Origin of the sequence: Kitasatospora cheerisanensis KCTC 2395 (assembly GCF_000696185.1) — a bacterium.
GTDB lineage: Bacteria > Actinomycetota > Actinomycetes > Streptomycetales > Streptomycetaceae > Kitasatospora > Kitasatospora cheerisanensis.
On record NZ_KK853997.1, the window covers coordinates 7,185,806 to 7,242,553 of the forward strand.

Below are 56,748 nucleotides of genomic sequence, written 5' to 3' on the forward strand. Positions count from 1 at the left end.
TGCGCCGCCGGATCGACGGCCGCCAGCAGCGCCGCCGCCACCGCCATGATCGGCGCCGGGGTGCGGTAGTTGACGGTCAGCCGCTCCTCCCGCCAGCGGGTGCCCAGGTGGCGGCCCAGCATCTCCTGCCAGTCGCGGGCGCCCGCCGCCGACGAGGTCTGCGCCAGATCGCCCACCACCGTCAGCGAACGGGTCGGGATCCGCCGCATCACCGTCCGCCAGGCCAGCGCCGACAGTTCCTGTGCCTCGTCCACCACCACGTGCCCGAAGGTCCACTCCCGGTCCGCCGCCGCCCGCTCCGCCGTCGAGCGGTACGGGCCCTCCTCGGCGTGCCGGTCCGCCAGTGCCGCCGCGTCCAACTCGCCCTCCTGGCCGGTCACCTGGAGCACGCCCCGGGCGTAGAGCTCGGCCTCGGACCGGGCCCGGCCCTGCTCGGCGGCGGCCCGGCGCCGCTCCGCGCCGTCGCTGCCGAGCAGTTCGGCGGCCTCGTCCAGCAGCGGCACGTCCTCCACCGTCCACGGCGCGCCCGGGGCGCGGCGCAGCGCGGCGCGTTCGGCGGGGGAGAGGGACGGGGCGAGGCGGTCGGGGTCGGCGAGCAGCGACTCGACGAGCCGGCGGGGCGTCAGCAGCGGCCAGAGCGCGTCCAGAGCGGCCCGGACCTCCGGCTCGGCCCAGAGTTCGCCCGGTGCCCAGCGGGCCTCCTCCTCGTCCCACGGGCGGTCGACCGCGTCGGCGCGGAACCGGGCCAGGCCGGTCAGGGCGGCGCGCAGGAACTCGGCGCGGGCCGCGTTGTGCGGCAGCCGCAGGCCGCGGGCGCGCTCGCGGGCGGCGGCCAGCAGGCGGCGGGGGAGCGGCAGGTCGAGCCCGGCGAGCCGGCCGTCCGCGGCGGGCAGCCGCTGGTGCAGGCGCACCGCCTCGGCGAGGACGTCCGCCATCCGCTCGGAGCCCTTCAGGAAAGCGGTTTCCGGCCGGTCGGCGTCAACCGCCCGTACGCCCGGGAACAGCTCGCCGAGGGTGCGCAGCAGCACCTCGGTCTCGCCGAGCGAGGGCAGCACCTGCTCGATGTAGCGCAGGAAGGCCCGGTTCGGGCCGATCACCAGCACGCCGCGCCGCTCCAGCACCTCGCGGTGGGTGTACAGCAGGTACGCGGCCCGGTGCAGCGCGGCCACCGTCTTGCCGGTGCCCGGACCGCCGTGGACCACCACCGCGCCGTGCAGCCCGGAGCGGATCACCCGGTCCTGCTCGGCCTGGATGGTGGCCACCACCTCGCGCATCCGCCCGGTCCGGGCCCGGCGCAGCTCGGCCAGCAGCGCGGCTTCGCCGACCAGGGTGCGGCGGCCGTCGGCGTCCAGCGCGTCCAGGTCGAACGCCTCGTCGTCCAGGCCGACCACCCGCCGCTGCCGGGTGCGCAGGTGGCGGCGGCGCAGCAGGCCGGCCGGGTCGGCGGCGCTCGCGGTGTAGAACGGGCGGGCGGCCGGGGCGCGCCAGTCCAGCAGCAGCGGTTCGAACTCCTCGTCCAGCAGGCCGATCCGGCCGATGTGGCGGACGGCGCCGTCGCGGGCGTCGATCCGGCCGAAGCACAGGCCGCGTTCGACGGCGGTCAGCCGGGCCAGGCGGCGGGTGCGTTCGGCCAGCACCACCTCCTGTTCCAGCCGGGCCTGCCGGGTGCCGCCCGGCCCGGCGGGCGCGGTAGCGGCCTGCTCCAGCGCGGTGCGGGCCTGCGCGCGGGCGGTGTCCAGCCGGGCGTACAGCTCCGTCAACCGGTGCTGCTCGGTGCGGAGTTCGGCCGCCAGGACGGCGTCGCTTGCCATCTCTTCGGTCAACGTGATATCCTTGCGCTGAGAGAGTTTTTTGGCGGAGCTAATGAGCATGTGCAATCGACCATGCTACCCGTCCGCACGGCGGAGGCGCTGCATTCCCGCCTGACCTCGACTGTTAGGCTTGCGAAGCGTGAGCGCGAAGCCCAAGATCCCCAATGTCCTGGCCTCCCGGTACGCCTCGGCGACCCTGGCCCAGCTGTGGTCCCCCGAGCACAAGGTGGTGCTGGAGCGCCACCTGTGGCTCGCCGTCCTGAAGGCCCAGCGGGACCTCGGCATCGAGGTGCCGCCCACCGCGATCGCCGACTACGAGCGCGTCGTCGACCAGGTCGACCTGGCGTCCATCGCCGCCCGCGAGAAGGTCACCCGGCACGACGTGAAGGCCCGCATCGAGGAGTTCTCCGAACTCGCCGGGCACGAGCAGATCCACAAGGGCATGACCTCGCGCGACCTCACCGAGAACGTCGAGCAGCTGCAGATCCGCCAGTCGCTGGAGCACGTCCGCGACCGCACGGTGGCCGTCCTGGTCCGCCTCGGCCGCCTCTCCGCCCAGTACGGCGAGCTGGTCATGGCCGGCCGCTCGCACAACGTCGCCGCCCAGGCCACCACCCTCGGCAAGCGCTTCGCGACCGCCGCCGACGAGGTCCTGGTCGCCTTCGCCCGCCTCGAGGACCTGATCGCCCGCTACCCGCTGCGCGGCGTCAAGGGCCCGGTCGGCACCTCGCAGGACATGCTCGACCTGCTGGGCGGCGACGCCGAGAAGCTCGCCGAGCTGGAGCGCCGGGTGGCCGGCCACCTCGGCTTCGAGAACGTCTTCACCTCGGTCGGCCAGGTCTACCCGCGCTCGCTCGACTACGACGTGGTCTCCACCCTGGTCCAGCTCTCCGCCGGCCCGTCCAGCATCGCCAAGACCATCCGCCTGATGGCCGGTCACGAGCTCGTCACCGAGGGCTTCAAGGCCGGCCAGGTCGGCTCCTCGGCGATGCCGCACAAGATGAACACCCGCTCCTGCGAGCGCGTCAACGGCCTCGCCGTCATCCTGCGCGGCTACGCCTCGATGACCGCCGAGCTCGGCGGCGACCAGTGGAACGAGGGCGACGTCTCCTGCTCCGTGGTCCGCCGGGTCGCGCTGCCGGACGCGTTCTTCGCCTTCGACGGCCTGCTGGAGACCTTCCTGACCGTCCTCGACGAGTTCGGCGCCTTCCCCGCCGTCATCGAGGCCGAACTCGACCGCTACCTGCCGTTCCTGGCCACCACCAAGGTCCTGATGGCCGCGGTGCGGGCCGGCGTCGGCCGGGAGACCGCGCACGAGGTCATCAAGGAGCACGCCGTCGCCGCCGCGCTCGCCATGCGCGAGGGCGCCCGCGAGAACACCCTGGTGCCGGCCCTCGCCGCCGACGCCCGGATCCCGCTGGACCGCGACGCGATCGACGCGCTGCTCGCCGACCGCCTCTCCTTCACCGGCGCGGCCAGTGCCCAGGTCGGCGAACTCGTCCGCCGCATCGAGGCCGTGGCCGCCGCCCACCCGGAGGCCGCCAAGTACGCCCCGGGCGACATCCTCTGACGGTTCGCACGCCCAACTGCCCGTCCCCGGCGTCGAGTCGGGGCGGGCAGGGTGCTGTGGGGCCCTTGGCAACGGTCGTCGAGGAGTCGTAGGGTCGGGACGCGGCCGCGCTGTGCGAAGCGATCGGCCACATTCGGAGCGGGGGCGGAGCGTTCCGGTCCGATTACGCGTTCCGGCCGACAAGCGGCCGGGGTGATTGCCCGATTCCCTCGGCGGGCAGGTAAGTTGTGCCGTGCACATGCATCTGATGCCTTGTCAGACGAAACGGGGGAATGTCTGGTGGGCCGATCTCAGTGTCCAGCGCTGTGCGTTCGCATCGAACCGCTTGCTCGCCCGGGCGTGGCCCCGTGACCGCCGGGCAGATCCGACGCCGGGGAGACGGCACACTACACGCACCGGGAACGCGTTGGGGGCAAACGGCCGGAATCGGTGACCGGGCACGCGGCTTGAAGGGTAGACAGAACATGTCCGTCATGACGTCGACAACGGAGACGCCGGCGGAGGTCTCGAACCCGCGCGGGGAGTCAGCGATGCGACCGACCAGGGCGACGCAGTCGACGGAGCAGGCAGCAGGGGCCGCTGCGGCCGGAACGCAGGTGCCGGGCAGCGCCGTGGTGGGCTACCTCGGGGCGCTCGGCACGCTCGACCTGCTGGTGTCGGGCGTGCTCGCCCGGGTCCTCACCGGGACGGCCGCCGGGGCCGCGACCGTGGCCGTGTTCCTCGCCTTCTTCGTCCCGCTCGGGGTCGCGTCCGTGCTCAGCGCGGACCGGGTGCTGGTGTTGATGGTGCAGCGCCACGGGCGTTGAGCCGGCCCGGCCTCCGGCTCAACGCCCCCGGCGGGCGCGGTTGTTGGCACGCGCCGGCGGCTGGGCGCCGCTGCCGCCGGCCTGGCCGCTGCTGTCGGCCTGGCCGCGCCGGCGACGGTTCGCCCGGGCCGTGCGGACCAGGCCCCAGCCGCCGAACAGCACGGCGCCGGCGCCGCCCGCGGAGGCGAGCGGGATGTTGTGGAGCACCAGGCCGGTGACGACCACCGCGGCCACCAGGGCGAGCAGCAGCACGGCGACCATCAGGATGAACCGGAAGGTGTCGCCGGTGTTCCGGGAGATCTCCCGCAGCAGGGTGAACTGGCGGTCGGCGAACGCCCAGAAGCCGTAGCCCACCTGCTCCGGCGGGACGGGCGCCAGCGGCTCGGACTCGCGGCGGGCCGGCGGCGCGGGCTGCGGGGGCTGCGGGGGTCGGCTCGACTGCGAGCGCTGCGGCGCCTGGGAGGACTTCGTCGGCGCGGTGCGCTTCCCGGCCTTGGGGGCCGGAACGGGGGCGGGCGCAGGCGCGGGTGTGCGGGCGTCCTGCGGTGCCGGGGCGGGCTGCTGCGTGTTCCGGCCGGACCGGTCCCGGTTGCGCGGCTGGCGCGGGACGCGGGGCGCCGGCGTGTCCGGCCGGCCGGCGGCGGACGGCTCCGGAGACGGAGGCTCGGTGGCACTGGTGGTCACGGGCGGGGGTCTCGCTTCGCGCTATGCGAGCCGACCGGCGGCCGGCTCGGGTCAGGAGCTGAATGACGGGGGCGCCGGGACCGGTGGTCGATCCCGGCCGGACCCCGAAGGAGAGCCGCCGTTCGGTGGCGTCCCCCGGGTGGGAGCGGCACGGCCACCGGCCGCACCCCTTCCAGCAACGGCCGGAGACGGTCAAGGATCCCGCCGCCGGCCGCATCTCGGTGCCGTCTCACTAGCGCCACTGGGTCGAACCGGCACCCTCGGTGGTGCCCGCCCGGCCCTTCGTCCCCGCCTTCGTCGTCGCGCCCGGAGAGAGAGCCTCCGGTGTCCTGCCACCTCAGCGCCGCCCGGTGCGGCCCGGGCCGGGCCGCAGGGAGCGGGTGCTACCTTACCGTCAACGCGCCGCAACTGCCCGTAACCCGTTCGGACGCGCTGCGCGTGACCGGAGTCTAGCCCCTGGCCCCGACTCCGGCACCTGTCGGCTAGCGTCCGAACTGACGCAGCGTCAAGCACGATCCGGTGAAGATCCGTGCCCGGGCGGGAAGTTGACGCACCTGGGTGGCCGTGCTCCGGTTCGCGGCGGTTCGGGTTCACGCACCGTTCGCCGCCGTTTCAGGCCGTCCGGCCGGAACTCGCAGGTCCCTCGTCCGGGTGAATCGGGGGCGAGGTGGGGGCGCAGTACCAGTCGCAGTCGGGTTCGGCGATGGGGTGGGCCGGGGTGAGCGCGTCCGCCCGGACGGTGGCGAAGGCGAGGACGGCACCGGTGACCAGCAGGCCGGCGCAGATCAGCATGGACGTGCGGAAAGCGCTGTCCACCTCGGCCGGGATCCGGTACGCGTCACCGCTCAGCCCCGCCAGCGGGGGGATCGCCGCGACCGCGAACAGGCCGGCGGCGCGGGCGGCCGCGTTGTTCACCCCGGAGGCGATGCCCGCGCGGCGGACGTCCACCGCGGCCAGGACGGTGGCGGTGAGCGGCGCCACCAGCAGCGTCATGCCGGCGCCCTGGACGGTCACCGCGGGCAGCACGTCCAGCCAGTAGTTCGCGTCCGGGCCGATCCGCAGCATCAGCAGCACCCCCGCCGCGACCAGCAGCGGCCCGAGCGTCAGCGGCAGGCGGGGCCCGACCGCCCGGCCGAACTGCCCGGCCCGGCCGGAGAACAGCAGCATCAGCACCGTGATCGGCACCAGCGCCACCCCCGAGAGCAGCGGCGTGAACCCGGCGACGATCTGCAACTGCACCGTCAGCAGCAGGAACACTCCGCTGAACGCCGCGTACACGCACAGCGTGACCAGGTTGACCGAGGTGAACAGCCGGGAGCGGAACAGCGACAGCGGCAGCATCGGATTCGGCGACCGGTGCTCGACCAGGACGAACGCCGCCGTCAGCGCGACGCCCGCCAGCCCCGCGACGACCGCGCCCGGGGTGAGGCCGGAGCCCGCCTCGGTCAGCGCGTACGTGATGCCGGCCAGGGCGAGCGCGGCGAGCAGCGCGCCCAGCACGTCGAAGCGGCCCTGCTCGTCCGGGTCGCGGCTCTCCGGGACATGACGGACCGTCACCCCGACGACCACCGCCGCGAGCGGCAGGTTCAGCAGGAAGATCCACCGCCAGCCCGGGCCGTCCACCAGCCAGCCCCGAGGAACGGGCCGACGGCCGCCGCCACCCCGCCCAGCCCCGACCACGCGCCGACCGCGCCCGCCCGGTCGTCCTCGTGGAACACCGCCTGGAGCATCGCCAGCGAACCCGGCGTCAGCAGCGCGCCGCCGATGCCCTGGAGCGCCCGCGCCAGGATCAGCACCTCGACGTTCGGGGCCGCCGCGCAGCCCGCCGACGCGACGGCGAACCAGCACACCCCGACCAGGAACACCCGGCGCCGGCCGTACCGGTCGCCCAGCGAACCGCCGAGCAGGATCAGCGCGGCGAGAGTCAGCATGTAGGCGTTGATCGTCCACTGCAACGAGGCCAGGCTCGCGCCCAGGTCCTCGCCGATCCGCGGCAGCGCGACGTTCACCACCGTCCCGTCGAGCATCGCCATCCCGGACCCGAGCGCCGTCGCCGCAACGACCCACCGCCCGCGCCCGGTCCCCAACCGGATCCCACCGGCCGCCACATCCGCATCGCTCACAGACCGATCCTCCGTCAGAACCCGCCCCCGACAGCAGACCGCCACGCCCTGCGGCCCGCCGGGGCGGGTCAGGGGAGGAGGGAGGCGCGGCGCCAGGGGCGGGTGGTGGTGGGGGTGAGGATGCCGAGGTCGGTGAAGAAGTCGAGGGCCTTGCGGGACCAGTCGATGCGGGCCTGGCGCCAGTGCGGGTTGGTGGCGGCGGCGCGGCGGGCTTCGGCGGGGTCGAGGCCGGCGAGGGTGTAGACGCGCGGGTGGACGAGTTCGGCGACGGCGTGGTGGGCGAGGTGAGCGAGGGCGCGGCGGAAGATCGCTCGGCGGGCGGGCGTCATCGCGGCCCAGCGGCGCTCGAGTTCGGGCTTGGCGTAGCCGATGTGCCGGGCCTCCTCGACGACGTGGATGCGGGCGACGGAGCGGGCCAGCGGCTGGAGGCTCTCGTCGCGGATCATCTCCCGCTGCATCGCGTCGGTGAACTCCTCGACGAATATCGCGCCGGCGAAGGTCATGGTGGTGTCGTTGAGCAGGAAGTGCAGCCGCCCGAGCAGGTCGGCGCGCCGGGTGGGGCGGGCGGACGGGTAGCCGGTGGCGGTGATGTAGCGGGCGAACATGGTGGAGTGCCGGCACTCGTCCGCGACCTCGGTGAGCGCGTACTGGGCGTGCCCGGTGGTCAGGTCGTTCGCGTAGACGTGCCGGATCAGGCCCTCCATCAGGACCAGTTCGAACCAGATGCCGGCGGCGGTGGTGGAGGCGAACTGATGGACGCTCAGCTGCGCCCGCTGCCGTTCGTCGAGGCGGTCCCAGAGCGGGGTGCCGTAGAGGGCGACGCGGTGGGCGGGGAGCGCGTAGTGGTCGGGGTCGACGGGGGCGGTCCAGTCGATCTCGGTGAGCGGGTCGTAGGAGTGCTTGGCGGAGGCGCGCAGCAGGCGGGCGGCGTTGAGTTCGCGGTCGGCGTTGCGCTGCTGGGCGAGCGTCCCGGTGGGGGTCGGGGTGGCGGGCATCGGCGGACTCCGGAGGGGTGGCGGCGGCAGGGACTCCAGGAGGAGTAAACCAATGAGACGAAGTGTCAACAAGGGGTCGGGGCAGATCACCGGCCCCGGACCGCACCGTCGGGACCGGACGGCCGTCCGGCGGTGGCCCGCATGCGACCGCTCACGGCCCCGCGCAGACTGGCCGCATGGATCCGGTCACCGCCCTGGAACGCATCGCCTTCCTGCTGGAGCGTGAACTCGCCTCCCCGTACCGGGTCAAGGCGTTCCGCACTGCCGCCGAAGCCGCCGCCCACCTGCCTGCCGGGCCGGTGGACGTCGCCACCGCCGAACGCCTCCCGGGCGTCGGACCCGTCACCGCACGGGTGATCGCGGACGCCACGGCGGGCCGCACCCCGCAGTACCTGGTGGACACCGAGGCCCGGGTGGCCGCCGCCGAACCCACCCCCTCGGCCGCCGCGCTGCGGCTGCGCGAGAAGATCCAGGGCGACTGCCACCTGCACTCGAACTGGTCCGACGGTGGCGCGCCGATCGAGCAGATGGCCCGCACCGCACGCGACCTGGGCCACCACTGGGCCGTCCTCACCGACCACTCGCCGCGGCTGACCGTCGCCAACGGCCTGAGCGCCGAGCGGCTGCGCGAGCAGATCGACCTGATCGAGGAACTGAACGGCCGGCTCGCCCCGTTCCGGCTGCTCACCGGCATCGAGTGCGACATCCTCGACGACGGCTCGCTCGACCAGGACGAGGAACTGCTCGGCCGGCTGGACGTGGTGGTCGCCTCGGTGCACTCCAAGCTGCGGATGGAGCGCGCGGCGATGACCCGCCGGATGCTGGCCGCCGTCCGCAACCCGCTGGTCGACGTGCTCGGCCACTGCACCGGGCGGCGGCTCGGCGGAAAGCCTCGCCCGGAGTCGGAGTTCGACCCGGAGGCGGTGTTCGCCGCGTGCCGCGAGCACGACACCGCGGTCGAGATCAACTGCCGCCCGGACCGCCAGGACCCGCCGGACGAGCTGCTCACCCTCGCCGCCGACCTCGGCTGCCTGTTCGCGATCGACACCGACGCGCACGCCCCGGGCCAGCTCGACTGGCAGTTGGGCGGCTGCGAGCGGGCCGCCGCCCGGGGCCTGGACGCGGAGCGGATCATCACCGCCTGGTCGGTCGACCACCTGCTGGCCTGGTCCACCGCCCGCTGACCCGCGCGCCCCGCCTCAATGATCCGCCGCCCGCCCCGCCTCGGTGATCGTCCTGTCGGACCGCCCCGCTACGCTGCCCGGATGACGGATGATCATTCGCAGGTGAGTTCGGACAGCACGATCCGGCCGTTGGCGTTCCACGCCGCGCCGGGCACGGAGGACTGGCGGGTCCTGGGGGAGGGCGCCTGCGCGTTCTTCCGCACCGGGTCCTTCGCCGACGGGGCCCGGCTGGTGGCCGCGATCGCCGCCGCCGTCGAGGGCCTCGGCTCGCCGGACGTGGACGTGCGGCCCGAGGGCGTCACCGTCCGGCTGATCGCGGCGGGCGAGGAGTACTACGGCCTGACGGAGCGCCACATCGAGCTGGCCCGCCGGATCTCCGCGGCCGCCCGCGCCCTGGGCGCCGCCGCTGAGCCGCACGCCCTGCAGACCGTGCAGGTCACTGTCGACGCCCTGGAGCGGCCCGCCGTGGTGGCGTTCTGGCGGGCCCTGCTCGGCTACCGCGACCGCGCCGGCAGCCCCGAGGACCTGATCGACCCGGCCCGCCGCGGCGCGCCGTTCTACTTCCAGCAGATGGACGAGCCCCGCCCGCAGCGCAACCGCGTGCACGTGGACGTGTGGGTGCCGCACGACGTGGCCGCGCAGCGGGTCGCCGCCGCGCTCGCCGCCGGCGGCCGCCTGGTCACCGACGCGGACGCGCCGACGCTGTGGGTGCTGGCCGACCCCGAGGGCAACGAGGCCTGCGTCGGCGCGGCGGGCGCCCCGAGCTGACGCTGCGTCAACCTTTGGTCAGGCGGCCTGGACCAGACGGGAGCGCAGGCTGTCGAGGGTGTCCTCGCGCAGGCCCAGGCCGGACCGGGCGTAGTTCTCCGGGTCGCCCCAGTGGTCGGCGAGGGCGTTGAGGGAGGCGGCCAGGTACTCCGCGCGGACCGAGAGGATCGCGTCGGCGATCTCCGGGTCGCCGCCCCCGGCGAGGAAACGTTCCAGCAGCGGCGCGTACCGGGCGTGCACCGCCGGGTCCACCGACAGGTACTCGGTGCGCACGGTCTCCTCGTCCGCGCCGAGCAGCAGCAGGACCAGCGAGGCGCCCCAGCCGGTGCGGTCCTTGCCGGCCGTGCAGTGGAACAGCACCGGGCCGCCGCCCCGGTGCGCGAGGGCCGTCAGCAACTGCTTGTAGGCGCGCCGGGCCGCCGTGGAGGTGACGAAGGCGCGGTAGTCCTCGGTCAGCGCGAGCGCCGCCCGGCCCCGGCCGAAGGTGCGGTTCGCGGCGGCCGGATCGGCGAGCGCCGCGGTCAGCGCGGTCGCCACGCCGTTGCCCGCCCGGTCCGCGAGCACGTCGGCGACCAGCAGGTGCGCCCCGCCGGGCACCCGGTCCGGGAACGCTGCCCGCTCGCCGCCGCTGCGCAGGTCGATCACGGTGCGCACGCCGAGCGCGTCGAACATCGGGTCGCCGGACGGGTCGAGCCGGTCCAACTGGCCGGAGCGCAGCGCCAGTCCGGGCCGCACCCGGGAGCCGCCGGGCAGGTCGATGCCGCCGAGATCGCGCAGGTTGGCGACGGTGGCGGAGTCAACGATGTGCGAGTGCTGCATGACGACCTCCCTGCCGGCGGGACTTGCCAGCACGCTAGGCGCGGCCCGGGCGGGTCGCCCCCGGAGTACCGCCGGGCGGGCGGGCCGCTGCACCGAGCGGCGGAGCGCGCGCCCCGGACGCACGCCGTGCTGCGCGCGCCCCATTGATTGACGGGCCGTCAGCGGGCAGGGTGGGCAGCGCCCGGCCCGTGGGGGTGGGCACCGCGCCAGGCGCGAGGCAAGGGACGGGAGCCCGAATGACAGCGAAGATCCTGATCGTCACCGGCGACGCGGCCGAGTCGCTGGAGGTGTTCTACCCGTACCAGCGGCTGCTGGAGGAGGGCTACCAGGTCGACATCGCGGCGCCCGCCAAGAAGACCCTGCAGTTCGTGGTGCACGACTTCGTCCCCGGCTTCGACACCTACACCGAGAAGGCCGGCTACACCTGGCCCGCCGACCTGGCGTTCGCGGACGTCGACCCGGCGCACTACGTGGCGCTGGTGCTGCCCGGCGGCCGGGCGCCCGAGTACCTGCGCAACGACGCCGAGGTGCAGCGGATCGTCGCGCACTTCGTCGCCGAGGACAAGCCGCTCGCGCAGATCTGCCACGGCCCGCTGATCACCCTGCGGACCGGCTCGATGGCCGGGCGCCGCACCGCCGCGTACCCGGCGCTGGAGCCCGACGTGGAGGCCGGCGGCGCGAGCTTCGTGGACGGCGAGGCCGTCGTCGACGGCACCGTGGTCTCGGCGCGGGCCTGGCCCGACCACCCGGGCTGGATGCGCGCCTTCGTCCAACTGCTGCGCGAGAAGGCCCCGGTGGACTAGGCCCTCTCTTTCGGATCTTGTCGGATCAGCGTGCGGCTCCCCCAGCCCTGGCGGGCCGGGAGGTGCCCCCATTACGCGCCCGGCTGGGCGTGCCGGCCGAACGTCCTCGTACTGGACGTACTTGGATGTTTGGCCGGTGCGTCCAGGTGGGGGCACCTCCCAGCCCCCGGGCTGGGGGAGGATGATCCGGCGTCGCGCGCCCGGCAAGATTCGAAAGAGAGGGCCTGGCCCGCACCGGATCCGGGGTGTCGGCTTGCCCGCCCCCGCCGGGCGGGCAAGCTGAGGCCCATGACGACACACCTCGACGGTCAGGAACTGCTCGCGCTGCACGGCCGGGCCCTGGACCGCTTCGGCCGGCTGGTCCGCGCCGTCCCCGACGACGGCTGGCAGGCCCCCACCCCGTGCACCGACTGGACGGTCCGTCAGCTGGTCGGGCACCTGACCTCCGAACAGCTGTGGGTGCCGGACCTGCTGGGCGGCGCCACGGTCGCCGAGGTCGGCGACCGCTACGACGGCGACGTGCTCGGCGACGACCCGGTGGCGGCCTGGACGGCCGCGGCCGACGCCGCCCGGGCCGCGTTCGCCGAGCCGGGCGCGCTGCGCCGCACCGTCGACCTCTCCTACGGGCGGCGGCGGGCGGACGGCTACGCCCGGGAGATGACGGTGGACGCGATCGTGCACGCCTGGGACCTCGCGCAGGGGATCGGCGCGGACGCCCGGATCGACCCGGCCGCGGCGAACTTCGCCCTCGACGAACTCGGCCCGCAGAGCGGCGCGTTGGCCTCCTCCGGACTGTTCGCGGACGCGGTGCCGGTGCCCGCCGACGCACCCCCGGGGGACCGGTTGCTGGGTCTGGTCGGCCGCGACCCGGCGCACCCGTTCGGCGACGAGTGACAGGAGGTTGACGGGGCGTCAGGGGCGGGGGCGGATCCCGTCCAGGGCGATGGCGAGGACCTTGGCGCGCTGCGCGTCGTCGGCGAAGGCGACCGAGGCGATGCCGGAGACCAGGCGGAGCAGGTCGTCCATGTCCATGTCGGCGCGGACGTCGCCGGACCGCTGGGCGTTCAGCAGCAGCGGGGTGCCGGCGTCGAACATGGACTGGCGGCAGGCCAGGAAGACGTCGGACTCCTCGCCCTGGAGGGCCTCGCGGATGGCGCGCTTGGTCATCGCGTAGTCGACGAAGCGGTCCAGCCAGGCGATCAGCGCGTCCCAGGAGGGCCTGCCGGCCAGGCCCTCGGCGACCCGGCCGAGGTCCTGCACCTCGTTGGCGTAGACGGCCTCGAACAGGTGCCGGCGGGTGGGGAAGTTGCGGTAGAGGGTGCCGATGCCGACGCCGGCGCGGCGGGCGATGTCCTCCAGTGAGGCTTCGGCGCCGTGTTCGGCGAAGGCCTCGCGGGCGGCGGTGAGCAGCGCGTCGAAGTTGCGCGCGGCGTCGGCGCGGCGCGGGCGCTGGGCGGCGAGGTACTCGCCGACGGAGACCTGTTCGGGCACGGGGACCTCGTTTCGACACATCCGGATTGAACCGGAGGCTCACCTCCGCTAATCTGGAGGCATGCCTCGACTTTAGCACCGGGGCCACGGCTTCGGCCTGCCGCCCCGGCGGTGGCGGGCCACCCGTGTCACTTCCGTCACCCGTACCGGCGCCCTCGTCGCCGACCGGGTCGACCCCATCGGCACCGACCGGTCGGACCGCCGGCCGCTCCCTTCCCGCACCACCGCCCGTCCGGGCGGCCGCTCTTTCGCTGCCCGCCCGTAGTGCGCCGCGGCGCGCCGTCGTTCCGTGCGCCGCGACCCGAGTCCCGAGAGGGTTCGATGAACCGCCAGTCCCACCGCCTCACCTTCGGCGTGCTCGCCGCCGGAGCGGGCGTGTTCGCGCTGCTCCAGTCGCTGATCACGCCGGCCCTGCCGATCGTTCAGGAGGCCATGCACACCTCGCAGTCCACCGTGACCTGGGTGATGACCGCCTACCTGCTGTCCGCCTCCGTGTTCACCCCGATCCTCGGCCGGGTCGGCGACCTGGTCGGCAAGAAGCGCACCCTGGTCGCGGCGCTGGTCGCACTGCTGACGGGGTGTCTGGTCGCCGCGCTGGCGCCCAACATCGCGGTGCTGCTGGTCGCCCGCGTCCTGCAGGGCATCGCGGGCGCGCTGTTCCCGCTCTCCTTCGGCATCATCCGCGACGAGTTCCCGCCCGGGCAGGTGCCGGCCGGCATCGGCAACCTGTCCGCGGTGATCGCCGTCGGCAGCGGCCTCGGCATGGTGCTGGCCGGCCCGATCGTCGGTGCGCTGGACTACCGCTGGCTGTTCTGGCTCCCCGTGATCGTGGTCGGCGCCACCGTGCTGCTCGCCTGGCGCTACGTCCCCGAGTCGCCGACCCGCAGCGAGGGCAGCGTCGACTGGGTCTCCTCGCTGCTGCTCTCCGGCTGGCTGGTCGCCCTGCTGCTGCCGGTCAGTCAGGCCGCCCAGTGGGGCTGGGGATCGGCCCGGGTGCTCGGCCTGCTCGCCGTCGCCCTGGTGCTGTTCGCGCTCTGGGCGCTCAACGAGGCCCGCTCCCGCAACCCGCTGATCGACCTGCGGGTGATGCGCCTGCGCCCGGTGTGGACCACCAACGCCGCGGGCCTGCTGTTCGGCGGCGGCATGTACGCTCTGTGGGCCTTCTTGCCGGGCTTCGTGCAGATGCCGACCAGCGCGGGCTACGGCTTCGGGTCCAGCGTGACCGGCGCCGGGCTGCTGATGCTGCCGATGGTCGGCGCGATGTTCGTCGCCGGCATCCTTGGCGGACGGCTGGCCGGGCGGTTCCCCGCCAAGGCGCAGCTGGTCACCGGCGCGCTGCTGGGCGCCGTCGCCTGCGCGCTGCTCGCCGCCCGGCACGGCACGCCCGCGGACGTGGCGGTCGCGGCGGGGGTGTTCGGCCTCGGGATCGGCCTGGCGTTCGCCTCCATGAGCAACCTGATCGTGCAGAGCGTCTCGCCCGCCCAGACCGGCGCGGCCACCGGCATGAACGCCAACATCCGCACCATCGGCGGCTCGCTGGGCGCCGCGCTGATGACCGGCCTGGTCACCGGCCACCTGCAGCCTTCCGGCCGGCCGCTGGAGTCCGGCTACACGCACGGTTTCGCGCTGCTCGCCGCGTGCTGCCTGGCCGCCTCGCTGGCCGCGCTGCTGGTGCCGGGCCGCCGGCGGCGGCCGGTGGCCGCGCCGGTGGAGCCCGCCGCCGCCCGGCGGGACGCCGAAGTCCCGCTCGGCTGAACGGAGTCGGGTGCCCGCCGCGGCGGGCACCCGACTCCGTTCCGGTTCAGCAGTCGCGCAACTCCGGCGACTGGTTCAGCAGTTGGGCCCGCGGCGAGGTGAACTTCCGGTAGGTCTCGGTCCGTTCGGCGCCGGGGCGGAAGACCGCCACCCGGTGGCAGTTCTGGAAGGCCAGCTTGACCGAGAAGTGCCGCTCCAGCGCGCCGCGGATCGAGTCGCTGGCCAGCGCGCGCAGCAGCTGGCCCCGCTCGGCGTCGCTCGGGGCGACCGTGTTGTCCGCGAACTCGGCGCCGGTGGCCGCGAGTTCGGCCGTCAGGTCGTCGACCAGGCGGTACGCGTAGGGCAGCGAGTCCCGCACGGTGGCGAGGAAGTCGGCGTCGGCGACCTCGTCGCGCTCGGCCAGGGCCAGCAGGGAGGGGGAGACGTCCAGCGACATGGGGGTGCGCCTTTCCAGGTGAATGGAAGTGGGAATCGTTTTCAACAACGATCCTGGCAAGACCCCTGACGCCCTGTCAATTACGCTCCCTCGTTCGGGGCAACGCACCGCGCCACGCCGGGCCGCCACGCCGATCCGCCCGCCCGGTTCCTACAGTGAGGGGGCAGACCACCACGAGGAGGGCCCCGATGGACCAGCAGGACACGTCCGGCGGCACCGACCGCCGCATCCTGGACCGGATCAGCGACATGGTCGACGCGGAGCGGAAGCTGCGCGCGGCACTCGCCGAGGGCCGCATCGACCAGCCCACCGAGCAGCGCGAACTCAAGGACCTGGAGGAGCAGCTCGACCAGTGCTGGGACCTGCTGCGCCAGCGCCGGGCGCGCGTCGACGCCGGCGAGGATCCGAACCAGGCCGGCGTGCGCAGCGTCGAGGAGGTCGAGCGGTACGAGTCCTAGTAGTGCTTTGTTATGTGGTGCGCGGGGTCTGGGCAGATCGAGTGTTCGGCAGTTCGCTGTCGGTGTGAATCCGGACGAACTGGCAGTGTTACGAGATGAGTTGGAGGCGTTCGCGGCGGAGGTGTTCTCTCCGCTGCGACGCTCGGACCAGCAGGAGAAGGGCCTGGCCTACCTGCGTGGCTTGTTGCTGGACGGGCGGCGCAAGTCGATGCAGCCGATGGCCGAGCGCCTCGGCATCGACCACCAGCGCCTGCAGCAGTTCATCACCACCTCGACCTGGCCCCTGGACGATGTCCGTGCCCGCATCGCCTGCCGGGCCGTGCGGGCCCTGGAGCCGCAGGCCTGGGTGATCGACGACACCGGCTTCCCGAAGGACGGCAAGGGGTCACCCGGGGTCGCCCGTCAGTACTCCGGGACGCTCGGCAAGGTCGGTAACTGCCAGATCGGTGTGAGCGTCCACGCGGTGACCGATCGGGCGTCCTGCCCGCTCGACTGGCGGCTGTTCCTGCCCGCCGCCTGGGATCCGAAGCACGCCGACGACCCGGCCGCCGCAGCCCGCACCGGGTGGCGACGGGCCCGCTGCCGCATCCCCGACGACGAGGGCCACCGCCCGAAGTGGCGCCCGGCCGTCGAGATGCTCGACGAACTCGCCACCTGGGGGCTCGCCCCGCCAGTGGTGGTCGCGGACGCCGGCTACGGCGACAACGCCCACTTCCGCGCTGCCTTGGACGAGCGGGGGCTGCGGTGGATCGTGCAGGTCAAGGGCCTGGCCACCGCACATCCACTGGACGCGGTCACCCGTCAGCCGGAATACGGCGGACTCGGCCCCCGCCCCAAGCCCCGCTACCGCACCCGACCCGTTCCGCTGGCTGAGCACGTCCGGACAGCCGGCCGCGGGGCGGCCCGCGCGGTGACCTGGCGACATGGCTCACGCGACCGGCTGACCGGCGAGTTCATCGCTCTGCGGGTGCGGCTGGCCGGCCGCCGCCCGCGACTGGAGCCCGACGGCACCCTGCCCGCGTGTTGGCTGCTGGCCCAGTGGCCCGCCCATCTGGCCGAGCCTTCCCACTACTGGGTCTCCAACCTGCCCGCCGACACCCCGATCGAGGAACTGGTCCGCCTGGCGAAGATCCGCTGGCGGATCGAACACGACTACCGCGAGCTGAAGACCGCCCTGGGACTCGACCACTTCGAGGGCCGTTCCTGGACCGGCTGGCACCGGCACGTCACCCTCGTCACCGCCGCCCACCTCTTCGTGACCCTGGCCCGGAGCCGCCCAAAAGTGCCTGCTCGGGTATGACCCTCTACCAGGCCGTCAGAACGCTCCAACACCTCCTGGCGACCTGGAACGGCACATGCCCGACCTGCAGACAACCCATCACAAAGCCAGAACCAGCCCCGACCTAACAAAGCACTACTAGCCGGCCGCCGACGTTCCGGGGGCGGTGTCCGGCAGGGGGCCGTGGGCGACGCCGAGGCGGTCGAGCCGGCGCAGGTGCGCGGCGAGGCGGACGGCGAACTCCGGGTAGTCGCCGGCGGTGCCCCACAGCACCTCGGCGAGCGCGCACAGGCGGGGGAAGGCCATGTACTCGACGTGCCGGGCGTCCGGCATCAGCTCGGTCCACAGGCAGCCCTGCCCGCCCAGCACGTGGGCGGCGGCCTCCGCGGGCAGCCCGGCCGGGACGGGGCGGTAGGCGTACACGTCGGCGGCGGTGAGCACCTCGGCGACCGCGAGCGGCTGCTCGACCAGCTCCGGGGCGGCCTGGTAGACGGTGAAGTACGTCAGCTGATGGGGCGTCATCACCACGTCGTGGCCGAGCCGGGCGGCCCGCGCGCCGCCCTCCTCGCCGCGCCAGGACATCAGCGCGGTGCCTGCCGGGAGGCCGTCCTCCAGCAGTTCGTCCCAGCCGATCGGGCGGCGGCCGCGGGCGGTCAGGAACTCGGCGAGCTGCCGGGTGAACCAGGCGGCCAGCGCCGACTCGTCGGGGAGGCCGAGTTCGCGCATCCGCCGCTGCACCCGGGGCGACTCCCGCCACTCGCGCTTGGGCACCTCGTCGCCGCCGAGGTGCACGTACGGGCCGGGGAAGACCTCCAGTACCTCGGTGAGCACGTCGCGGCAGAACTGGAGGGTGGACTCCTCGACGTTGAGGATCTGCTCGGTGATGCCCCAGGTGGTGCAGACCGGGCGGGCCGGCTCCAGGCCGTTGCCGAGTTCCGGGTAGGCGGCGATCGCGGCCCGCATGTGGCCGGGCAGGTCGATCTCGGGGACGACCGTGATGCCGCGGGACTCCGCGTACGCGACCAGGGCGCGGAGTTCGGCCTTGGTGTAGAAGCCGCCGTGCGGCGTTCCGTCGAACACCGCGTCCGGGTCGTCCTGGCAGGTGTAGCGGCCGACCAGGGTCTCGGCGCGCCAGGCGCCGACCTCGGTCAGGCGCGGGTACTTCTCGATCTCGATGCGCCAGCCCTGGTCGTCGGTCAGGTGCAGGTGCAGCACGTTGAGGCGGTGCAGCGCGGCCAGGTCGACCAGCCGGTGCAGGAACTCGACCGGGTAGAAGTGCCGGGCGACGTCGATCAGCAGGCCGCGCCAGCGGAACCGGGGCGCGTCCTCGATCAGCAGGCACGGCACGGTGACGCCGCCGCGTTCGTCCGGTGCGGCCCCGTCGGCGAGTTGACGCAGCGTCTGGGCGGCGACCCGGTGGCCGCCGGGGCCGGCGGCGGTGACGGTGGCGCCGGCGGGCGTCACTTCGATCCGGTACGCCTCGGGGGCGAGTGACGGGTCGGTGCGCAGGGTCAGCGGGGCGGGGCCGGCGGCGTCGGGCGGCAGCGGGAGGCCGAGCAGCTCGCGCAGCAGGCCGGCGACGGGTTCCAGGCCGGCTTCGAGGCGCAGCGGGGTGGTCGGGGCGAGGCGCCAGCCGCCCGGGCCGGTCGTCGTCATCGACGCGGGGCGGGGGACGAGGTGCGGCACGGGGGCTCCAGGGAGGGGCGGGCGGCCCGGGGCGGGCCCCGGGCCGCGGGGGTCAGCGGGTACCGATCTCGTTGACGGCGAAGTTGCCCCACTGGAGGTTGGCCGCGCGGACCACCAGGCGGAGCTGACTCGTCGTCACCGGCGCGGGGAGCGTCACCGAACGGCGCTCCACCGTCGCGGAGTTGGACGACCAGGTGACGGCGGCGTCGGCGAGGGCGGTGACCCAGGCCGTGCCGTTCCAGTACTGCACGTCGAAGCGGGTGATGCCCTGGCCGGCGCCGAAGTGGGTGGCCAACTCGACCTGGGAGACGGTGCGCTGGTTCGGGTAGCCGAGGGTCAGGCTGCCGCCCGTGGCCACCCCGCTGGACGGCGAGGCCCAGCTGCTGGCGTCCGAGCCGTCGGCGACGGCCGCGAGCGTGCCCTGCCCGGTGCCGTAGGAGCTGCTCACCGTCGGCGCGGCCTCGACCGTGCCCGGGCCGGCGGTGCGCTGGAGCGCGCCGAGGTCGGGCATGCCCTGCGGCAGGGCGGTGCCGGCGGCGTCGCGGCCGCCGTCGTTCGGAACTTCCAGGCCCTGCTGGAGAACCGGCGAGGCGGCGGTGGGCCGGTAGCCGGCCAGGTCGGCGATCGAGGTGGCCGTGCCGGGCGCGGTCAGGCCCGGGTTGCCGGTGAGCGCGGCCCGGTCGGTGCCCGGGACGGGGCCGCCGTCGTACCAGTTCCGGTCGTAGGTGATCGCGCTGCCGGTGTTGTACGGCAGGTTGGCGCCGTTGTGGATGATGTTGTTGGACATCGTGACGCCCGCCGCGTTGTGGTAGACGGCCGTCAGCGCGGTCATCGCGGAACTGCTGGGCGACACCCACACGGTGTTGTTGTAGACCTGCACCGAGGTGGTGTTGGTGGAGAAGGTGAAGATCTCGTTGCGGTCGTTCTGGCTGACGTTGTACCGGACCACGGCGGTGGCGGGCGCGGAGTCGCCGGAGACCGAGATGAAGAAGCCGCCGCCGTTGTCGTGCGAGTAGTTGTACTGCACCAGGCTGCCGCGGCTGTCCTCGTCCGCGTCCAGCGCGTCGCCGTCCATCTGCGGCCCGTTGTACTTGGTGCCGGAGATCTCGTTGAACTGGACGGTGGTGTTGTCGGCGTCCGCCCACCAGATCGCCACGTTGCCGTGCGCCTGCGCGGTGTCCGCGACGGTGTTGTGCTCGACCAGGGTGTCCCGCACCACCAGCGGGGCGATGCCGCCCGCCGCGATGCCGTGCACGTAGTTGTTGCGGATCACCGTGCCGGTGCTGGGCGTGAACGCCCGGTACTCGGTGGTCGGCGCGCCCAGGAACGGCCAGAGCGAGTTCCAGCCGTCGCGCTGCATCCAGGTCGACCAGCCGGAGATGCCGTAGGAGGCGATGTTCGCCACCTCGTTGTCCTGCACCGTCAGGCCGGTGAAGTACGTGGGCGTGGCCGAGCCGCGCACGGTGTAGATGATGCCGCCCGAGCCCGGGTTGGAGCTGTTCGGCGGCGCGTCGACGTCGTGCACCCAGTTGCCGGTGATCCGGACGTTCGGCACCGCGCCGACGTCCTGCGCGAACACGTTGACGCCGATCCGGTACGGGGTCGAACTCGTGATCGGACCGGCCGAGTTGGTGATCTCGAAGCCGTTCACCGTGACGTCGTGCTGGTTGGCCAGCAGCACCACCGAGGCCACCGCGCCCTGCCCGTCCAGCTTCGGCCGGGCGCCGGCGCCGTACGAGGTGAAGGTGACCGGCGCGGACGCCGTGCCGGAGCCGTGCGGGGCCAGCTGCCCCGTCCAGGTGTCGCCGGCCCGGAACGCGATCGTGTCGCCGGGCTGGAAGGTCTGCTTGCCGACCTGCGCCAGCGACTTCCACGGCGCGGCCGCCGAGGTGCCGCTGTTGGAGTCGCTGCCCGTCGAGGCGGACACGTAGTAGGTGGTGCCGGCGGCGTGCGCGGCCGGGGCGGCGAAGGCGGTGAGCGCCGCGGCGGCCAGGGTGAGCGCGCCCAGGCCGCTCAGGCCTCTCAAGGGTGTGGTGGTCACGTGCTGCCCTCTCCTGAAACGGGGGCCACGAGGGCCCGAAGTGAGGTCCACGGGGGCGGTGCGAGCAGCCGGGCCCGGCTGAACCCGGCTGCGGGGGCGACTACTTGGTGGCGCCGAGGGTCATCCCGTCCATGATCCGCCGGCCGCACCAGAAGAACAGCGCGACCATCGGCGCGACCAGGATGGTGACGCCCGCGAACAGGCCGCCCCAGTCGGAGGTGTACTGCATGGTGCTGCTGAGCTGGTTCAGGGCCGCCGGCAGGGTGAACTTCGCCGGGTCGTGCACCATCACCGACACCAGCAGGAACTCGTTCCACAGGCCGATCGCGTTCAGCACCGTCACCGTGGTCAGACCCGGGCGGGCCACCGGCACCATCACGGTCCAGAAGGTGCGCACCGGGCCGGCCCCGTCCAGCGCCGCCGCCTCCTCCAACTCGGCGGGCAGCGAACGGAAGTAGCCGGACAGCACGAACACCGTGAACGGCAGCGACATCGCCACGTCGACCACCACCAGCGAGATCCGGTCGTCCCACCAGCCGGTCACCCAGTCCACCATGAACTGGCTGACCGAGGAGGCCAGCGTCTGATAGGGAATCAGCACCGCCTGCACCGGCAGCGCCAGGCCCGCCGCGAAGTACGTCAGCGTCGGCCCGGCCGAGCGGCGCGAGGACCGCGCCAGCATGTACGCCGCCGGAGTCGCCACCAGCAGGATCCCGAGCAGCGAAACCCCCACCACCAGAACGGTGTTGAGCAGCATGCCGGCGAAGTCCGCGGCGTGCCAGGCCCGGGCGTAGCCGCCCAGGTCCAGCCCGTCCACGCCGAGCGGCGACGTCCATAGGGCGCGCGAGGTGCGCACCGAGGACAGGAACGTCCACGCCAGCAGCAGCACGTTGAACCCGGCCACCGCCCACAGCAGCGCCTTCACCGTGCCGGGCACCGCCAGATCGCCGAAGAACCGGCGCACGGTACGGAGTTGAGCCTTCGCGGTCACGAGATCTCCAGTCGGTCGCTGCGGCCCAGCCGGCGCACCAGCACCACCAGCGCCACGGTGAGCACCGTCAGCAGCGTCGCCATCGCCGAGGCGTAGCCCAGCTCGGGCGCCCCGCCGCCGGTGGTGTGGCCGGCCGACAGCCACTGCTGCACGGCGTAGGTACGGGCGTTGACCGACGGGGTGCCGGCCGTGCCGACGAAGCCGATCACGATGTCGAAGGTCCGCAGGCTGTTCGCCGTCCACAGCACCGCCGCGATCGCGATCATGTCGCGGGACAGCGGCAGGGTGATCCAGCGGAACTGCTGCATCCGGGTCAGACCCGTCAACTGGGCCTCCTCGTACAGGTGTTTGGGGATCGCGTCGACCGCCGTCATCAGCAGCACGATGTAGAAGCCCGACCCCATCCAGACCACGCCGACCACGATGCAGCCGAAGATGTGCTGCGGATCCAGCCAGGTCTGCTGCAGCGCCTCCAGGCCCAGCAGGCCCAGCAGCCGGTTCACCACGCCGTCCGGGTTCAGCAGGAAGCCCAGCGAGGTGCCGACCGCGATCATCGAGATGATCGACGGCAGGTACACCGCGGCCCGCACGAACGCCCGCCCGCGCATGTCGCGCAGCACCGCCATCGCGAGGAACGCCAGCGCGAACACCGCCGCGCCGCCCACCAGCACCACCAGCGCGGTGTTCACGAACGCCTGCCGCACCGTGTCGTCCCGGAACACCCGCACGTAGTTGCGCCAGCCCACCCAGGTCAGCGGCGCACCCGGCCCCGACCACTTGGCGAACGAGATCACCACGCCGTACAACGACGGACCGAGGAAGCCCACCGGGTACAGCAGCACCGCCGGCCAGGTGAACAGCCGGAACCAGCCCTTCGCATCGCGCTGCGACACCCCCTGCGCCGCCCCCGGGCGGGCCCGGCCCGCGGTGCGGAACGCGGGCCGGGAGGAGCGGGACGCGCCGCGCGCCGTCGAGGTGTCAGCCATTGGCCAGCGCATCCGCGGTCTTCTTCTTGCCCTGGGCGACGAAGTCGGCCGGCTGCAGGGTGCCGCTGAGCAACTGGTCGTCCAGCGGCAGGAACACGTTGTTCCACCACTTGTCCTGCGCCGTCGCGCCGTCGTACGTGGTGTTGGTCTCGGTCGCCTTCAGGATCGACTCCTGCGCCGCCTTCAGCGCGTCCGGCGCCTTCGCGTCCGCCCGGGACGGGATGTTCAGCGCGTCCGTGCCGATCCTCCCGATCACCTGCGAGCGCAGCAGGTGGCTCATGAACAGCTGCGCCGCTTCCGCGTGCTTCGCCTTCGCGCTCAACGACCAGCCCAGCGAACCCACTTCGACCGTCGAGTGGCCGCCCTCCACCATCGGGAAAGTGAAGCTGGACGGCTTCGCGTCGGCCGGCGCCTGCGGCCTGGTCTCCGACGGCAGCCACGTCCCGTTGATGTTCAGCGCCGCCTTGCCCTGCGCCCAGTCGTTCTGCGCCGCCGGGTACTTGGTGCCCATGAAGCCGTCCTGGAAGTACGGCCGCAGCTCGGCCACGCCCTGCGCCGCCTTCAGCACCTCCGGCCGGTCCCACGCCGAGGCGTCGGTGCCCAGTGCGGCGAGCGAACCCGGGCCCGCGTAGCGCATCATCAACTCGTAGAACCAGTAGGCGTTGTAGAAGTTCACCAGGCCGTCCTGGGCGATCGGGGTGGCGCCCGCGGCCTTCTGCTGCTGGAGCAGCGCCAGGAACTCCGTCCAGGTGGCCGGCTGCTTCGCGGCCAGCGCCGGGGAGCGCGCCGCGTCGTACCAGATCGCGGTGGAGATCAGGGTGTGCGGGACGAACGCCAGCTTGCCGTCCTTGTCGGTGGCCGACTTCAGCACGTTCGGCGGCAGCACGTCGGCGACCGACTTGCCGTCCTCGCCCGGCACCGGGAGCTTCAGCACGCCGTCGATCGGCTGCGTCATGTGCTGGCCCGCGAACGCCGCGATGTGGTCGGTGCCGCTGTCGAACATGTCCGGGCCGCTGCCCGAGGCGATCGCCTGCGGCATCGTCGTGGTGCCGGACCGGCCCAGGTACTTGATGTTCACCTTGATGCCGGTCTGCGCGGTGAAGTCGTCCGCCGCCGCCTTGAAGATCGCGGCCTGCGGCTCCTTCTCGCCCCAGGTCGACCAGTAGTCGACCTGGCCCTGCGCCTTCGCGGCGGACACCAGGTCGGCGGCCGAACCGCCCTGCGCGTGCTGCGCGTTGCCGGAGTTCTTGACGCCGCAGGAGGAGACCAGCAGCACGGTCGCCAGCGAGGCGGCGAGCGCGGCCGCGGCGGCCGGGGACGGGGTACGGGACATGACGTTTCTCCATCGAGGGGGCGTGGCGGTGGGGGAGGTCGGGTGGTTCAGAGAACGGGTGCGGCCTCGTCGGCGAGGGTGACGACGGTGCCGGTGCGGCGGGCCCGCTCGGCGGCCCAGACGGTGCGGTGCGCGGCCAGGCTCTCCCGGCCGCTGGAGCGGATCAGGTCGCCGGCGCCGGTGGCGATCGCGTCCACGAACGCCTCCAGCAGGCGGTCGTCCGCGCCGCCGTGCCCGGCCGCCGCCGAGGCCTCGGCGTCCGGGACGTCGGAGGCGTCGATGAACTCCCAGGTGGCGGTGGTGAAGTCGTGCACCGACAGGCGCAGGCCGTCGCCCTCGACGTAGCCGCGGGTGCCGAACACCCGGGTCTTGCGGAAGTCCAGCGGGGTGAACGCCGACATCGTGAACGAGGCGGTCCGCCCGTCGCCGAAGTCGAAGTCCACCACCTGGGTGTCGACCACGTCGTTGTCGCAGGCGTACACGCAGCGCCCGTACGGGCCGGAGCGCAGCGCCCGGCGGACGCCGTCCTCGGTGCGGTCGGTGGTGACGGCGCCGAGCGGCCAGTACTCCTTGTCGGGGTCGCCGAGGCAGCCGAGGTACAGCCGCGGCGCCGAGTACGGGCAGTCCGGTTCGACCGGGCAGTCCAGGCAGTTGTCGGCCGCCCCAGCCGGCCGGTTGCGCTCGTTGAAGTGCACCAGGCCGCCGAACGAGGACACCCGCTCCGGCGGACGCCCCATCAGGTGCAGCAGCCAGTCCACGTCGTGCGAGGACTTGGCCAGCAGCATCGGCGAGGACTCGTCCTCGCGCCGCCAGTTGCCGCGCACGAAGGAGTGCGCCTGGTGCCACCAGCCGACCGGCTCCAGGTGCTGGATCGACACCACCTCGCCGATCCGGCCGGAGTCGATCAGCTCCTTGAGGGTGCGGGTGTACGTGGTGTACCGCAGCACGTGGCAGACCGCGAGCAGCACCCCGGCGTCCTCGGCGGCCCGCACGATGCGCAGGCAGTCCTCCTCCGTGGTGGCCATCGGCTTCTCCAGCAGCAGGTGGTAGCCGGCCCGCGCCAGCGCCTCCACCGGGGCGGTGTGCTGGGTGTCCTGGGTGGCCACCACCGCGGCGTCGGCCAGCCGCGGCCGGGCGGCGAGTTCGCGCCAGTCGGCGAACACCGCCTCGTCGGGCACGCCGTACTCGGCGGCGAACGCGGCCCGCCGCTCCGGGTCGGGCTCGGCGACCGCGACGATCCGCGCCCGGCCGCCGCGGTGCGCGCTGCGGGCGTAGACGCCGCCCCGCAGACCCGCGCCGACGACGGCCAGCGTCACCTGCTTTCCTGGCACAACGCACCCCGATTTCCCAGCAGTTGGTGAATTCCGGCCGGACGGCACACCGAGCGTCCGGGCCGTGCGAAGATGACTCTCCGACGACTTTCCAAGGCCACTTATGTAAGTGGCTTGTGGAATGGAATCATGGGGATCGGAACCGGCCACCGTCAAGACTTCGGCGGACAACGATCCTTGACGGAGCGACAGCCCCACCGGCCCGGCCGGGCCGCACCACCCAGGCGACTTACGAAAGGCAGGCGATAGATGAGCGCGGGACATGCGACGACTTCGGCAGGCGGGCCGGAGGACGGCTCCGAGGGGGCGGCCGCCGCCCGGATCCCCGTCCTCCCGGCCAGCGCCGCCCAGGTGCTCACGGCCGTGCGCGCCGCCGCCGCGCCCGCCGTCACCGTCGCCGAGGCCGCCACCGCGACCGGGCTGTCCCGCCCCACCGTGGAAGTCGCCCTCGACCGGCTCGCGATGCTCGGCCTGGTCGACGAGGTCGCCCCCGACCCCGGCGGCCGCCGGATGGGCCGCCCCGCCCGCAACTACCGCTTCCGGCCGCGCGCCGGGCACGTCCTCGGACTCGACATCGGCAAGTACAAGGTGCTCGCCGTCCTCGCCGACCTCGACGGCAACGTGCTCGCCGGCCACCGCATCGAGGTCGACCCCGCCCAGCCCCGCAAGGCCCGGCTCGCCGCGACCCGGGCCGCCGCGAAGGCCGCGCTCGCCGCTGCCGGAGTCACCCAGGACCGGCTGTGGGCGGTCACCGCCGGCACCACCGGCATCGTCGACCGCGAAGGCCGGATCAAACTCAGCTCCGCCCTGCCCGAATGGACCGGCCTGCACCTCGCCCGCTCACTCGGCCGCACCTTCGCCTGCCCCGTCCTGGTCGAGAACGACTGCCGGCTCGCCGCCGTCGCCGAACGCTGGCTCGGTGTCGCCCGCTCGGTGGACGACGTCGTCTACCTGCTGGCCGGCATGCGGATGGGCGTCGGCGTGCTCAACGGCGGCGTCCTGCAACGCGGGCACAACGGCTCCCTCGGCGAGATCGGCGCCCTGCCCGAACTCGGCTGGAACACCGCCCCCGGACACCTGGTCGACGACCCCGACGCGGAATCCTCCGAACAGGCCGTCACCGCGCTGATCGCCGCCGCGCGGGCCGGCGACGCGGCCGCCGCCGAACGGATCGGCCGCTTCCTCGACGCGATCACCCTCGGCACCGCGACGGTCGCCCTCGCCTTCGACCCCGAACTCGTCGTCGTCGGCGGCGGATTCTCCCGCGCCGACGACCTGGTCCGGGCCCGCGTCCAGAGCGCCCTCGACACCCTCTGCCCGATGCCGCCGCGGGTCGCCTCCTCCGAACTCGGCGAGGACGCCGTCGCGCTGGGCGCGGTGCGGGTGGCGCTCGACCACGTGGAGGCGCAACTGGCCTGAGCGGGAGTGGAGTTCGGCGCACCGGGCGGGGCTGGGGGCGTCCCGGGATCCGGTGGGCGAGCCGGGGCCCGGTGGGCGAGTCGGGGGCCGGTGGGCGTCCCGGGGTCCGGGACGTCAGCGGGCGAGAGCCGGCCGGGCCGTCAGTGCGCCGCGAGGCGGGCCAGCGGGCCGGCCGGGTCCGGGAGGCCGCAGGCGGCGCGGACGGCGGCGTCGTGCGCGGCCGCGAGGCCGTCGAGTCGGGACAGCCGGGTGCGGCCCTGCCGGGACAGGTGCGCGGTGATCCGCCGCCGGTCCTGGTCGTCCTGGCGGCGGTAGGCCAGGCCGGCGTCCGCCAGGGCGTCCACCAGCCGGCTCAGACTCGCCTGCGGGATCAGCAGCGCCTGCGACAACTCGCCCATCGCCCGGCCCTCGCCCTCCGCCAGCGCGCGCATCACCCGCCACTGGTCGACCGTGCAGTCCTCCTCGGCGAGCGCGGCGGCCAGACCCGAGGTGAGCCGGCGGTGGGCGAGCGCGACCAGCTCCACCAGCAGCGGCGGCCCACCCGCCGTGCCCGGCGCGGCAGTCGCGTGCGCCGCGGCGCGCTTCGTGGTCATCCGACCCTCCCGTTCCCAGGTCACCCCCGGCCCTGCGGTCTTTCCCGGGGCCGAGATCCCGACCATACTCGCACTGGTGATGCTGGATGCCAGGCTGGTCGACCCGCTCGACGCGCTGCACCTCCCGCGCGAGGACGACGCGTTCCGCGTGGGCCTCGTCGTGCCGCAGTCCGGCCCGCTCGGACTGACTGGCCCGTCCGCCCTCGACGGCGCCCTGCTCGCCGCGCACGAGATCAACGCCCGCGGCGGCATCCACGACCGCCCCCTCGACCTCGTCCTGGTCGACGGCGGCGGCGAACCAGGCCCGGTCTCCGCCGACGTCGCCCGCCTGCTCGACGCCGGCGCCCTGGACGCCCTCGCCGGCTGCCACACGAGCGACGTCCACCGCGCCGTCGAGACCGTCGCCGCCGGCCGGATCGCCTACATCTACACCCCGCCCCACGAAGGCGGCACCCGTCGCCCCGGCGTGCTCTGCACCGGCACCGACCCGAACGGCCAACTCGCCCACGCGCTACCGCAACTGACGGAACATCACGCCCTGCGCCGATGGGCGCTGATCGGCAACGACTACATCTGGCCGCGCTCCGTCCACCGCACCGCCACCGCCCTCGCCACCCGGGCCGGCGCCCGGATCGTGCTGGAACGACGCCTCCCCTTCGGGACCGTCGAACGCACCGTCGAACCCCTCCTCGACGCGCTGCGCACCGCCCGCGCCGACGCCCTGCTGCTCAGCCTGATCGGCCGCGACCTGGTCCACTTCAACCGCGCGCTGCGCCGCAGCGGACTCGACCGCCGACTGGTGCGCCTGTCCGGGGCGTTGGAGGAGAACGGCCTGCTCGCGCTCGGCGGCGACGACACCGGGACGCTGTACGCCGCGATGCCCTCGTTCGCCACCCTCGCCGAGGAGCCGCGCCAGTTGCTCGCCGAACGGCACCGGGCGCTGTGCGGCCCGTGGGCGCCCGTCCTCGACGCGTACGCCGTCGGCCTGTACGAGGGCCTGCACCTGCTCGCCGCGCTGGCGGACCGTCACGCACTGGAGCCGAACGGCCTGTCCCGGGCGGCCGGACGGCTGCTGCGCGGCGAGCGGCCCGGCGTGCACCTGGCCCGGGCCGAAGGTCTCGGTTTCGCCGTGCTGTCCGGCCCGTCCGCCCGCTGACCTGCACCGTCCCGGGGGTGTCCGGGTTCTCATCAGGCGGAACGGCAGCGCTAAACCCTTCCATATGGAAATAGTTGGCTCTACAGTCTCCCCCAACCCCCGCAGGGTCCGTCACGGAGAGAGAGCACCATGGCCGACACACCCGCGCCCCAGAGCATCGAGAGCTACGGCTACCAACAGGAGCTTCGCCGGTCCCTGACCTTCACCGACCTGCTCGTCTACGGGCTGGTCTTCATGGTGCCGATCGCGCCCTTCGGCATCTTCGGCGGCGTCTTCCAGGGCTCCGGCGGAATGGTCGCCCTGGCCTACGTCCTCGGCATGGTCGCGATGATGTTCACCGCCCTGTCGTACGCCCAGATGTCCCGGGCCTTCCCGATGGCCGGCTCGGTCTACACCTACGCCGGACGCGGCATCGGCGCGCCGGTCGGCTTCCTGTCCGGCTGGATGATCCTGCTGGACTACGTGCTGGTGCCCGGCCTGCTGTACCTGATCGCCGGCGTCGCGATGAACTCGCTGGTGCCGTCCGTCCCGGTCTGGCTGTGGCTGATCGGCTTCGTGCTGCTCAACACCGTCGTCAACTACCTGGGCATCGAGACCACCGCCAAGGTCAACAAGGCCGTGCTGGTCGGCGAACTCGTCGTGCTGGCCGTCTTCCTGGTGGTCGGCGTGATCGCCCTCGCCAACGGCAAGGGCCGCGGCTTCGACTTCACCCCGCTGTACAACTCGCACCACTTCTCCTGGAGCCTGGCCTTCGGCGCGGTCTCCATCGCGGTGCTGAGCTTCCTCGGCTTCGACGGCATCTCCACCCTCTCGGAGGAGAACCGCGACTCCACCAAGGCCATCGGCCGCTCCATGGTCGCCGCGCTGCTGCTCGCCGGCACGCTGTTCATCGTGCAGACCTGGGTCGCCTCGCTGCTGGTCGCCGACCCCGAGGCGCTGATCGCCGACGGCGACCCCAACGGCACCGCGTTCTACGACGCCGCCCGCACCGCCGGCGGCAGCTGGCTCGCCACCCTCACCGCCGCGTCCACCGCCGTCGCCTGGGGCTTCGCCAACTCCCTGGTCGCCCAGGCCGCCACCTCCCGGCTGCTGTTCGCGATGGCCCGCGACCGCCAACTGCCCAGGTTCCTCGCCAAGGTCCACCCCGTCCGGCGGGTGCCGGTCAACGCCACCCTGCTGACCGCGGGCATCTCGCTGGTGCTCGGCCTGTACATGGCCTCCCGCAGCGACGGCATCACCCTGCTTAGCACCCTGGTCAACTTCGGCGCGCTGACCACCTTCCTGGTGCTGCACGTCGCCGTCGTCGTCCACTACCTGATCCGCAAGCGCAGCAAAGACTACTGGCGGCACCTGATCGCCCCGCTGCTCGGCTTCGCGATCCTCGGCTACGTCGTCGTCAACGCCAACATCGCCGCCCAACGCCTCGGCTTCGTCTGGCTGTTGATCGGCGCGATCGTCCTGGCCGGCCTGGTCGCCACCGGCCGCAAGCCCCGCCTGGCGGTTGCCGACGGATCCGACGGCCTCGCTGTTGCCGGTTCCGACGGTTCCGCTGTCGCTGTTGCCGGTTCCGACGGTTCCGCCGTTGCCGAGGAGGAGCAGAAGTGACCCTGCCCGAGATCGTCCGACTGACCCCCGGTCCCGAGGACTACGCCTACACCTTCGGCGGGCGCCCCCCGCTGACGACCGTTCGGCCCGGCAGCATCGTCGAGCTGACCACCGAGGACTGCTTCGGCGGCAAGGTGCGCGGCACCGGCGACCTGCCCAGCCGGGTCTGCGTCTTCCCGTACCTCAACCCCGTCACCGGCCCGATCGCGGTGGCCGGGGCCGAGCCCGGCGACGTCCTCGCGGTGCACTTCGTGGAGATCACCCCCGCCCGCGACCACGGCATCTCCAGCACCTTCCCGCACTTCGGCGCGCTGACCACCACCCACCAGACCGCGATGCTGCACCCCGCGCTGGAGGAACGCGTCTGGATCTACGACCTGGACCCGGCCGCCGGACTGTGCCACTTCCGGGCCCGCACCGGGGACTTCACCGTCGCCCTGCCGCTCGACCCGATGCACGGCACCGTCGGCGTCGCCCCGCCGCAGGCGAGGTGCTGGCCTCGATCACGCCCGGCGCGCACGGCGGCAACTTGGACACCCCCGAGATGCGGGCCGGCACCACCGCCTACTTCGGCGTCAACGTCGACGGCGGAATGCTGGCCATCGGCGACGGCCACGCCCGCCAGGGCGAGGGCGAGGTGTGCGGCACCGCCGTCGAGGCGGCGATGCGCACCACCGTGATCGTCGACCTGGTCAAGGGCGGCGGACCGGCCTGGCCGCGGCTGGAGAACGACTACTTCCTGATCAGCACCGGCTCCGCCCGCCCGCTGGAGGACGCCTTCCGGATCAGCCAGCACGACCTGGTCGGCTGGACCGGCGAACTCCTCGGCCTCGACCAGCTCGACGCGTACCAGCTGGTCAGCCAGGCCGGCCTGGCCCCCGCCGCGAACGTCTGCGACACCAACTACACGATGGTCGCCAAGCTCCCGAAGTCCCTGCTCGGCCGGGCCCGCGCGTACGACGGCCTGCACGAGCGGCTGCGGGCCACCGCCGCGGCGTACCTGCGGCACCGGTAGGCCGCCGCCTCGCTGTGGCCGGGTGGCGCGGCCGGTGCCTGAGCGCGTTCGACGCTCAGGCACCGGCCGCGTCGAGGTTGGTGGTGAGGCGGTTGAGCAGTTCGCGCAGCGTGCGCAGGTCGGAGAGCGGGAGGCCGGCGGCGGCGCCGATCTGCCGGGGACGGCGCGGGCCGGCTCGCGCAGGTCGCGGCCGGCCGGGGTGAGCGAGACGATCACCGACCGCTCGTCCTGCGGACTGCGTTCGCGCAGCACCAGCCCCGTCGCCTCCAGCCGCTTGAGCAGCGGGGAGAGCGTGCCGGAGTCCAGCCGCAGGCGCTCGCCGAGCTGCTTGACCGGCAGTTCGCCGTGCTCCCAGAGCACCAGCATCACGAGGTACTGAGGGTACGTCAGGCCCAGGTCCTTGAGTGCCGTGCGGTAGACGCTGCCGAAGGCGCGCGAGGCCGCGTTCAGCGAGAAGCAGATCTGCTGGTCGAGCAGGAGCAGGTCCACGCCCACGCGCTCGGCCTCGTCCGTCGGGGCCCCGGTCCGGTTCTGGTCGTCCCTGGTCATGGCTCCCAGGGTAGCAAGCGGTCGATTCAGTTGTGCGCAATTGAATTGTGTGCTGTAGTTATGGCGTTGCACGGATCTTTCGACGTGTTTTGGGACGACAGGAGAACCCGGAATGGAACCGCTCTACACCGCAGTCGCCACCTCCAACGGCCGCGAGGGCCGCTCCGTCAGCTCGGACGGCAAGCTCGACCTCAAGCTCTCCCCGCCGCCCGCGCTCGGCGGCAACGGCGACGGCACCAACCCCGAGCAGCTGTTCGCCGCCGGGTACTCGGCCTGCTTCGCCGGCGCGCTCGGCCTGGTCGCCCGCCAGGCGAAGGTGGACGTCTCGGAGGTCTCGGTGACCGCCGAGGTCACCATCGGCAAGGACGACAGCGGCTTCGGCCTCTCCGTCGTCATGCGGGTGGAACTGCCCGAGGAGCTGGCCGGCGAGACCGGTGAGCTGCTGGTCAAGCAGGCCCACCAGGTCTGCCCGTACTCCAAGGCCGTCAGCGGGAACATTCCCGTGCAGCTGATCGTCGAGTAGGGCAGAGGCAGGGGTCTCGTCCGGGGGTCTGCGGGCCGCATCCGCGTGGGGGCGGAGCGGCCCGCAGCGCTGTCCGGGCTCACTGCCTCGGGCGCATTGTCTCGGGCCTCGGGCGCACTGCCTCGCGCTCGTCGTCGTGGACGTGCCGTGGCGGCGTCACTGCGTCGCGCTCGCTGCGCCGGACGTCCAAGTCGGCTTCGGGAAGCGGACGGTGGGGTCGGGCGCGGGCGTGTGTGGGGCGGTGCGCGTCGGAGCGGGAGCAGCGTCGGAGCGGGAGCAGCGTCAGAGCGGGAGCAGCTCCGGGCGCTTCGCCTCGATGTGGTCGCCGGACGACTCGCCGCGCAGGCGGCGGCCGACCCACGGCAGCAGGTAGGTACGGGCCCACTGCAGGTTCTCGCGGCGCTGGTCGGCCGGAGTGGTGACCGGCGCCGGCGGCCAGGCGGCCTCCGGGTCGCTCTCCACCGCCAGGCCGAGGGCGCGCGCCGCCAGCAGTGCCACCCGCTGGTGGCCCTCCGGCGACAGGTGCAGCCGGTCGTCCGACCAGGCCCGGCGGTCGTGCACCGCCCGCAGCGACCACAGGTCCGCGACCGCGAGACCGTTGCGGTCGGCGATCGCCCACAGGTGCGAGTTGTAGGTGGCGACCTTGCCGCGCAGGTGGCGCAGCACCGGCACGTTGCGGGTGTCGAAGCCGGTGCAGATCAGCACCCGCCCGGCGCTCTCGCGCAGCTGGAGCACGGCCGACTCGAAGTGCTCGGCGATCAGGTCCGGGTCGCTGCCCGGACGGAGGATGTCGTTGCCGCCCGCGCACAACGTCACCAGGTCCGGCTGGAGTTGACGGACCTTCGGGACCTGCTCGGCCACGATCTGGTCCAGCAGGCGGCCGCGCACGGCCAGGTTGGCGTACCGGAAGTCGGTCTCCGGCCGGCGTGCGGCCAGCATCCCGGCGAGCCGGTCGGCCCAGCCGGCGAACTGCCCGTCGGGGCCGGGATCGTTCAGGCCCTCGGTGAAACTGTCACCGAGCGCGGCGTACGAACTGAGGTCAAGGGTCTCCAGGTAGTCGGCCATGGAGGAGATAGTTCACTGTGTGAAGTGACCTACGCCACCGTAGGTGGCCCTCACCGCCCCGTGATCTCCGCCACGGAACCTCCCGGCGCTACCCTTCAGGGGTCAGAACGGCAGGACGACAGGACGACACAGGACGACAGGAGGACCGGCGTGACCACCGACGCCGTGCGCGAGGAGAAGTCCCGCCGCAAGCAGATGATGATCCGCGCGCTGATCTACATCGTGGGTACCCACGTGTTCGCCGGCTTCGTCCTCCTGCTGTTCGCCGTCGGCCACCGCTGAGTGCGGTCTGCTGTCTGCCGTCTGCCGTCTGCCGTCTGCTGCCGGCTGTAGGCCACCGCTCGGTGCTGTTCGCCGTCGGCCGGTTGCTGGGCCGCTGGCCCGGGTCAGTGCGAGGCGGGGTCCGTGACCGGGGCGGGCAGGGAGCGGGCGGCGACCTTGGCCAGGTGCGCGTCGAACGCGGCCGCCGGATCCGGGTGGACCCGGACCAGTGCGACCATCGCGGTGATCACCACATCGCAGAGCTCCCCGGCCACGTCGTCCCAGGTGTGCGAGTAGCCCTTGCGCGGGTTCTGGCCCATCGCGCCGATCACCGCCTCGGCGACCTCACCGGCCTCCTCGCCGATCTTCAGGCACTGCAACACCCGCTGCATCTCCGGCGGTTGAGTACTGCCCTCGGCCAGCCAAGCCGCCAGCCGCTGCACCGTCTCCCACTGCTGCGCCTCCACGTCCCCGCCCTTTCGCCGTCCTGGGGCACCTTTTGTGCCCTGCGGATCTCAACGACCGTACCCGGCGCGGGTGATGGCGCAGGTACGGTCGTTCGCGGCGCAGCCCGGGCGGGGGTTCAGCGCAGGCGCTGCTGCCAGTCGATCGGGACGCGCCCGGCCGGGCCCGGGGCGGGCTGGGTGATCGGGTGCGCGGACGGGCCGGCCAGCGCCGGGCCCTCGTAGAACTGCTCGGTCTCGATGTTCCAGAACCAGTCCTCGCCGGGCTCGAAGCTGGTCAGGAACGGATGGCCCGCCGACCGGGCGTGCGAAGTGGCGTGCTGGGACGGCGAGGAGTCGCAGCACCCGATGTGCCCGCACGTCGCGCACCTGCGCAGATGGAACCACCAGCCCTGGCCCTCACCGGCCAGGCACTCCACGCAACCGTCGCCACTCGGCGGCACCGTCGGGTCGATACCGGGGATCGTCGTGTCGTCACTCATCTCGGGCACCTCCTCGGAAAGGGTATGCCGACCCCGGCGGCAGAGGCCGGTAGGCGGCTCCGGCGCGGCGGAGTGATCGTCGGGGCGGAGCGATCGGCTGCGGCGGCGCGTGTGATCGGTGAGTGGCTATCGGTGAGTGCGATGGGTGCCTGTGGTCGGTGCGGTCGGTCCGGGCGGTTGGGCGGGCGGTCGGGTGTGTGCGCGGGCGGGCGGGGCGGACGCGAGGACGTGGCGGACATGGGGGCGTTCTTGGTGCGGAGGCGGATTCCGTCCTGATCTACAGTGCTGTAGATTCAACTGCGGGGTTCGGGCCCGCAGAAGCGATCGGGTGCCGGCCGCCGGGCCGAACTGCCGGGCCCGGTACGGGGATACCACAGGAGGGCAACATGGGAGTCTCGCTCGCCAAGGGCGGAAACGTCTCGCTGACGAAGGAGGCCCCGGGGCTCACCGCCGTCATCGTCGGCCTCGGCTGGGACGTCCGGGCCACCACGGGCGCCGACTTCGACCTCGACGCCAGCGCGCTGCTGTGCAACGAGGCCGGCCGGGTCCTCAGCGACCAGCACTTCGTCTTCTACAACAACCTGCGCAGCCCCGAGGGCTCGGTCGAGCACAGCGGCGACAACCTGACCGGTGGCGGCGACGGCGACGACGAGCAGATCAAGGTCGACCTGACGGCCGTTCCGCCGCAGGTCGCGAAGATCGTGTTCCCGGTGTCGATCTACGACGCCGAGCAGCGCCGCCAGAGCTTCGGCCAGGTCCGCAACGCGTTCATCCGCGTCGTCAACCAGGCCGACGGCGGCGAGGTCGCGCGCTACGACCTGAGCGAGGACGCGTCCACCGAGACCGCGATGGTCTTCGGCGAGCTCTACCGCTACGGCAGCGAATGGAAGTTCCGCGCCATCGGCCAGGGCTACGCCTCCGGCCTGCGCGGCATCGCGCTGGACTACGGCGTCAACGTCTGAGCGGACCCGCACATCTGACGGGTGCTCGCCTCGCGGTCTACGGCCTCGTGGTCCTCGGCCGGCGGGGCGGGCGGAACGATCGACCGGGCCGCCCCGGTGCCCTCGGGCGCCGGGGCGGTCTTTCGGTTTCCGGTCTTCCGGGCTTGCCGTCTTCCGGCTCCGTCCGGTCGGTGCGGTCGGCGTGGCCGATCTGGTCGGTGCGGTCGGCGTGGTCGCTGCGGTCGGTCCGGTCCGGGAGTGTCGGGGGTTGGGCGGCGCGGGCCGGTGTGGCAGGCTCGGCGCATGGAACAGCGTGTACTCGGCCGGACGGGCCGTCCGGTGTCGGTGGTGGGTCTCGGGACGTGGCAGCTCGGCGCCGACTGGGGCGTGGTGCTGGAGGACGACGCGCTGGCGGTGCTGGACGCCGCCGCCGACGCCGGGGTGACGTTTTTCGACACCGCCGACGTCTACGGGGACGGCCGCAGCGAGCAGTTGATCGGCCGTTTCCTGAAGGCCCGCCAGGGCGAAGGACTGATGGTCGCCACCAAGCTCGGCCGCCGACTGCCGCAGCTGCCGGACAACTACACCCTCGCCAACTTCCGCGAGTGGACCGACCGTTCGCGCCGCAACCTGGGCGTGGACCGGCTCGACCTGGTGCAGCTGCACTGCCCGCCCACCGCGGTGTACTCCAGCGACGAGGTGTTCGACGCGCTCGACACCCTGGTCGAGGAGGGCCGCACCGCCGCGTACGGCGTCAGCGTGGAGACCTGTGCGGAGGCGCTGACCGCGATCGCCCGGCCCGGCGTCGCCAGCGTGCAGATCATCCTGAACCCGTTCCGGCTGAAGCCGCTGGACGAGGTGCTGCCCGCCGCCGAGAAGGCCGGCGTCGGCATCATCGCCCGGGTGCCGCTGGCGTCCGGCCTGCTGTCCGGCAAGTACACCAAGGACACCCTGTTCGGTACGGACGACCACCGCACCTACAACCGGGACGGCTCCGCGTTCGACCAGGGCGAGACCTTCTCCGGCGTCGACTTCGCGACCGGTGTCGAGGCCGCTCAGGAGTTCGCCCGGTTCGCCCCGCCCGGTGCCACCTCCGCGCAGACCGCGCTGCGGTGGATCATCCAGCAGCCCGGCGTGACCACCGTCATCCCCGGAGCCCGCAATCCCGAGCAGGCCCGGGCGAACGCGGAGGCCACCGCGTTCCCCGCCCTGCCGCCGCAGACCCTGCAGGCCATCCGCGACCTGTACGACCGGCGCTTCCGGGCCCAGGTGCACTCGCGCTGGTGAGACGCTTCCGGCCGGTGCCGGTGCCGGTGCCGGTGCCGGTGCCGGTGGCGGCGTTCGGCGGGGAGCGGGAAAGCGCTTTCCGGTCGGGTCGGTGGGCGTCGCTGAGGTGTGTGCGCGGAAGCGGGTAAGCGCTTTCCCGCTGGGTCCAAGCGTTGTCCGGCAGTGGGTGGGAAAGCGCTTACCCGTCGGTTGGCCCGCTGGGTCCGCGAGCGTCACCGACGGCGGCGGCGTCGGGAGGGAACGGGAAAGCGCTTACCGGCCGTGCTCGGTAAGCGCTTTCCCGATCCCCGTGGGCGCCCGCGCCGGGTGATCGGCGAGAGCGTGCGAGGGCGTGGATCAGGGGAGCGGCTCGGCGTGAACGGGCGTTCGCAGGTTCTGGTGGCCGCCGCTGGCCAGCATCCGGACTTCGCCGGCATCGCTGATCTCGGCCTGCACGATGCCGGACGGGTCCGCGTACACGGGATGCCCGCCGGGGCCGCGGGTGCCGGTCGCCTCGACCACCACCACGTCCTGGGCGGCGTGGCCGCCGGGCTCCCCGGGGAAGGTGAGAGCGAATCGTCGAGCCATGGCCGGCCTCCTTCCCGTCGTTCGTTCCATCGTAGGCAGCGCCGCAGCAGCGGTCGCTCCCGGACGGCGAGGTCGGACGGCGGGGTCGGACGGCGGGGTCGGACGGGAGCCGTCAGACCAGCAGGTGGAGGCGCTGCGCCGCCGGGCCGACCTGGACGGTCTGGCCCCAGGTGAGGTGCAGTGCGTCGGACTCGATGCCGTCGCCGAAGGCCACCAGGCGCTCGGACTCGACGGTCAGTGTCAGTCGCTCCTCGGCGGTCAGCAGCCCCTCCACCCGGGAGGTGCCGGTGACCGGCGACGGCCACGCCTCGCGGACGAACCAGGACAGGTGCGGCACGGTCGGCGCGGGCAGCGGCAGCCGGCTGGAGCGCTCCAGCCAGGCCGAGCGGCACCACCCGGTCGCGCCCGTCCCGGTGCCGACCAGCACCCCCGAGGACGCTTGCGACTCCGCTCCGCCGCCGGGCGCCGCCAGCCGGTAGCGGGCGGTCTGGTGACCGGGCTGCCCGAGGTAGATCTCGTTCAGGGCCAGCAGCCGCTGGGTGTCGTCCGCCACTGCCTCGACCATGGTGCGCAGCTCCAACCGCCGCTCCACGCCCGGCAGAACGGCCGCCCGCAGCAACGGCTTGGCCTGTTCGGAGCGGTGCCGCACCAGCACGCCCGGGTTGCGGCCCGGCTCCGCGTCGATGCCGATCACCGGCTGCCCGGCCAGGTACTTCGCGGTGTTGGCGACCAGGCCGTCCTGGCCGACCACCACCACCAGGTCCTCCGGCCCGAACAGGAACCGGTCCAGGTCGGCCCGCTCCACGCGGGTCTGCCGCCAGTCCAGCGGTACCGCCGCCGACACCTCCGCCAGCGCGGTCCGGGCCCGGTGGTGCCGCTGCTCCGCCTCGGCGAGGGAACGGCCCCGGCCGGCGAGGAAGAACTCTGCCTGGCCGCGAGTCCCGTGATGGGCGATCAACTCCTCGTACTCGGTGCGCCGGTGGACCAGCACGACGCGCGGGGCGAGGGTCACCGGGCCGACCCTTCGCCGCCCTCGGGCGCCGCGCCGGAGGCCGCCCGGCCGACCGGGCCGGAGAGCCGGGTGAGCAGCCCGGTCAGCACGTCGGGGGTGAGGGTGATGCTGTCGATCCGCGGCAGGTGCTCGGCAAGCCGGATCAGCGCCAGCGCCTGGAGGATCTCCGGCCCGACCTGCTGGTGCGCCGTCAGCCACGCCGCTTCGGCCGCCGCCTTGGCCTCGCCCAACGCCCGTGCCGCTTCCGCCTGTTGCACGGCCAGGGTGCCGGCCGCCTCGGCCTCCGCGGTGGCGAGCCGGGTGCGGCGGACCGCTTCGGCGTCGGTGCGCACCGCGTCCGCGGCCGCCTTCTGCTCCGCCTCGCGGCGTGCGTTCGCACCCTGCTGAGCCACCAACTCCTCTTCGCGGCGGGCCAGTTCGATCTGGCTGGCGAGTTCGTTCTCGGCGATGGCGCGTTCCCGCTCGACCGCGACCGCGCGGCGCTCGTAGGTCGCCCGGTCCGCCTCCTGCTGGACCAGTTCCCGGGCCGGGGTGCGCAGTGCCCGCTCCAGTTCGGCCTCGGGCCGGACGGCGGTGACGCGCACCGCGAGCACCGTCAGCCCGATCTCGCCCAGTCGCGGTTCGGCGGCCAGGCCCTCGGCGATCCGTTCGCGGACCGCCGTCACTCCGTCAACCAGCGTGTCGGCCAGCGGAGTTCGGGCGATCAGCTGGAGCGCGTGCTGCTGCGCGGTCTCGGTGAGCAGGGTGGCGAGCTGGGCGAGCGGCTCGGCCCGCCAGGCGCCGGTGTCGGGGTCGATGCCGAAGTCCAGCCGGGTGGCGGCGATCGTCGGGTCGCTGATCCGGTAGGTGACGGTGGCCTGCACCGCGAGGTCCTGGAAGTCGGCCGTCCGGGCGTGGAACAGCATCGCCAACTCGCGGTCGTCCGCCGGGACTTCGGAGATCGCGGCAGTGAGCGGCCGGAACCAGAAGGCCAGGCCGGTGCCCTCGTGGGCGAGTTGGCCGCCGCGCAGGTGGCGGATGTGGCTGGTCGGGGCGGAACGCAGGTGGCGGAAGCCGAAGCGGCGGGTGATGTCGGCCATGGGAGTCGCAGCCCCTCTCTTTTCGTCCCCATGACGATAAGGGCAGTCCCCGCTTTTCGTCAATACGACGAAAAGCGGGGTCGAGTAGCTGGCGGGGGCGGTCCTCGGGGGCGCCCGGCGAAGGCGCGCCGAGCTCCTTGCCGTCACAGCCGGAAGGCACCCAGCTCGCTGCCGAAGCCGACGGCCACCAGCCCGTCCGGCGCGAGCGCGACCGCGTGCACGGGGGCGGGAAACGCCATCTCCGCGCCGAGCTGATCGCCCGTCAGCGCGTCCCACGCCCGCACCGTGGCGTCCCAGCTCCCGGTGACGGCGACCGCGCGGCCGTTCACCGTGCCCAGGGCGACCGCGTTGACCGTGTCGGCGTGGCCGCGCAGCGGCTCGCCGAGGGCCTGGCCGGTGCCGAGGTCCACGAGTCGCGCGGTCCGGGCGTCGCCGCCGAGCAGGGCGAGCGGGTGGTCGTCCACCGTCGCCGTGGCCAGCGAGCGCACCGGGAAGTGCCTGGTGGGCGGGTCGCCGATCTCGCGTCCCGTCGCGGCGTCCCACACCCGCACCGTCTGGTCGTCGCCGCTGGTGACCGCGACCGGACGGCCGTCCAGCACTGTCAATGCCACCGCCACGATCCGGTCGGCGTGGCTGCGGCGGCGGCCGGCCGGGAAGCTGCCGATCCGCTCGCGCGCGGCCACGTCCCACACCTGCAGGGGCCGGCCGCTGCCGTGTCCGCCGCTGGTGACGGCGAGCAGGCGTCCGTCGAGCGCCGTGACGGCCCGGGGGACGGTCCGCCCGTCCGGGTCGCTCAGCGGTTCGCCGATCGGTGCGCCCGAGGCCACGTCCCACAGGCGGATCGTCTCGTCGTACGCGCCGGTGACGGCGACCGGGCGGCCGTCCAGCGTTCCGGTCGCCACCCGGTGCACCTCGGCGCCGTGGCCGGTCAACGACGGGCCGAGCTGCCTGCCGGTGGCGAGGTCCCAGCGGCGGACGGTCCGGTCGGAGCTCGCGGTGACGGCGACGGAGCGTCCGTCGAGCGTCACCGTCGCGACCGCCGCCACGGTGTCGGTGTGTCCGGCCGGGCGATGTCCTGCACGGTCGTCCGGAGGAGTCTGAAGAGTCACAGCGCCCGACGGTAGCGCCGCCCGCCGACGGTGCTACCGGACGGCCTTGCCTGACGGAGCGTCAGAGTGCGGCGCGAGTACGGGAGGTGGTGGAGATCGCGGCGAGGTCCTGCTCGCCGTGGCCGTGCGCGATGGCCTGGAGGAGCGAGTCCCGCAGCAGCGAGGCGAGCGGGAGCGGCACGTTGGTGGCCGCCGCGGTGTCCAGGGCGAGGCTGACGTCCTTCAGGCCGAGGGCGAGCCGGAACCCGGCCGGCTCGAAGGACTGCTCGGTGATCATCGCGCCGTAGCCCGCGTAAACGGGCCCGGGGAAGAGGGAGTTGGTGAGCACGTCGAGCAGGGCCGCCGGGGCGAGACCGTTCGCCTCGGCCAGCACGGCGGCCTCCGAGAACGCCTCGATCGCCGACACCAGAAGGAAGTTGGCGCTGACCTTCGCCACGTTCGCCGCCGCCGGATCCTCGCCGAGGTGCCAGGTGTGCCGGCCCATCGCGTCGAACAGCGGTGCCACCCAGTCCAGTTCGGCGGTCGGACCGGACGCCAGGATGTTCAGGTTGCCCGCCGCCGCGACGTCCGCCCGGCCCAGCACCGGCGCCGCGATGTAGCCGAGGCCGTGTTGGGCGTGCAGCTCGGCGGCGCGCCGGGCCAGCCCGGGCGAGACGGTGGCCATGTTGACGTGCACGGCGGCCCGGGCCCCGGACAGCAACTCCTCGTCCAGCAGCAGGCGTTCGACCACCCGGTCGTCCGCCAGCATGGAGATCGTCACCTCCGCGTCGAACGCCGCCGCGAGCGTCTCGGCCGGCGACGCGCCCTCCGCGACCAGTGCGGCCACCGGCTCCGGCGACCGGTTCCACACCCGCAGCGAATGCCCGGCGTCCAGCAGCCGACGAGCCATCGCCCGGCCCATCGCGCCCAGACCGACGAAACCGACGTCCATGCTCACTGCCTCCCAGCGGGGTCCGAACACGCTCCGAAGTGATGCTACGACGCCGACCCGCGGGTCAGCCGGTGCGGCGCGGCTGCGGCGCGGCTGCGGAGTGGCTACGGCGCGGCTGCGGAGCGGGCTGGTCGGCGGGTCGTGTCGGCGGGTCGTGTCGGAACCGGTCCCTAGGGTGGGGCGACGGGCAGCTGATCCGATGAGCGGAACGAGGGGGACGTGGTGAGCGAGGCACCGCAGGGCAGGACGGCCGTCGCGGCGGTCTACGGCGACGGATGGGACGGCGCGACCCGCACGACCGTCCGCCCGCTCTCCAAGGCGGACGCCGCACGGCGGGACGCGGCGGGCGAGCCCTACTCCGTGGTGTTCCTGCCGGCGGGCCGGTCGGTGCCGACCGCGATCCTCCATGTCGCCCGCGCGGAAGGCTACTTGGAGTTCCAGCGACTCGACGCCGCAGGCCGCCGCGTGCTGGAGGCCGACCTGCGTGCCCTGGAATCGGGACGGCTGTTCCTGCGCCAACTGATCGAGTGGCGGTACGAGCAGGAGACCCTGCCCGACCGCTCGGACGAGGCGTGGCGGCGGACCGTCGACCTGTACCCGGACGGGCGCGGCGGCCAGGCCGTCCACCCACGCGGCACGCACGGCGGCTCGACGCACACCGCGGCCGAGCTGCCGGGTGCGCTGCGATGGCTTCCCGCTCCTGAATTCGACTGCTGGGAGCCGCTGTTGACGGCACCGCAGTTCGGGTTCCAGGACGGGCTCGCTGTGGTGGAGGAGGAACACTCGCCCGAGACGCCGCCCTCGCTCGCCGCCGCCGAACCGTTCGGCTGGTGCCCGCCGAGGCCGCTCGACCCACCCCCGATCGACGAGCTGTTCACTCCCGGCCTCCGATTCACGCACCCGCACCGGCCCGGCCCGCTCACCGTCGACCCGATCCGGACGGTCACCGAAATCTCCCTGCCGGACGGCATATTGGCGATCTGCGACCCCAGCTACCTGCCGCACGACACGGACGGCGACCCGATGGGGCTCCAACTCCCGCCCGGCGTCTACCCGGTGCAGGAGACCGGAGCCGAGTACCACGACGAGATGTTCGGCCGACAGTTCACCGCCCGCACCCGGTTCGCCGTCCGCCTGCTGGTGAGCGAACGGCCCACCACCACCTGGACGATGGCCGTCCCCGCGGGCGAGGACGCGCGACTCCTGCGCGACGGCCACTGCTACGGCTTCGACGTCGACTCCGCCACGGGCTGCTTCGTCGAAGCCGCAGCACGGACCGGACTCGGCCAACGCCTCCGCCACGCCCTCACCACCGGCCCAGAGACCGGCGCAGAGACCGGCGTACAGACCGGCGTACGGACCTTCGACGGCGGCTACAGCCGACTGACCGACGACGCGACCGGCGCCGACCTGGTCGCCTTCGCCCTCGGCGGCGACGGCGTCTACCCCGTCTGGGTCGGACGGGACAGCGCAGGCGACATCACGGCCGTCGTCGTGGCCGAGATCTACGAGATCGGCTGCCTGGAGCCGCTGGACCGCCGACCCGAACACCGGTGACCCAAGTCCCTGTCCGACGGCCCCGCCGGGCAGCGATACTGGCCCCATGGGGTTCATCGTCTTCCTGACGCTGCCAGGCCTGGTGCTGCTTCTCACCGCCCTCGCCGTCGTCGACCAGGTGCTGCTGCGCGCCGGGCGGGCCGGCCTGCTGCCCTGGCGACCGGGCAATCGGCAGGGACAGATCTCCGCGACCGGCTTCGAACAACTGCACGCCCAGTTCTCGGCCGGCAAGCAGAACGAACTCAAGGAACGGCAGTCGGCGCTCATGCTGCGCGACGAGGACGAGGACGGCGCCCCGCCGAACCGCAGCCGCATCGACCTGACACGCGGCTCGGCCGTCATCCGACTGCCGAAGACCGGCTGACGGTCGGAGATTGTTCCTGGGTACACGATGCGAGGGGCAGGGCATGAACTGGTACGGCGTTCGATGGGCATGAACTGGTACGGCGTCCGCTGCGTGTTCCGGTGGACGGCCGGCGCGGGGCGGAGCTACGAGGAGCGGGTCACGCTCTGGCAGGCACCGTCGGCCGAGGACGCGATCGCGCTGGCCGAGGCGGAGGCCGAGACGTACGCGGCCGAGAACGGCGTCGAGTACCTCGGGTTCGCCCAGTCCTACCGACTGGCCTCGCACGGGACCCCGGGCGCGGGCACCGAGGTGTTCTCACTGCTGCGCGACAGCCGGCTGGAGCCGGACGCGTACCTCGATGCCTACTTCGACACCGGCTGCGAACGTCAGCAGCCACACTGACCGCCGGGCGTCGGCAGGGGATCAGAACGCCACGCGGAGAAGCCCCCAGACCAGGACGAGGCCCACCGCCGCGCCCAGCACCAGCGCCGCGACGGCCGCAGCCCGCCCGACTCCCTGCTCGAACGGCACGCTCGGCACGAGCTTGTGCAGCACGGGCGCCACCACCACGTGGAGCCCGAAGCCCAGGCCCAGACGCCAGTACGTCTCGCCCGCGCACGCCGCACGGAAGCGACCCCCGCACCCGCCCGGCTCGTCCGCGAACCCCGACACGACGAGAAACAGCCCAGCGGCATACACCGCCCCGAACAACGCCGTCACCCCGAAGTCGACCCGTCGCACCCTCCCGGCGTCCCTCCCGCCACCTGCCATCTCGCCCCCGAAAGCACCGAATTGAGAGCGTGGAGCATACCGTGACGGCCGGACGGCGCGCGGGTGGAGGCGCGGCCCACGACGCCTCGTGTGGAGCACCTTGCGGGCCGGTACCGGTCGTTGACACAGCGTTGGGCGTTGCTGTGCTGCTTTCGGCGGCGTCGCGGCCGAGGCGGGCGGCCGCCCTTGTGGTGGGTGGGGCCGGGCGGTTGGCGAGGAGTGCGCCTCATCGCCGGGGCGGCGGCCTGTCCGGCCCTGTGCTTGTGAGCGCGCCCGATCGTCGACCCGGCAGCGGTGGCGGGTCCTGGCCAGCGGCGGTACGGGCCAGCTCCTAGCCTGCGGGGCGGGTGTCGGCCTTCGGTGGAGCGGCCTCCGGAGGAGCGGTCTGCGGAGGAGCGGTCAGCGGTGAAGTGGTCCGCGGGTGGGGGAGGGGGAGGGGCGGAGTCGAAGTCGGGGCGGTGAGGCGGGAGATGATGGCGGAGGTGGCGCGGGCCTCGGCCTGGTCGAGGCGGCGGGCCGAGCCGCGGAGGAGATGGCGGGCCTCGATCGCGGCGAGAGCCACCAGGCCGGGCAGCAGGTCCGTGGAGCGTGCCGCCACCCAGCGGGTGCCCTGGGTGGCCATCCACCACAGGTTCGCGCCGGGGCCGGGTGCTCGGACGGACAGTTCGACGGGCGGCGGGCCGACCGGATGGCCGGCCTCGGCGAGCAGCGTGTGGAAGCCGCGCGCGATCAACTGGTGCCCCACAGCGCTGGGGTGGAGCCGGTCCACGCTCAGCAGGGTGCGCTGCTCCGTCCACGGCAGGTCGGCCAGGTGCAGGTGCACGGCGTGGTGGTGCTCGGACAGGGCGTGGACCACCGCGTTGATGCCGCGCATCCGGCGCGCCAACGGACGGGCGAGCGGCGCCGGCAGCCGCAGCAGCCGGCCGGGGTCGGGCAGGCAGGCCGTCAGCGGGACGGTGCCCACCGCCGTCAACGAGGAGAGCACCGCCGCGACTTGACGCGAGGTGCGTTCCAGGTCGAAGGGCGCGCGCAGGGTGTCGTTGCCGCCGACGACCACGGCCGCGTACTGCGGGCGCAGGGCAAGGGCGGTGGGCAGTTGGGAGACCAGCAGGTCGCGGCTGAGCGCGCCGCTGCGGGCGAGGTTGCGGAAGTCCACGGGGCCTGGCGACAGGCTGGGCGCGAGCAGCGCCGCCCAGCCTCGCCAACCGCCGGGGACCGGGTCGCCGACGCCCTCGGTGAGGGAGTCGCCGAGCGCCGCGAACCGAACCGTCATCACGTCCCTCCGGTGGAGTTGGGGAGTTGGGGAGAAGGGATGTGGGCGTGGGGGAGTGGAGGAGTGGGGCGGAAGGGGAGCCGAGGGAACCAGTAGCGGTCAGGCGGTGCGGTGACGGCCGGTCGGGCCGTCGGCGGTGGGGGTATCGATGGTGGGGCCCGGTGGCGGCGGGGGTAGCGGCGGACACCGGGGTGCGTGGGGGGTGGCGAGAAAGGGGAAGTTGGCGGGCAGTAGCGGTCAGGTGGTGCGGTGATGGTTTGTCGGGCCGTTGGTGGCGGGGGCACCGGCGGACACCTGTGGTGCGTGGTGGGCGGCGAGGAAGGCGGCCGTGGCGGCTTCCCAGCTGAACTCCTCGGCGCGGGAGCGGGCGACGGCCCGGCGCTCCGCTTCCGGACGGTCCAGCAACTCCCGGACGGCGTCGGCGAATCCAGCACCGGTGTCGGGGGCCGCGACGCCCGCGCCGCCGACCACCTGGGGCAGTGCGGAGGAACGGCTCACGGCGACGGGAGTGCCGCAGGCCAGCGTCTCCAGTGCGGCCAGGCCGAAGGTCTCGACCGGGCCCGGCGCGATCACTGCGTCCGCCGTGGCCAACAAGGCTGCTACGTCAGTGCGTTCGGCAAGATGGCCGAGGAAGGTGACCGGAACGCGCAACTCGGCCGCCAGCCGTTCCAGCCGACGGCGCAGCGGACCCGTCCCGGCGACGGCCAGCACCGCCGGGATGCGGTGCCGCCGCCGCAACTCCGCCAGCGCCTGGAGCGCCCGTTCCGGACGCTTCTCGCCCGAGAGCCGCGAGCACATCACCAGCAACACCTGGTGCGGCTCCGCCAACCGCTCCCGCAACTCCGGGCTCCGGCGGCCGGGATGCATGGTCGTCAGATCGACGCCCAGCGGGGCCTGGGCGAGGTTGCCGACGCCGAGCCGCTCGAACTCCGCCGCCGCCCAGGCAGTGGTGCACAGCACCGTGTCGTACGCCCGCGCCGTACGGGAGTTGAGCGAGTCGGCGAGTCGGCGAGCCGCGCGGGGTGGCAGGCCCCAGGTGCCGAGCACGCCCGTGGCGCTCTCGTGCGAGACCATCATCGACCGCACCCCGTGCGCCCTGGCCCAGTCACCGGTCCAACGGAGAGTGGTGCGGTCCGAGACCTCCAGCCGGTCCGGGGCCAAGTCGGCCAGGACCGAACCGAGTTCGCGCCGGTCCCGGAGGACCCGGTAGCCGCCGCTGCCCGGCACCCGGGGACCGGGCAGGGTGATCACCCGCCCCTGCTCGGTCCGTTCGTCGGTGCGGCGCGCCCCCGGGACCACCAGCACGGGCTGATGCCCCGCCGCCAGATAGCCGGCGCCGAGGTGCCGGAGCGCGGTCCGCAAGCCGCCGGACACCGGGGTGACGAAGTTCGCCACCCGCACGATACGCAGTGCCTCGCTCATGCCGGCTGCTCCTCGACCAACTCCCCGGCGGGCAGCACACCCGCCACGAGGAGGTCGGGGTCGGAGGGCGTCTCGGCGGCGGCCGGCGGTGCGAGAGGCGCAGGTGGTGCGGGCGGTATGGCGGGGGCGGGACCGGGGACGAGCAGCGGGGTCGGAGTCGGGGTCGGGGTGACGGACAGGGGCTGACGGGGCGTCGGAACCGGCGGGAGGGTGGGGGGCGCTTCGAGGGGGGACAGAGTCCGGGAAAGCGCTTTCCGGTCGGCGCGGTCGGTCCGGTCGGTGCGATCGGCGCGGTCGGGGGTATCGGGAAGTACGGGGAGGGCCGGGGTGACGGAAAGCGGTTTCCGGTTGGTCGGGGCGGCCGGCTCGGAGCTGCGGGAAAGCGGCTTCCCGATGGCGTGATCGACTGCGTCAAGGGTGCGGGAAAGCGGTTTCCCGACGGCCTGATCGGCTGGGTCAGGCGCGAGGGAAAGCGCTTTCCCGTTCCCCGTCGGAGTACTTGCGGCGAGGCGGGCGCGGTGTTCGGCGAGGACGTCCGCGTAGTGCTGGATCAGCTGGTCGCCGACCGCCTCCCAGGTGCGGTCGGTGACGTCGGCGCGGCCGGCCGCGCCGTAGCGGGTGCGGAGTTCGGGGTCGGCGGCGAGGGTGGCGACGGCGCGGGCGACGGCTCCGGCGTCGCGGGGGCGACCAGCAGGCCGGTGCGGTGGTGGCCGACCAGGTCGAGCGGTCCGCCGACGGAGGGGGCGACCACGGGGACGCCGCTGGCCATCGCTTCCTGGATGGTCTGGCAGAAGGTCTCCAGCGGGCCGGTGTGCACGAAGACGTCCAAGGAGGCGAAGCAGCGGGCGAGTTCGGCGCCCGTCCGGCGGCCGAGGAAGACCGCGCCGGGCATCGCGGCCTTGAGGGCGGGGCTGCTGGGTCCGTCGCCGATCACCACGACTCGTACGCCGGGCAGTCGGGAGGTCTCGGCGAGCAGGTCGACCCGCTTCTCGGGGGCGAGCCGGCCGACGTAGCCGACCAGCACTTCACCGCCGGGGGCCAGGGTGCGGTGCAGTGCTTCGTCCCGGTGGTCGGGGTGGAAACGCGCCGAGTCCACGCCCCGTGCCCAGATCCGGACTTGGCGGACGCCGTGGGCGGTCAGGTCCTGCGCGGCGGGGGTGGACGGGGCGAGGTTGCGGGCAGCGGAGCGGTGCACGGAGCGGATCCGCGCCCAGGCGAGTGCCGAGCCCAGTCCCCGGCCCATCCGGTACGCCTGCGCGTACCCGGCCAGGTCGGTCTGGTAGACGGCGACCGTGGGCAGGTCGAGGCGTTCGGTGATCCGGGCGGCCCGGGCACCGAGGATGAACGGACTGGCGAGGTGCACCACGTCCGGCTGGTGGGCGGTCAGTGCGGCGGCCAGCCGACGGCTGGGCAGCGCGATGCGCACCTGCGGGTAGCGGGGGAGCGGGACGGACGGAATGCGCACCACCGGCAGCGGTTCCCGGTCCGGGCCGAAGGACTGCGGCGGGCAGTGCGCGCCCCGCGCCGGCGCGGGCGTGATCACCAGCGGCTGGTGACCCCGCCGGACGAGGTGTTCGGCGGCCCGCAGCACGCTGTGGGCCACGCCGTTGACCTCGGGCGGGAAGGACTCGGTGACGATGGCGACTCGCATGCCAACGTTGTGGCCAAGCCGGGCATGCGGCCGGACAAAGGGATCTTTCGCGCAGGCGAACGTCTGCCGCCATTTCCGCACACCCGCTTGCTGCCACCGCCCGCGGTGGGCCGCGCTCGGGGCTGGTTCGCGCAAACGGTCTGCGCACTGTGCGCAAAGCTGCGCAGAACAAGGCTTGAACGAACACTTGACGGCATGTCGGGTTGCTGCTGCGATGTGTACCGCTCAACTCGCCGGATCGGCCCACCGTTCACCGCACGGCCCCGCAAGCGACATGGCACAGCCCATCACCCCCACCCGGCCCGGCCCGTCCCGGTCGCTCGGCGACGCTCCGCTCTCGCACGCAAGCCCTCGCGCCCAGCACGCCCGCTCCCCGCACGCCCGCTCCCCACATGCCCCGCCCCTCGCAAGCCCTCGTCCCCGCACGCCCTCGCTCCCCCCGTTCAGGAGGAACCCGATGCGCTTCAGCCTGCGGATCCCATTGCCGAGGCGAGGACGGCCGCACCGGCCACCCCGCCGACCGCACGCGCCGGCCACGCCGAGCACGTCCCCTACGTCGCGCGGGCCGGGAAGCACCGGCCGCCGGCACACCGCCACCACGCTCGTCCTGCTGTTGCTGGCAAGCCTGTTCGCCGTCGTCGGCCCGGCCACCGCCGCGCACGCCACCACTGCCGGCAACGCCACCGGCGTGACCCGTTCCGGCGACACCTTCACCGTCGCCACCTCGGGCGGGGCCGCCGCCCGGATCCAGCTGGCCCGCGCCGACATCTTCCGGATCTGGCTGTCGCCGAACGGCGCGTTCACCAACGACCCGGCGGGCAGCGACCTGGCCGTCACCACCACGTTCGGCTCCGTCGGCGCCACCCTCGCCGACGCCGGAAGCTACTGGCGGATCGACACCTCCGCGATCACCCTGCGGATCAACAAGGCCCCGCTGACCTTCGCGCTCTACCGCGCCGACAACGCCACGCTGCTCTGGGCCGAGTCCCAGCCCACGAGTTGGACCAACAGCCAGACCACCCAGTACCTCGGCCGCGCCGCGGACGAGCAGTTCTACGGCACCGGCCTGCACCTCGGCGAATGGGCGCTCCGCGACAAGACCGTGCCGGTCGCCGTCTCCAACCAGTGGACCGAGAACAGCAACGCCAGCCCGGCCCCGTTCTACATGTCCACCAACGGCTACGGCGTGATGCGCAACACCTGGGCCCCCGGCAGCTACAACTTCGGCGCCCCCACCCAACTCACCCACAACGAGAGCCGGTTCGATGCCTGGTACTTCGCCGGCAACTCGCTCAAGGACGTACTGAACGCCTACACCGACGTCACCGGCAAGCCGTTCCTCGCCCCGATCTGGGGACTCGAACTCGGCAACGCCGACTGCTTCAACGCCTCCAACCCGGCCTACACCGGTGACCACAACCGGCTGCGCCACCAGACCACCCCCGACGTGGTCGGCTACGCCACCGACGCCCGCGCCGCCGACATGCCGTCCGGCTGGTTCCTGCCCAACGACGGCTACGGGTGCGGCTACACCGACCTGCCCACGGCGGCCGCCGGACTGAAGGACCGTGGCTTCCACACCGGACTGTGGACGTCCACCGGCCTCAGCAACATCAACTGGGAGGTGGGGACGGCCGGTTCGCGTGCCGTGAAGACGGACGTGGCGTGGATCGGCGGCGGCTACAAGACCGCGTTCACGGGCGTGAACCAGGCCGTGGCGGGCATCGAGAACAACTCCGACGGCCGCCGCTTCGTGTGGACCGTCGACGGCTGGGCCGGAACCCAGCGGAACGCCGTCGTCTGGACCGGCGACACCCACGGCACCTGGGACGCGATGCGCTGGCACGTCCCGTCCATCGCGGGCGCGGGCCTGTCCGGCCTCAACTACGCCTCCGGGGACGTCGACGGCATCTACGACGGCAGCCCGAAGACGTACGTCCGCGACCTCCAGTGGAAGGCCTTCACCCCGGCGTTCATGACCATGTCCGGCTGGGGCGCGAGCAATCCGGCCGCGGGCTACAACGATAAGCAGCCCTGGCGGTTCGCCGATCCGTACCTGTCGATCAACCGGAAGTACCTGCAGTTGAAGATGCGGCTGATGCCGTACATGTACACCATGAGCCGGGTCGCCACCGACACCGGCGTACCCGCCACCCGCGCCATGGTGCTGGAGTACCCGCAGGACCCGGTCGCACGCGGCAATCTGACGAGCGGTCAGTTCATGGCCGGTGACTCGTTCCTGGTCGCGCCGGTGGTCAGTGACTCCTCCGTCCGGGACGGCATCTACCTGCCCGCGGGCACCTGGACCGACTACTGGACCGGGAAGGCGTACACCGGGCCGGGCTGGCTGAACGGGTACAGCGCACCGCTCGACACGCTGCCGCTGTTCGTCAAGTCCGGTGCGGCCGTGCCGATGTGGCCGCAGATGAACTACACCGGCGAGAAGCCCGTCTCCACCCTCACCTACGACGTGTACCCGCGCGGGAACTCCTCGTTCACCCTGTACGAGGACGACGGCACCACCCGCGCCTACCAGAGCGGCGCGTCCTCCCGGCAGCGGGTCGACGTCACCGCCCCGAACGGCGGTTCGGGCGACGTGACGCTCGCCGTGGCCGCCGCGAACGGCAGCTACGCGGGACAACTCGCAGCCCGGGACTACGAGTTCACCGTCCACGCGGCCGCCGCGCCGAGCGGCGTCACGGTGGGGGCGACCGCGCTGACGAAGCTGAGCAGCAAGGCCACGTACGACGCGGCGAGCACCGGCTGGTACTTCGACGCCGCCGACCGCTCCGGCACCCTCTGGATCAAGGCCGGGAACCACGCCGTCACCGGCGCCTTCACCGTCACCGCCACCGGGCTCACCCTGCCGGCGGGCACGCCCGTCACCGCCAGCGGGCCCATCCCGCAGGCGAATTGGAAGGTCGTCTCGGCGGACAGTCAGGAGACCGCGGCGGAGAACGGCGCCGCCGCCAACGCCATCGACGGCAACAGCGGCACCATCTGGCACACCCAGTGGTCCGGAACCGCCGCCCCGCTGCCGCACGAGATCCAACTCGACCTGGGCGCCCGCTACAGCGTCGACAGCCTCGGCTACCTGCCCCGCCAGGACGGCGGCGTCAACGGACGGATCGGCGGTTACGAGATCTACGTCTCGGACAGCACCACCACCTGGGGGAGCCCCGTCGCCACCGGGACGTTCGCCGACACCGCCACCGCGAAGCGCGTCAACTTCGCCGCGAAGAGCGGACGTTACGTGCGCCTGCGGGCGCTGAGCGAGGCCGGCAATCGAGGGCCGTGGACCAGCGCCGCGGAGATCACCGCCACCGGAACCCCCGTGCCGTGACCGGACGCCGCCCGTCCCGTCCTCGGCTGCCGCGACGGGACGGGGCGGGCGGCGGTGGCGCGGAACTCGGCGGGTCCGTCAGCCGCCCGGCGGCTGGCGGACCCGCCTCGGCCCGTGAACCGCGGGGCCGGCGGACCGGCTCCCGAAGCTCGTCGGCACCACGGACTCGGCGAGCGCAGCGATCACCACGGTTGGCAGACAACCGACTTGCGGAGCGCTCCCGGTCGACGACGCCGTCAGCGGTCGCGGTGGTGCACCCGGGCCGCGAGCAGGGCGATGTCGTCCTCGGCTGCGTGCGGGGCCAGCGCGGCCAGCGCACCGTCCAGCATCGCGTCGAGCGGGCCGTCGACCGGGAGCCGTAGGTCGGAGAGCCGGGCGAGCGAGACGTCGATGTCCTCGCCGCGGCGCTCCACCAGGCCGTCGGTGTACAGCAACAGGGCGTGGTCGGCGCGGAGTTCGACCGTCGTCTGCTCGTAGCCGCCGACGCCGGTGCCCAGCGGCGGACCGGTCGGCACGTCCACCAGCGCGGACGCCTCGGCGGTGAGCAGCGCCGGCGGCAGGTGTCCGGCACTGGCGAAGGTCCAGCGGGCACGGGCCGGGTCGGCCAGGGCCAGCACGCAGGTGGCGGGGCGGGCGTTCGCCTGATCGGCGATCAGCGCGTCGAGTTGGCGCAGGATGCGGTGCGGCGGCAGGTCCATCACCGCGACATAGCGCAGCGTGGACCGGTAGTTGCTCATGTCCACGGCCGCCTCCACGCCGTGGCCCATCACGTCGCCCATCGCCAGCAGCGTGCGCCCGAACGGCAGCCGCACCGTCTCGAACCAGTCGCCGCCGACCACGGACGTGGTGCCCGACGGCAGGTAGCGGGAGGCGAGTTCGAGATTCGGATGCGGACTGCCCGGCTCGGCCAGCAGCGCCCGCTGGAGCTCCAACGCGGTGTTCTGCGAACGGGCGTAGCGCCGGGCGTGGTCGAGGGCGAGCGCGGCACGGCCCGCGACGGCCGCCAGCAGGTCGACGTCGTCCGGCGTGAAGCCGAGCGAACTCCCGCGCACGCGCGCCAGGTTGAGCACTCCGAGCCGGTGGCCCCGAGCCGTCAGCGGTGCAGCCAGCAGGCAGTCCACGCCGGCCTCGCGGTAGTCGGCGAGGGCGCTCTCGTCCGGTGCGAGTCGCGCCAACTCCTGGTCGGACAGCAGGTTCGCGGCGATCGGCCGTCCTTCGGCGAGCGCCCGGGCCGCCACCGATCCGGGCCGGTAGCGCACCGTCTCGCCGGGCCGTGCGGGAAGGTCCGTCGGGCCGGCGGTCGCGGCGCGCCGGAGTCGCTCGGGTGCGGTGCCCGTACCGCGAGGGGTGTCGGGGCGGGGCTGGTCCGGGGCGTCGAGCGGCAGCACGTCCACGAAGACCAGGTCGGCCGCGTCGGGGGCGGTGAAGGCGGCGAGTTCGGCGCAGGTGGTGTCCGGGTCGAGGGTGCTGCCGATCCGTTCGACGGCGGCGTCCAGCAGGGCGAACCGGCCCTGGGCGCGCTCCAGTTCGGCCCGGTGCACGTCCGCGCCGCCGGGCAGTACCAGCAGCAACGCCGGTGCGGCGCCCCCGAGTCGAAGCCGATGAAACTCGGCGGGTCGGCCGCCGAAGGTGCCCGTCCGGGCCCGCCCGTCCGCCAGTACGTGCCGGGCCTGCGTCGCAGCCTCCGCAGGCTGCTCCAGCGCCTCCGACGTTGACTCGCCAGTGAGTTGACGGAAGGCCGGATTGCGGAAGTGCCAGTGCAGTTCGGCGTCGAGCACCGCCACTCCGACGGGCAACTGCTCCAGCAGCGATCCGGCGAGCGCGCCCGGGGCGACGGCCAGGGCGGCGGCAGCCGCGAGCAGGGGATCCGTCGAGCCGTCGCCCGCCGCCGATTCGGCCCGCACCCGTGGCTCCTCCGTTCTTCGCATCCAGTGTTGAGCCATTTGCCGGATCCGAAGGACCCGAATGATCCGAATGACCCGGAGGGCCAGGCGGACCCTGAGGGCCGGAGAGCCGGAGAGCCGGAGAGGTGGAGGGTTCGGCGCGAGCGGGACGGCGAACCGCTGCACCGCCCGCGCCGGCCGGGGCCCGGGTGTCCGGGGTCCGGCTGCCCTGGGCTTGTCCGGTCGGGGCCGGTCACCCGGGGTCCGTCCGGTTGGTGTTCGATGGCTCGGTTTCCCGCTCGCGGGTTTCCGGTCGCCCGGATGATCCGCATCCGGGGACGGTACGGTACCCGGTCGTCCCACCGGCTCCCGCGGTCCGACATGCCGGTTTGCTGATCAGCTGCACGGATTTTGCCGGATCGTGAGCAGACCGCCCGCCGGGCGGCGGGGACCGTGCCGGTCGGCGCTCAGGGGGACGGGTGCGGCAGCGGGCGGGCCAGCCGCCGGACCTCTTCCAGCCGGGCCGGATCAGGCTCCTGCCGGGTGAAGAGGTCGTGCCCGACCACCGTCGACTCCCATGCGTCGGGGGCCTCCGCGGACCGGGTCAGCAGCCAGGCCGCCGAGATCCACTCCGCCCCGTTCTCCTGGTACTGGCCGCTCCACGAGGTCACCGAACCGACGTCGCCGCGCTCGTTGTGCCAGGCCACCGTCCAGCCCACCGCCGTTCCGTGCCCGGTCTGCCCCGGTGCGACTAGCCGTCCCACCAGCGGGTACGTGCCGCTCGCCCGGCCCGTCGCCGAGACGTACGTCCCGGTCAGCGAACCGTCCGGACCCGCCACCAACCGCATGTGCGAACCCAGTTCGCTGTACCAGTCGCCGGTGATGCCCACGTTGATCCTCCCGCCGCCTCGGTCGGCCCGTCGCCGCGTCCCGCCCGGACGCGCCAGCCCCCACTGTGCCGCCCCCGGCCGCCCCGGCGGCGGCGACGCGCGGACGGGCCGCGACGGATGACCCGAGCTGCCGACAGCCCGCCCGACGTGGACTGACCCCCGGACCGCCCCCGGACCGACCTCCGGACCGACCTCCGGACCGGGCCCCGGGCGGGCGCGGGTGCGCGGCGAGGGAGAATGGTGTCCGAAACGACCGCCCGCCCCGCAGGAGACCCCGCACCGTGACCGACCAGCAGCCGCCCGCCCCGACCGGCCGCCGCCTCGACCTGCTCGCCGACTGCTCCTCCTGCTTCGGGCTGTGCTGCGTCGCGCTGCCCTTCGCCAAGTCCGCCGACTTCGCCGCCAACAAGAACGCCGGCACCCCCTGCCGCAACCTCGGCGCCGACTACCGCTGCGGAATCCACGCCTCGCTGCGCGACCGCGGCTACCAGGGCTGCACCGTCTTCGACTGCTTCGGCGCCGGCCAGAAGATCTCCCACCACACCTTCGACGGGCGCAGCTGGCGCGAGGACGCCGACACCGCCCGGCAGATGTTCGAAGCCTTCCCCGTGATGCGCCAGCTCCACGAACTGCTCTGGTACGTGACCGAAGCGCTGGAGCTGCCCCGGGCCGAACCGGTGCACGCCGAACTGCGCCGCGCGAGCGACGCGATCGACGAGCTGACCCGGCGGGACGCCGCCGCCCTGATTGCCGCCGACGTCCCCGCGATCCGGGCCGAGACCAGCGAACTCCTGCTACGGGCCAGCGAGTTGACCCGCAACGCACTTCCCGGCAAGAAGCGCAACCACCGCGGTGCGGACCTGATCGGAGCCCGACTGAAGGGTGCGGACCTGCGCGGGGCCAACCTCCGCGGGGCCTACCTGATCGCCGCCGACCTGTCCGGCGCGGACCTGCGCAGCGCCGACCTGATCGGCGCGGACCTCCGGGACGCCGACCTGCGCGGGGCGGACCTGACCGGTGCGCTGTTCCTGACGCAGTCCCAGCTCAACGCGGCCAAGGGCGACTCCACCACCCGCGTCGGCTCCGGCCTGGCCCGGCCCGCGCACTGGTGACGTCGCGCCGGTGCAGCCGGTGCGGCCGGTGCAGTCGGCGGTGCCGGTGCTGCCGGTGGTCGTGCGGGGCTGTGGCCGTGACGCGTGTGGGTGGGCGTGATGGGTGGCAGGGGGCGCGAGGGGCGCGTGTGGAGCCCGGAAACGGGATTAATCACCTGCATCCCGTGTGGTCCGCGCGTATGGTCATGACCTCCCCGACGCGAGAGGAGGATCATCCGCGATGGGACTGTTCAAAGACGCCCCGCCCCGCGAACACCCGGACTTCACCCAGCTACGGTTCATGGCCGCCGGTACACCCTCATGGTGGAAACGCAACCGCCACAAGGCACTTGGAGCCGCCGGTCTGCTGATCGGCTTCTGGCTGGCCGGCCACCACGACACCCCTGCACCCGCCGCGACCTGCACGACCAACACCTCCGGCACCGCCAACACGACCGGCACCGCCAACACGACCGGCACCGCCGGCGTCCAGGGGGTGCAGGCCGGCCACTGACCCGTGTCAGGCCGGGCCTCGACTCCGGGTCGGGCCGGGCGCTGACGCGACGTCAGGACGGCCGAGTCGAGGGCCGGTAGCGACGACAGGTAGGCCCTCGGTGCCGCCCGTACCAGGACGGGCGGCACCGAGGGCCGAGTTCATCCGTCACTTGCCGCCGTGCAGCGCGGCGAGCGTCGCCTCGAACGCGGCGCCGGAGTTGCGCGGACGGTTGTACGGCAGCTTGCCCAGCATCGCGCCCATGGCGCAGGTGTTGGTGGCCGCCGAGAACAGCAGGCCGGCACCGACCGCGGCAGAGACCCAGCGCACGCCGGGGACGGCCAGGTCGATCACCACGCCGGCCAGCACCAGGGAGCCCGCCACCAGCCGGACCTGGCGGTCCATCGCCCAGCGGACCTTCTCGCCCGGCACCCGGTTCAGCTGCTTGCCGCCGGCCGACCAGGCGGCGGTCCCGCCGTCGACCAGCAGCGCCGAGATGCCGGCGGCGGCCAGCTGCTCGCACGCGTTCATGGCCCGGGCGCCGGAGGCGCAGGTGATCGCCAGCTCGCCGCGGGCGGCGGCGGCGCGCAGCGCGGGCAGCGCCCGCGCCAGCTGGTCCA

Annotated in this window: 49 protein-coding genes and 4 pseudogenes (1 of these 53 running past the window's edge); 23 read left to right on the top strand and 30 right to left on the bottom strand. The window is 73.4% G+C overall.

What is annotated here, in order from left to right; translation table 11 throughout:
* Positions 1–1,823, bottom strand: a 1,823-nt coding sequence (locus KCH_RS32310) for a HelD family protein (protein WP_244305527.1), incomplete at its 3' end; no start/stop codon positions are given.
* 127 nt (positions 1,824–1,950) lie between these two features.
* Here KCH_RS32310 and purB point away from each other — a divergent pair.
* Positions 1,951–3,381: an adenylosuccinate lyase gene (gene purB / locus KCH_RS32315; RefSeq protein ID WP_035869004.1), complete on the top strand. Its 1,431-nt coding sequence runs from the start codon at positions 1,951–1,953 to the stop codon at positions 3,379–3,381.
* 530 nt (positions 3,382–3,911) lie between these two features.
* A complete protein-coding gene (locus tag KCH_RS32320; RefSeq protein WP_157032285.1) occupies positions 3,912–4,187 on the top strand; it encodes a hypothetical protein in 276 nt (91 codons plus the stop codon).
* Positions 4,188–4,205: 18 nt separating this feature from the next.
* Here the strand turns inward: KCH_RS32320 and KCH_RS32325 are convergent, their stop codons facing one another.
* The 3 genes and pseudogenes from KCH_RS32325 to KCH_RS32335 all read right to left on the bottom strand — a co-directional run bounded on the left by KCH_RS32325 (position 4,206) and on the right by KCH_RS32335 (position 7,989).
* Positions 4,206–4,871: a hypothetical protein gene (locus tag KCH_RS32325; RefSeq protein ID WP_035869009.1), complete on the bottom strand. Its 666-nt coding sequence runs from the start codon at positions 4,869–4,871 to the stop codon at positions 4,206–4,208.
* Positions 4,872–5,483: 612 nt separating this feature from the next.
* Positions 5,484–6,994, bottom strand: a pseudogene (locus KCH_RS32330) (MFS transporter).
* Positions 6,995–7,062: 68 nt separating this feature from the next.
* On the bottom strand, positions 7,063–7,989 hold the full coding sequence (locus tag KCH_RS32335) for an AurF N-oxygenase family protein (RefSeq protein ID WP_035869012.1): 927 nt from the start codon (positions 7,987–7,989) through the stop codon (positions 7,063–7,065).
* Between the two features lie 176 nt (positions 7,990–8,165).
* Here KCH_RS32335 and KCH_RS32340 point away from each other — a divergent pair, with 176 nt between their 5' ends.
* Entirely contained in the window at positions 8,166–9,173 is a 1,008-nt protein-coding gene (locus KCH_RS32340) for a PHP domain-containing protein (RefSeq protein ID WP_035869015.1), read from the top strand.
* Between the two features lie 81 nt (positions 9,174–9,254).
* Positions 9,255–9,941 carry a VOC family protein gene (locus KCH_RS32345; protein WP_084224044.1) on the top strand — a complete coding sequence of 229 codons (687 nt, stop codon included), beginning with the start codon at positions 9,255–9,257 and terminating at the stop codon, positions 9,939–9,941.
* A gap of 18 nt (positions 9,942–9,959) precedes the next feature.
* Here the strand turns inward: KCH_RS32345 and KCH_RS32350 are convergent, their stop codons facing one another.
* A complete protein-coding gene (locus KCH_RS32350; protein ID WP_035869018.1) occupies positions 9,960–10,760 on the bottom strand; it encodes a tyrosine-protein phosphatase in 801 nt (266 codons plus the stop codon).
* 236 nt (positions 10,761–10,996) lie between these two features.
* Here KCH_RS32350 and KCH_RS32355 point away from each other — a divergent pair, with 236 nt between their 5' ends.
* Positions 10,997–11,563, top strand: a complete 567-nt coding sequence (locus KCH_RS32355) for a DJ-1/PfpI family protein (protein WP_035869021.1) — start codon at positions 10,997–10,999, stop codon at positions 11,561–11,563.
* Positions 11,564–11,851: 288 nt separating this feature from the next.
* Positions 11,852–12,457 (top strand): TIGR03086 family metal-binding protein, encoded by a 606-nt coding sequence (locus KCH_RS32360; protein WP_035869024.1) that lies wholly within the window; start codon positions 11,852–11,854, stop codon positions 12,455–12,457.
* Positions 12,458–12,475: 18 nt separating this feature from the next.
* On the opposite strand, the gene KCH_RS32365 is transcribed toward KCH_RS32360, so the two are convergent.
* Positions 12,476–13,054 (bottom strand): TetR/AcrR family transcriptional regulator, encoded by a 579-nt coding sequence (locus KCH_RS32365; RefSeq protein ID WP_035869026.1) that lies wholly within the window; start codon positions 13,052–13,054, stop codon positions 12,476–12,478.
* Positions 13,055–13,375: 321 nt separating this feature from the next.
* Here KCH_RS32365 and KCH_RS32370 point away from each other — a divergent pair, with 321 nt between their 5' ends.
* Positions 13,376–14,809, top strand: coding sequence for an MFS transporter (locus tag KCH_RS32370; RefSeq protein WP_035869027.1), 1,434 nt, complete (start codon positions 13,376–13,378; stop codon positions 14,807–14,809).
* Between the two features lie 46 nt (positions 14,810–14,855).
* On the opposite strand, the gene KCH_RS32375 is transcribed toward KCH_RS32370, so the two are convergent.
* Positions 14,856–15,245 carry an SCO5389 family protein gene (locus tag KCH_RS32375; protein ID WP_035869029.1) on the bottom strand — a complete coding sequence of 130 codons (390 nt, stop codon included), beginning with the start codon at positions 15,243–15,245 and terminating at the stop codon, positions 14,856–14,858.
* Positions 15,246–15,433: 188 nt separating this feature from the next.
* Between KCH_RS32375 and KCH_RS32380 the strand changes: the two genes are divergently transcribed.
* Positions 15,434–15,703, top strand: a complete 270-nt coding sequence (locus KCH_RS32380) for a DUF2630 family protein (protein WP_035869030.1) — start codon at positions 15,434–15,436, stop codon at positions 15,701–15,703.
* A gap of 64 nt (positions 15,704–15,767) precedes the next feature.
* Complete coding sequence (locus KCH_RS32385; protein WP_035869032.1) at positions 15,768–17,003, top strand: IS701 family transposase; 1,236 nt, start codon at positions 15,768–15,770, stop codon at positions 17,001–17,003.
* A gap of 117 nt (positions 17,004–17,120) precedes the next feature.
* On the opposite strand, the gene KCH_RS32390 is transcribed toward KCH_RS32385, so the two are convergent.
* The 6 genes from KCH_RS32390 to KCH_RS32415 form a co-directional block, all read right to left on the bottom strand.
* A complete protein-coding gene (locus tag KCH_RS32390; RefSeq protein ID WP_035869035.1) occupies positions 17,121–18,668 on the bottom strand; it encodes a beta-N-acetylhexosaminidase in 1,548 nt (515 codons plus the stop codon).
* 52 nt (positions 18,669–18,720) lie between these two features.
* Positions 18,721–20,709 (bottom strand): right-handed parallel beta-helix repeat-containing protein, encoded by a 1,989-nt coding sequence (locus KCH_RS32395; RefSeq protein WP_157032286.1) that lies wholly within the window; start codon positions 20,707–20,709, stop codon positions 18,721–18,723.
* A 100-nt stretch (positions 20,710–20,809) separates the two neighbouring features.
* Positions 20,810–21,700: a carbohydrate ABC transporter permease gene (locus tag KCH_RS32400; RefSeq protein WP_051653693.1), complete on the bottom strand. Its 891-nt coding sequence runs from the start codon at positions 21,698–21,700 to the stop codon at positions 20,810–20,812.
* Positions 21,697–22,686 carry a carbohydrate ABC transporter permease gene (locus KCH_RS32405; protein ID WP_051653694.1) on the bottom strand — a complete coding sequence of 330 codons (990 nt, stop codon included), beginning with the start codon at positions 22,684–22,686 and terminating at the stop codon, positions 21,697–21,699. Before KCH_RS32405 ends, KCH_RS32400 begins: the two co-directional genes overlap by 4 nt.
* Positions 22,679–24,019 carry an ABC transporter substrate-binding protein gene (locus tag KCH_RS32410; RefSeq protein ID WP_035869040.1) on the bottom strand — a complete coding sequence of 447 codons (1,341 nt, stop codon included), beginning with the start codon at positions 24,017–24,019 and terminating at the stop codon, positions 22,679–22,681. The genes KCH_RS32405 and KCH_RS32410 overlap by 8 nt, the downstream gene beginning before the upstream one ends.
* Positions 24,020–24,066: 47 nt before the next feature.
* Entirely contained in the window at positions 24,067–25,335 is a 1,269-nt protein-coding gene (locus KCH_RS32415; RefSeq protein ID WP_244305528.1) for a Gfo/Idh/MocA family protein, read from the bottom strand.
* A gap of 264 nt (positions 25,336–25,599) precedes the next feature.
* Between KCH_RS32415 and KCH_RS32420 the strand changes: the two genes are divergently transcribed.
* Positions 25,600–26,769 carry an ROK family protein gene (locus KCH_RS32420; protein WP_084224047.1) on the top strand — a complete coding sequence of 390 codons (1,170 nt, stop codon included), beginning with the start codon at positions 25,600–25,602 and terminating at the stop codon, positions 26,767–26,769.
* Between the two features lie 140 nt (positions 26,770–26,909).
* Here KCH_RS32420 and KCH_RS32425 read toward each other — a convergent pair whose 3' ends face one another.
* Entirely contained in the window at positions 26,910–27,362 is a 453-nt protein-coding gene (locus KCH_RS32425) for a MarR family winged helix-turn-helix transcriptional regulator (protein WP_051653695.1), read from the bottom strand.
* 79 nt (positions 27,363–27,441) lie between these two features.
* Here KCH_RS32425 and KCH_RS32430 point away from each other — a divergent pair, with 79 nt between their 5' ends.
* From KCH_RS32430 to KCH_RS32440, 3 genes and pseudogenes are all read left to right on the top strand, one after another.
* Positions 27,442–28,518, top strand: a complete 1,077-nt coding sequence (locus KCH_RS32430; RefSeq protein ID WP_035874784.1) for a substrate-binding domain-containing protein — start codon at positions 27,442–27,444, stop codon at positions 28,516–28,518.
* A 129-nt stretch (positions 28,519–28,647) separates the two neighbouring features.
* Entirely contained in the window at positions 28,648–30,123 is a 1,476-nt protein-coding gene (locus tag KCH_RS32435) for an APC family permease (RefSeq protein WP_084224048.1), read from the top strand.
* Positions 30,120–31,138, top strand: a pseudogene (locus tag KCH_RS32440) (acetamidase/formamidase family protein). Before KCH_RS32435 ends, KCH_RS32440 begins: the two are co-directional and overlap by 4 nt.
* A 55-nt stretch (positions 31,139–31,193) precedes the next feature.
* Here KCH_RS32440 and KCH_RS40345 read toward each other — a convergent pair.
* Positions 31,194–31,687 (bottom strand): annotated as a pseudogene (locus tag KCH_RS40345) (MarR family winged helix-turn-helix transcriptional regulator).
* A gap of 112 nt (positions 31,688–31,799) precedes the next feature.
* Here KCH_RS40345 and KCH_RS32450 point away from each other — a divergent pair.
* Complete coding sequence (locus KCH_RS32450; RefSeq protein WP_035869047.1) at positions 31,800–32,210, top strand: organic hydroperoxide resistance protein; 411 nt, start codon at positions 31,800–31,802, stop codon at positions 32,208–32,210.
* A gap of 282 nt (positions 32,211–32,492) precedes the next feature.
* On the opposite strand, the gene KCH_RS32455 is transcribed toward KCH_RS32450, so the two are convergent.
* Positions 32,493–33,275 (bottom strand): SGNH/GDSL hydrolase family protein, encoded by a 783-nt coding sequence (locus KCH_RS32455; protein WP_035869050.1) that lies wholly within the window; start codon positions 33,273–33,275, stop codon positions 32,493–32,495.
* A 150-nt stretch (positions 33,276–33,425) separates the two neighbouring features.
* Between KCH_RS32455 and KCH_RS45365 the strand changes: the two genes are divergently transcribed.
* Positions 33,426–33,557: a DUF6126 family protein gene (locus tag KCH_RS45365; protein WP_244305529.1), complete on the top strand. Its 132-nt coding sequence runs from the start codon at positions 33,426–33,428 to the stop codon at positions 33,555–33,557.
* A 104-nt stretch (positions 33,558–33,661) separates the two neighbouring features.
* On the opposite strand, the gene KCH_RS32460 is transcribed toward KCH_RS45365, so the two are convergent.
* Positions 33,662–34,003, bottom strand: a complete 342-nt coding sequence (locus KCH_RS32460; protein ID WP_035869054.1) for a MazG-like family protein — start codon at positions 34,001–34,003, stop codon at positions 33,662–33,664.
* Positions 34,004–34,119: 116 nt separating this feature from the next.
* The gene (locus KCH_RS32465; RefSeq protein WP_035869057.1) at positions 34,120–34,482 is read right to left on the bottom strand and encodes a UBP-type zinc finger domain-containing protein; all 363 of its coding nucleotides are present in this window, start codon (positions 34,480–34,482) and stop codon (positions 34,120–34,122) included.
* Positions 34,483–34,868: 386 nt separating this feature from the next.
* Between KCH_RS32465 and KCH_RS32470 the strand changes: the two genes are divergently transcribed.
* Both KCH_RS32470 and KCH_RS32475 read left to right on the top strand, forming a co-directional pair.
* Positions 34,869–35,444, top strand: a complete 576-nt coding sequence (locus tag KCH_RS32470) for a TerD family protein (protein ID WP_035869061.1) — start codon at positions 34,869–34,871, stop codon at positions 35,442–35,444.
* Positions 35,445–35,726: 282 nt separating this feature from the next.
* The gene (locus tag KCH_RS32475; protein ID WP_035869064.1) at positions 35,727–36,710 is read left to right on the top strand and encodes an aldo/keto reductase; all 984 of its coding nucleotides are present in this window, start codon (positions 35,727–35,729) and stop codon (positions 36,708–36,710) included.
* A 336-nt stretch (positions 36,711–37,046) separates the two neighbouring features.
* Here KCH_RS32475 and KCH_RS32480 read toward each other — a convergent pair whose 3' ends face one another.
* The 5 genes from KCH_RS32480 to KCH_RS32500 form a co-directional block, all read right to left on the bottom strand.
* Positions 37,047–37,277 carry a DUF6296 family protein gene (locus tag KCH_RS32480; protein WP_035869067.1) on the bottom strand — a complete coding sequence of 77 codons (231 nt, stop codon included), beginning with the start codon at positions 37,275–37,277 and terminating at the stop codon, positions 37,047–37,049.
* Between the two features lie 112 nt (positions 37,278–37,389).
* On the bottom strand, positions 37,390–38,289 hold the full coding sequence (locus KCH_RS32485) for an NAD(+)/NADH kinase (protein WP_035869071.1): 900 nt from the start codon (positions 38,287–38,289) through the stop codon (positions 37,390–37,392).
* A complete protein-coding gene (locus KCH_RS32490) occupies positions 38,286–39,368 on the bottom strand; it encodes an SPFH domain-containing protein (protein WP_035869074.1) in 1,083 nt (360 codons plus the stop codon). The genes KCH_RS32485 and KCH_RS32490 overlap by 4 nt, the downstream gene beginning before the upstream one ends.
* A gap of 143 nt (positions 39,369–39,511) precedes the next feature.
* Positions 39,512–40,477: a WD40 repeat domain-containing protein gene (locus tag KCH_RS41870; RefSeq protein WP_157032287.1), complete on the bottom strand. Its 966-nt coding sequence runs from the start codon at positions 40,475–40,477 to the stop codon at positions 39,512–39,514.
* 61 nt (positions 40,478–40,538) lie between these two features.
* Complete coding sequence (locus tag KCH_RS32500; RefSeq protein ID WP_035869077.1) at positions 40,539–41,408, bottom strand: NAD(P)-dependent oxidoreductase; 870 nt, start codon at positions 41,406–41,408, stop codon at positions 40,539–40,541.
* Positions 41,409–41,630: 222 nt separating this feature from the next.
* Between KCH_RS32500 and KCH_RS32505 the strand changes: the two genes are divergently transcribed.
* The 3 genes from KCH_RS32505 (at position 41,631) to KCH_RS32515 (ending at position 43,713) form a co-directional block, all read left to right on the top strand.
* A complete protein-coding gene (locus tag KCH_RS32505) occupies positions 41,631–42,965 on the top strand; it encodes a DUF4241 domain-containing protein (protein ID WP_167574158.1) in 1,335 nt (444 codons plus the stop codon).
* 46 nt (positions 42,966–43,011) lie between these two features.
* Complete coding sequence (locus KCH_RS32510) at positions 43,012–43,329, top strand: DUF6191 domain-containing protein (RefSeq protein WP_035869082.1); 318 nt, start codon at positions 43,012–43,014, stop codon at positions 43,327–43,329.
* 69 nt (positions 43,330–43,398) lie between these two features.
* Complete coding sequence (locus tag KCH_RS32515) at positions 43,399–43,713, top strand: hypothetical protein (protein WP_035874792.1); 315 nt, start codon at positions 43,399–43,401, stop codon at positions 43,711–43,713.
* 21 nt (positions 43,714–43,734) lie between these two features.
* On the opposite strand, the gene KCH_RS32520 is transcribed toward KCH_RS32515, so the two are convergent.
* From KCH_RS32520 to KCH_RS32535, 4 genes and pseudogenes are all read right to left on the bottom strand, one after another.
* A complete protein-coding gene (locus KCH_RS32520) occupies positions 43,735–44,052 on the bottom strand; it encodes a hypothetical protein (RefSeq protein WP_035869085.1) in 318 nt (105 codons plus the stop codon).
* 361 nt (positions 44,053–44,413) lie between these two features.
* Positions 44,414–45,355 (bottom strand): SGNH/GDSL hydrolase family protein, encoded by a 942-nt coding sequence (locus KCH_RS32525; protein WP_051653697.1) that lies wholly within the window; start codon positions 45,353–45,355, stop codon positions 44,414–44,416.
* A 237-nt stretch (positions 45,356–45,592) separates the two neighbouring features.
* On the bottom strand, positions 45,593–46,777 hold the full coding sequence (locus KCH_RS32530) for a glycosyltransferase (protein ID WP_035869100.1): 1,185 nt from the start codon (positions 46,775–46,777) through the stop codon (positions 45,593–45,595).
* A gap of 500 nt (positions 46,778–47,277) precedes the next feature.
* A pseudogene (locus KCH_RS32535) lies at positions 47,278–48,428 on the bottom strand (glycosyltransferase family 4 protein); the annotation flags it as partial.
* Positions 48,429–49,041: 613 nt separating this feature from the next.
* Here KCH_RS32535 and KCH_RS32540 point away from each other — a divergent pair.
* Positions 49,042–51,771 (top strand): TIM-barrel domain-containing protein, encoded by a 2,730-nt coding sequence (locus tag KCH_RS32540; RefSeq protein ID WP_244305530.1) that lies wholly within the window; start codon positions 49,042–49,044, stop codon positions 51,769–51,771.
* 236 nt (positions 51,772–52,007) lie between these two features.
* On the opposite strand, the gene KCH_RS32545 is transcribed toward KCH_RS32540, so the two are convergent.
* Together KCH_RS32545 and KCH_RS38180 are read right to left on the bottom strand one after the other, a co-directional pair.
* The gene (locus KCH_RS32545) at positions 52,008–53,675 is read right to left on the bottom strand and encodes a SpoIIE family protein phosphatase (RefSeq protein ID WP_051653698.1); all 1,668 of its coding nucleotides are present in this window, start codon (positions 53,673–53,675) and stop codon (positions 52,008–52,010) included.
* A 446-nt stretch (positions 53,676–54,121) separates the two neighbouring features.
* Positions 54,122–54,544 carry an avidin/streptavidin family protein gene (locus KCH_RS38180; protein ID WP_051653699.1) on the bottom strand — a complete coding sequence of 141 codons (423 nt, stop codon included), beginning with the start codon at positions 54,542–54,544 and terminating at the stop codon, positions 54,122–54,124.
* 281 nt (positions 54,545–54,825) lie between these two features.
* Here KCH_RS38180 and KCH_RS32555 point away from each other — a divergent pair, with 281 nt between their 5' ends.
* Both KCH_RS32555 and KCH_RS32560 read left to right on the top strand, forming a co-directional pair.
* A complete protein-coding gene (locus KCH_RS32555; protein ID WP_035869103.1) occupies positions 54,826–55,656 on the top strand; it encodes a pentapeptide repeat-containing protein in 831 nt (276 codons plus the stop codon).
* Between the two features lie 220 nt (positions 55,657–55,876).
* Positions 55,877–56,149, top strand: a complete 273-nt coding sequence (locus KCH_RS32560) for a hypothetical protein (RefSeq protein WP_035869107.1) — start codon at positions 55,877–55,879, stop codon at positions 56,147–56,149.
* A gap of 147 nt (positions 56,150–56,296) precedes the next feature.
* On the opposite strand, the gene KCH_RS32565 is transcribed toward KCH_RS32560, so the two are convergent.
* Positions 56,297–56,748, bottom strand: the 3' portion of a protein-coding gene (locus tag KCH_RS32565; protein ID WP_035869110.1) for a rhodanese-like domain-containing protein. The gene runs 121 nt beyond the window's last position; 452 of the gene's 573 nt are visible here — the last part of the coding sequence; its start codon lies beyond the right edge, outside the window; its stop codon occupies positions 56,297–56,299.

What these genes read in the sequence shown, in the direction of transcription:
- KCH_RS32435 (WP_084224048.1), top strand. Translation starts at nt 28,648, where the DNA reads ATGGCCGACACACCCGCGCCCCAGAGCATCGAGAGCTACGGCTACCAA.
- KCH_RS32430 (WP_035874784.1), top strand. Translation starts at nt 27,442, where the DNA reads ATGCTGGATGCCAGGCTGGTCGACCCGCTCGACGCGCTGCACCTCCCG.
- KCH_RS32375 (WP_035869029.1), bottom strand. Translation starts at nt 15,245, where the DNA reads ATGTCGCTGGACGTCTCCCCCTCCCTGCTGGCCCTGGCCGAGCGCGAC.
- KCH_RS32500 (WP_035869077.1), bottom strand. Translation starts at nt 41,408, where the DNA reads ATGGACGTCGGTTTCGTCGGTCTGGGCGCGATGGGCCGGGCGATGGCT.
- KCH_RS32345 (WP_084224044.1), top strand. Translation starts at nt 9,255, where the DNA reads ATGACGGATGATCATTCGCAGGTGAGTTCGGACAGCACGATCCGGCCG.
- KCH_RS32425 (WP_051653695.1), bottom strand. Translation starts at nt 27,362, where the DNA reads ATGACCACGAAGCGCGCCGCGGCGCACGCGACTGCCGCGCCGGGCACG.
- KCH_RS32360 (WP_035869024.1), top strand. Translation starts at nt 11,852, where the DNA reads ATGACGACACACCTCGACGGTCAGGAACTGCTCGCGCTGCACGGCCGG.
- KCH_RS32530 (WP_035869100.1), bottom strand. Translation starts at nt 46,777, where the DNA reads ATGAGCGAGGCACTGCGTATCGTGCGGGTGGCGAACTTCGTCACCCCG.
- KCH_RS32405 (WP_051653694.1), bottom strand. Translation starts at nt 22,686, where the DNA reads ATGGCTGACACCTCGACGGCGCGCGGCGCGTCCCGCTCCTCCCGGCCC.
- KCH_RS32455 (WP_035869050.1), bottom strand. Translation starts at nt 33,275, where the DNA reads ATGGCCGACTACCTGGAGACCCTTGACCTCAGTTCGTACGCCGCGCTC.
- KCH_RS32510 (WP_035869082.1), top strand. Translation starts at nt 43,012, where the DNA reads ATGGGGTTCATCGTCTTCCTGACGCTGCCAGGCCTGGTGCTGCTTCTC.
- KCH_RS32410 (WP_035869040.1), bottom strand. Translation starts at nt 24,019, where the DNA reads ATGTCCCGTACCCCGTCCCCGGCCGCCGCGGCCGCGCTCGCCGCCTCG.
- KCH_RS32370 (WP_035869027.1), top strand. Translation starts at nt 13,376, where the DNA reads ATGAACCGCCAGTCCCACCGCCTCACCTTCGGCGTGCTCGCCGCCGGA.
- KCH_RS32380 (WP_035869030.1), top strand. Translation starts at nt 15,434, where the DNA reads ATGGACCAGCAGGACACGTCCGGCGGCACCGACCGCCGCATCCTGGAC.
- KCH_RS32525 (WP_051653697.1), bottom strand. Translation starts at nt 45,355, where the DNA reads ATGACGGTTCGGTTCGCGGCGCTCGGCGACTCCCTCACCGAGGGCGTC.
- KCH_RS32560 (WP_035869107.1), top strand. Translation starts at nt 55,877, where the DNA reads ATGGGACTGTTCAAAGACGCCCCGCCCCGCGAACACCCGGACTTCACC.
- KCH_RS32340 (WP_035869015.1), top strand. Translation starts at nt 8,166, where the DNA reads ATGGATCCGGTCACCGCCCTGGAACGCATCGCCTTCCTGCTGGAGCGT.
- KCH_RS32350 (WP_035869018.1), bottom strand. Translation starts at nt 10,760, where the DNA reads ATGCAGCACTCGCACATCGTTGACTCCGCCACCGTCGCCAACCTGCGC.
- KCH_RS32450 (WP_035869047.1), top strand. Translation starts at nt 31,800, where the DNA reads ATGGAACCGCTCTACACCGCAGTCGCCACCTCCAACGGCCGCGAGGGC.
- KCH_RS32320 (WP_157032285.1), top strand. Translation starts at nt 3,912, where the DNA reads ATGCGACCGACCAGGGCGACGCAGTCGACGGAGCAGGCAGCAGGGGCC.
- KCH_RS32490 (WP_035869074.1), bottom strand. Translation starts at nt 39,368, where the DNA reads ATGGCCGACATCACCCGCCGCTTCGGCTTCCGCCACCTGCGTTCCGCC.
- KCH_RS32515 (WP_035874792.1), top strand. Translation starts at nt 43,399, where the DNA reads ATGAACTGGTACGGCGTCCGCTGCGTGTTCCGGTGGACGGCCGGCGCG.
- KCH_RS32335 (WP_035869012.1), bottom strand. Translation starts at nt 7,989, where the DNA reads ATGCCCGCCACCCCGACCCCCACCGGGACGCTCGCCCAGCAGCGCAAC.
- KCH_RS32475 (WP_035869064.1), top strand. Translation starts at nt 35,727, where the DNA reads ATGGAACAGCGTGTACTCGGCCGGACGGGCCGTCCGGTGTCGGTGGTG.
- KCH_RS32420 (WP_084224047.1), top strand. Translation starts at nt 25,600, where the DNA reads ATGAGCGCGGGACATGCGACGACTTCGGCAGGCGGGCCGGAGGACGGC.
- KCH_RS32465 (WP_035869057.1), bottom strand. Translation starts at nt 34,482, where the DNA reads ATGAGTGACGACACGACGATCCCCGGTATCGACCCGACGGTGCCGCCG.
- KCH_RS32470 (WP_035869061.1), top strand. Translation starts at nt 34,869, where the DNA reads ATGGGAGTCTCGCTCGCCAAGGGCGGAAACGTCTCGCTGACGAAGGAG.
- KCH_RS32480 (WP_035869067.1), bottom strand. Translation starts at nt 37,277, where the DNA reads ATGGCTCGACGATTCGCTCTCACCTTCCCCGGGGAGCCCGGCGGCCAC.
- KCH_RS32355 (WP_035869021.1), top strand. Translation starts at nt 10,997, where the DNA reads ATGACAGCGAAGATCCTGATCGTCACCGGCGACGCGGCCGAGTCGCTG.